The organism is Streptomyces sp. NPDC048751, from assembly GCF_043198595.1.
GTDB lineage: Bacteria > Actinomycetota > Actinomycetes > Streptomycetales > Streptomycetaceae > Streptomyces.
Genome location: NZ_JBICUX010000005.1, coordinates 343,740 through 400,700 on the forward strand (window position 1 = coordinate 343,740; position 56,961 = coordinate 400,700).

Consider the following 56,961-nt stretch of genomic DNA (forward strand, 5'->3'; position numbering starts at 1 on the left):
GGTCTTCAGACCGGAGAGGTTCTCCAGCGTGGTGCCCGGGCGCATCGGCTCGTCGGCGGTGACCAGACCCCAGCCCGTCTCACCGGCCTCCGGGTTGGTCCGGCGTACCGAGATCGGCACCAGGTCGGCCTGGATCTTGCCGTTGGCGTACGCCTTGGCGGCCTTCTCCTGCGAGCGCACCGCGTACTCGTCGGCGCGCAGCTTGGTGATCTGCGGGTAGCGGTCGTGCAGGTTCTCCGCGGTCATGCCCATGAACAGGGCCGACTCGTCGACCAGCTTCTCGCTGACGAACCGCGGGTTCGGGTCGACGCCCTCGCCCATCGGGTGACGGCCCATGTGCTCGACACCACCGGCGACGGCGATGTCGTACGCGCCGAAGGCGACGGAACCGGCGACCGTGGTGACCGCGGTCAGGGCGCCGGCGCACATGCGGTCGATGGAGTAGCCCGGGACGGACTGGGGGAGACCGGCCAGGATCCCGGCCGTGCGGCCGATGGTCAGGCCCTGGTCACCGATCTGCGTGGTCGCGGCGATGGCGACCTCGTCGATCTTCGCGGGGTCGAGACCGGGGTTGCGGCGCAGCAGCTCCCGGATCGCCTTCACGACGAGGTCGTCGGCACGGGTCTCGTGGTAGATGCCCTTCGGGCCCGCCTTGCCGAACGGGGTGCGGACGCCGTCGACGAAGACGACGTCCCTGACGGTACGAGGCACGATGGCTCTCCTCCAGGGTGCGGGATCTGCACTGCTGCTGCGATGCGCTGAGCGCGCGCTCAGGACCCATGCTACTTATGGGTAACGTAGCTGCACAGTCCTGCCCCGTACAGCGGCGAAGGTCACACCGATGGCGGAGCCGTCGACCCCCGCGGAGTCAGGACCGGGGTGGGCACCGGATGCGATCCGGGACCCTTCCTCATGATCACCCCGAACAGCGTCCGCGCGGCCTCCGCCCCGAAGCCGTGCACGTCATGGCTCATGGCGGACAGCGGCGGATGGGTGATGCGGCACAGCTGGGAGTCGTCCCAGGCCAGCAGCGAGACGTCGTCCGGGACCTTCAGGCCCATCTCGGCGGCCACCGCGAGACCGGCCACCGCCATGATGTCGTTGTCGTACACGATCGCCGTGGGCCGGTCCTGCGGCGCGGTCGCGAGCAGCGACCGGGTGGCCCGGGCGCCGGCCTCCCCGGAGTAGTCCGTGGCGACCTGCCAGGCTCCCGCCAGCCCCGCCGCGCGAGCAGCCTCGTCGAACGCCGCCGTACGCATCACCGTGTGCCCGAGCCCCGCCGCGCCGCCCACTCGGGCGATCCGCCGGTGCCCGAGCGCCGCCAGATAGCGCACGGCCTCCCGCACGGCCGTGGCGTCGTCCGTCCACACCGAGGTCAGACCGCCGGTCAGCGACGGATGCCCGACGGCGACCACCGGCATCCCCAGCCGCTCGACCGCCGCCACCCGTGGGTCGTCCGCGCGGAAGTCGACCAGGATCGAGCCGCCGACCTGCCGCCCCCGCCACCACGACTCCTGGAGCCCGACCTCCTCCTCCACGCTCCGCACCAGCCGCAGCAGCAGGGAACAGGAGTGCTCGGTCAGCACGCTCTCCACGCCGGAGACGAACTCCATGTAGAACGGCTCCAGCCCCAGCATCCGGGCCGGCCGGCAGATCGCGAGCCCCACCACGTCCACCCGCGAGCTCGACAGCGACCGGGCCGTGAGGTTCGGCGTCCAGCCCAGCTCCCGCGCCGCCGCGAAGATCCGCTCCCGGGTCGCCTGCGACAGCCCCGGCTTGTGGTTGAAGGCGAGCGACACGGCACCCTTGGACACACCGGCGCGCGCGGCGACGTCCTTGATGGTGACGCGGGGTGCGGTCATTCGGTGGGCTCCACGCAGTACAGGGCGGCCCGGGCGGCGGCCGCGTCCGCAGTCTTCCAGCCCCTGACCCCGATGGTCACCCGCTCCCCGGGCAGCAGCGTGACGAGTCCCCGGTCGGCGCGTACGTCCGGGCCCAGCCGGTCGGCCTGGAGCAGCAGGTCCCGTACGAGGGTCCGCGCCGTCACCGTGACCGCGCCCGGCGCCACCGTCACCTCGAACTCCGGGCGGGGGTAGGGGATGTCGCGGTCCGGTGCCGGAAAGTGCAGGGCCCGCAGGCCCGCCGCGTCCGCGACGAGGAACTCCTTCGGTCCGGCCGGCACCAGCTCCCGCGGCACCCGCACCTCGGCCACCGTCCGCGGCCCCGCCGTGAAACCGGTGCTCGCCCGGCCGATCACACCACCGTCCACGGACATCCGGCGCAGGACCAGCGGACCCGACCACCCGGCGGCCGCCTGGTTCACGGCCGCCACCACCAGTTCCCCGCCCCACGACCGGAGGGTGAGCAGACGATCCGCGTACAGCCGCCGCAGCTCGTGGTACAGCGGCTTCTCCCGCCCGTCCCCGTCGATCGCGGCCCACGACGTCACCGGCCAGCAGTCGTTCAGCTGCCACACGATCGTGCCCGCGCACACCGGCCAGTGCGACCGCCAGTGCTCGATCCCGGCGGCGACCGCCCGGGCCTGGTTGACCTGTGTCAGGTAGTGCCAGCGGTCGAAGTCCCCCTCGGGGAAGGCGAAATGCCGCTCCAGACCCCGTCGAAGCTTGCCGTTGCCGTCCTCGGCCTTCTGGTGGTGCAGCATGCCGGGCGAGTCCGCCGCGAGCGCCTCGCCCGGCAGGGCGCGCCGCAGGGTGGCGTAGGCGGGCGGTGCCTGCCAGCCGAACTCGGCCACGAACCGCGGGACGCTGAGCCGGTAGTCGGCGTAGTCCTCCCGGTTCCACACCTCCCAGGAGTGGTGCGTGCCGTGCGCGGGATCGTTCGGGTGGTGGTCCCACGATCCCGACCAGGGACTGCCCGCCGTGTACGGCCGCGTCGGGTCCAACTCCGCGACCACCCGCGGCAGTACGCCCAGGTAGTACCCCTCGCCCCAGGAGTCACCGCCGAGCCGCTCCTCCCAGCCCCAGTCGCGGAAGCCCCACAGGTTCTCGTTGTTGCCGTTCCACAGCACCAGCGAGGGATGCGGCATCAGCCGTACGACGTTCTCCCGGGCCTCCGCCTCCACCTCGCCCCGCAGCGGCTGCTCCTCCGGGTAGGCGGCGCACGCGAAGGGGAAGTCCTGCCAGACCAGCAGGCCCAGTTCGTCGCAGGCGTCGTAGAAGTCCTCGCTCTCGTAGATCCCGCCGCCCCAGATCCGTACCAGGTCCACCCCGGCGTCGGCCGCCTGCCGCAGCCGCTGCCGGTAGCGCTCGCGGGTGATCCGGGACGGGAAGACGTCGTCCGGGATCCAGTTGACGCCCCGCGCGAAGAGCCGCTCCCCGTTGACGACGAGGGTGAAGCCGGTGCCGTGCGCGTCGGCCGAGGTGTCCAGTTCGACGGTCCGGAAGCCGATGCGGCGCCGCCAGGAGTCGAGCGGCCCGTCACCGTTGACGAGCGTCAACTCCACGTCGTACAGCGGCTGTTCGCCGTACCCGCGCGGCCACCAGACCGCCGCGTCCGGCACTTCGAGCCGTACCACCCCGTGCGTGCGGTCGATCTCCGCCCGTGCCCGTGCGCCGCCCACCCGGGCCTCGACGGCGAGTTCGGCCTCGACGCGGCTGCGCTCGACGTCGACGTGCAACTCGACGACGCCGGTGCCGTCCTCGACGGTGACGAGGGGGCGGACGCGGGCGATCCGGGCCGTCGACCAGTGTTCGAGGCGGACCGGGCGCCAGATCCCGGCCGTCACCAGCGTCGGCCCCCAGTCCCAGCCGAAGGAGCAGGCCATCTTGCGGACGTACTGGAACGGCTCGGCATAGGCGGCGGGCCGCTCGCCCAGCCGCTCGCGCACCGCGTCGGCCTCGGCGTAGGCGGAGGCGAACCGCACCGAGAGCCGCCCGGTCAGGCCCGTCACGTCGAAGCGGTAGGAGCGGTGCATGTTGCGCACCCGGCCCAGGAGCCGCCCCTCCAGCAGGATCTCGGCGGCCGTGTCGAGGCCCTCGAAGACGAGATCGGTCTGCTCGTACCCGGGTGGCGCGACCCGCAGCTCCGTCTCGTACGTCCACTCCCGCCGCCCCACCCAGGCGACATCTTCCTCGTTCCGGCCGAGGAAGGGGTCCGGGATCACCCCCGCCGCCAGCAGATCGGTGTGCACACAGCCCGGCACCACGGCCGGGAGCGCGTCCCGCCCGTGCCGCAGGATCCATCCCTCGGTGAGCGGTGTGGCCTCCAGCATGCGCACTCCCTAAACCGGTCAATGGGCAGTATTGAGCGCCATCACTGCATCGTTGGCGGGAATGGGACTTTACCGGTTGAGGAAAGCGCTGTCAGAGTGCCGAATCAGCCAACCCGTACGTCGTGTGACAACTCGCAAGTGCTCGTCCGTCCCATGAACGGAGCTGATGCACATGAACCGCCGTACAGTCCTCGCCATGGTCGCGGGAGCCGCGCTGCTGCTCCCGGGCTGCACCGGTACCGGAGGCACCTCGAAAGGGGCGGACGCGAAGGCGCCCGACGACCCGTCGAAGGTGAGCGGAAACATCACGGTCCTCACCGTGCGGACCGATCTCGTGCAGGACGGCACGATGAAAAAGTACGCCGCCGAGTTCAACAAGATCTATCCCAAGGTGAAGGTCGAGTTCCAGGCCCTCACCAACTACGAAGCCGAAATCAAGATCCGGATGAACACGGAGGACTACGGCGACGTCCTCCTGATCCCCGGCGTCATCAAGAAGAGCGACTACCCGAAGTTCTTCGCCTCCCTCGGCACCGCGGCCGAACGCGGCAAGAAGTACCGCTTCACCGACTTCACCACCGTCGACGGCAAGGTCTACGGGCAGAGCCCGGTCGGCGTGATGCCCGGCTTCATCTACAACAAGAAGATCTGGAAGGAGGCCGGGATCACCGAGTGGCCCACCAGCCCGGCCGAGTTCCTCGCCGGCCTCAAGGCGATCAAGTCGAAGACCGACGCGATCCCCTACTACACCAACTTCGCCGCCCAGTGGCCGCTGACCTCCTGGACCTTCGTCAACGGCTCCGTCCACTGCGACCCCCAGGCCACCACGAAGCTCGCTGAGGGCGACCCGTGGGCGAAGGGCTCCGACCTGCGCGTCGGCGACACCCTGCTCTACGACATCGTCAAGCAGGGCCTCGCCGAGAAGGACCCCACGACCAGCAACTGGGAGGAGTCCAAGCCCCGCACGGCGAAGGGCGAGATCGCCACGCAGTGGCTCGGCACCTGGGCGATCGTCCAGTTCCAGGACGCGGCGAAGAAGGCCGGCGTGAACCCCGACGACATCGGCTTCATGCCCTTCCCGGCCCAGACGGACGGAAAGTACTGCTCGACCATCGGCCCCGACTACAACCAGGCCGTCAACGTCCACTCCCCGCACAAGGAGGCGGCCCGCGCCTGGATCGACTGGTTCACCGACAAGTCCGGCTACGACAAGGACAACCTGGCCATCTCGCCGCTCAAGGACGCACCCATGCCGGAGGTGCTGAAGCCCTACGACGAGGCGGGCGTGAAGCTCATCGAGCTGGACGACTCGGCGGGCGCCAAGGTCAAGCTGATCGACGACCAGTCCGAGGTCGGCATCAACAAGCCCGAGTACCGCCAGGACCTCGTGGACCTCGCGCGCGGCGCCAAGAAGGGCAGCCTGGACGGCTTCCTCGCCGGCCTGGGCAAGAAGTGGACCGAGACGCAGAAGACCGTGGGCGACTGATGACGGACACCACCGAGAAGGCGGCCTTCGAGGCCGGGGCCCCGGCCCTGAGGGCCGCCGCCCCTGCCCCGGCCCCGCGCCGAGCACGCGTGTGGCGCCTCGTCACCCCCTGGCTGTTCCTGCTCGCCCCGCTGGCTCTGCTGATCACCTTCACCTACGCGCCGATCGCCAACATGCTCGCGTACAGCTTCACCGACTGGGACGGCGTGAGCCCCGAACTGCACTACACGGGCGGCGAGAACTACCGGGAGATCTTCACCCGCGAAGACCTCTTCCAGGTGTTCTTCGTCAGCGGCTACTACCTGGCCGCCTCCGCCGTCCAGATCGCCGCCGCGCTCTACTTCGCCACGGTCCTCAGCTTCAACGTCCGTTTCCGGAACTTCTTCAAGGGCGTGCTCTTCTTCCCGTCCCTGATCAACAGCGTGGCGATCGCCTTCGTCTTCCTCTACTTCTTCCAGGACGGCGGCACCTTAGACACGGTGCTCGGCCTCTTCGGCTACCACACGGACCACGCCTGGCTCGGCACCCCCGTCTCCGCGAACCTCTCCCTCGCGAGCGTCTCCGTCTGGCGCTACATGGGCATGAACTTCGTCCTGTTCCTCGGCGCGATCCAGTCCATCCCGGGGGAGGTCTACGAGGCGGCCGAGCTGGACGGGGCCAACCGCTGGCACCAGTTCCGCCACATCATCGCGCCCGGCATCAAACCGGTACTGACGCTGACGGTGATTCTGTCGGTCTCCGGCTCGCTGTCGGCCTTCGAGATCCCGTACATCATGACCGGCGGGGCGACCGGCACCGAGACCTTCGTGATCCAGACCGTGAAGCTGGCCTTCCAGTTCAACAAGACGGGCCTCGCGTCGGCGGCAGCCGTGGTCCTGCTGCTGATCATCCTGGTGGTGACCTGGGTGCAGCGACGTCTCGTCCCCGACGACAGGGTGGACCTCGTATGACCCGCCGAGCCGTTGCCCGCACGCTTGTGTACCTGTCGCTGATCATCGCCGCGCTGGTGGTGTTGCTGCCGCTCGGCGTCGTCTTCCTCACGTCGCTCAAGACCCCGGAGGAGACGGCGAGGGGCGGCGGGGCGCTCACACTCCCGCACGACCTGTTCAACCTGCACAACTACGTGACGGCGTTCCAGGACGGCCAGATGCTGGCGGCGTTCGGCAACACCGCCTTCATCCTCGTCGTCTCCGTCGGCGGCACGGTCGTCATCGGCTCGATGACGGCGTACGCCATCGACCGCTTCACCTTCCGCTTCCGGAAGCTGGTGCTCGCCCTGTTCCTGGTCGCCGCGCTCGTCCCGGGCGTGACCACCCAGGTGGCCACCTTCCAGATCGTCCACAGCTTCGGCCTGTTCGACACCCGCTGGGCCCCGATCGCCCTCTACATGGGCACGGACATCGTCTCGATCTACATCTTCCTGCAGTTCGTCCGCTCGATCCCGACCTCACTGGACGAGGCCGCTCGCCTCGACGGCGCCAACGCCTTCACCATCTACCGGAAGATCATCTTCCCGCTGCTGAAGCCGGCGATCGCGACGGTCGTGATCGTGAAGGGGATCGCCGTCTACAACGACTTCTACATCCCCTTCCTCTACATGCCTTCCCAGGACCTTGGCGTGATCTCGACGTCCCTCTTCCGCTTCAAGGGCCCCTACGCGGCGCACTGGGAGACGATCTCGGCGGGGGCGGTGCTGGTGATCCTCCCCACCTTGATCGTCTTCTTGTGTCTGCAGCGGTACGTGTACAACGGCTTCACACGAGGAGCGACCAGGTGAGGTCCTGAGGGGCGCGGGGCTGTGTCGACATGCGGCTCCGCCGCGGGGGCGCGATCAACCACGACGAACCCGCAGCCGCCGTACGACATGAAGCTCTACGGCGGCTAGGCCTCCTTCGCGGACAGTGCCTCCACCAGCACCGGAGTCACCAACTCCACCTGCCAGCCCCGAGCCCCGTACCCGGCCAACGCGGCCCCGACGGACTCCGCGTCGACAACCTTCGGTGGCTCCCAGCAGACCCGCCGCACCGTGTCCGGCGTGATCAGGTTCTCCTGCGGCATGTTCAACCGCTCCGCCAGCGCGGACACACCCGCCCGCGCAGCGGACAGCCGAGCCGCGGCCTCAGGATCCTTGTCGGCCCAGGCCCGCGGCGGCGGCGGCCCCGCCACCGGCTGTCCCGGCTGCGGCAACTGTCCGTCGCTCAACGCCTTCGCCCGGTCGACTGCCGCCTGCCACTGCTCCAGCTGCCGCCGCCCCATCCGGTGCCCGAACCCGTTCAACGCGGCCAGCGCGTGCACGTTGGCCGGAACGGCGAGCGCGGCCTCCACGATGGCCGCGTCGGACAGCACCTTGCCCGGCGACACGTCGCGCCGCTGCGCGATGCGGTCCCGCGTCTCCCACATCTCGCGCACCACGGCGAGCTGCCGGCGCCGGCGCACCTTGTGCATCCCGGACGTCCGGCGCCAGGGGTCCTTGCGCGGCTCGGCGGGCGGCGCCGCCGCGATCGCGTCGAACTCCTGGCGGGCCCACTCCAGCTTGCCCTGCCGGTCCAGCTCCTTCTCCAGCGCGTCCCGCAGGTCGACGAGGAGCTCGACGTCGAGCGCGGCGTAGCGCAGCCAGGGCTCGGGCAGCGGGCGGGTGGACCAGTCGACGGCGGAGTGCCCCTTCTCCAGGACGAAGCCGAGGACGCCCTCGACCATCGCGCCGAGGCCGACACGGGGGAACCCGGCGAGGCGGCCCGCCAGCTCGGTGTCGAACAGCCGGGTCGGCACCATGCCTATTTCGCGCAGGCAGGGCAGGTCCTGGGTGGCGGCGTGCAGGACCCACTCGGCGTCGGCGAGCGCCTCGCCGAGGCCCGACAGGTCGGGGCAGGCGACGGGGTCGATCAGTGCGCTGCCCGCGCCCTCGCGGCGCAGCTGCACGAGGTAGGCGCGCTGGCCGTAGCGGTAGCCGGAGGCGCGCTCGGCGTCGACGGCGACGGGGCCGGAGCCGGCGGTGAAGGCGGCGATCACCTCGGCGAGGGAGGCCTCGTCTGCGACCACGGGTGGAATGCCCTCGCGGGGCTCCAGCAAAGGAATCGGATCAGGATTCGGCGCCCCCGTAGCAGTAGATCCGCCGTCGTCCGGAGGGGCGCCTCCGGTGGTTCGCAGTGAACTGTCTGCTGCGGTGTCTTGGGCGTCGGTCACCTGTCAAGGGTATCCGTCCGGGACGTCCTCATGACCTGCGCTTTCAGCCGAGCTGTGAGTGACCTGCGCAAACAGGTGGCTGCCGGTGCCCGTGGGACCACCGATCGGCGTCGGCACTCGGATTTGTCCGGACTCACGCGTCAGCCGACCCCCGCGGCGCGGCAGAGGTACGGCCGGATGTTCGTGGTCGGCCGGCTCGCTGTGCTCTCGGCCGCCACGAGCGCCCGGCGTGAGCGCCGGGTGCCCCGGGCGCTGCTGCCGTGACGGGCCGTGACGGGGCACGTGCGGGCGTGGCTGAGCCGGACGACCCGTCTCCCGCGGTCGCCGAGGCGGTGTGGTTCGGCGGCACCGTGACGCGCCACTCCGCCCGCGCCGCCGCCGACTCACGGCGTCCCGCGCCCGTCGACGGAACGTTCCGTCGACGGGCGCGGGGGGAGCGTGAACCGCTCGGGAATCGAGCTGGCGGAAATCGGTGGAGACGGGGGAGCGGACGCGGAGAGGGACCGCGGCGCGGGCGGAGCCGAATGGACGGGGGAATGGATGTAGGAAGTGCCGGAAGGAAGGGGAAGCAGGGGGAAGAAGGGGCGGCAGGGGGGAAGAGGGGCGGCAGGGGTCGTCGGAGTTTCGGGTGTGCGCAGGTCGGCGCGCGCCGGTTCAGTGGATGATGCCGGTCCGCAGGGCGACCGCGACCATCCCGGCCCGGTCGCCCGTGCCGAGCTTGCGGGCGATGCGGGCGAGGTGGCTCTTGACGGTCAGGGCGGACAGGCCCATCGAAACGCCGATCGCCTTGTTGGACTGGCCTTCGGCGACCAGCCGCAGCACCTCCACCTCGCGGCCGGACAGCTCGCGGTAGCCGCCCGGGTGGCTCGGGGCACCCGGGGGGCGGCGGTGGAGGCGGGCGGCGGCCGCGCCGATGGGGGCGGCACCGGGTCGGGTGGGGAGCCCGAGGTTGGTGCGGGTGCCGGTGACGACGTAGCCCTTGACGCCGGCCGCGAGGGCGTTGCGCACGGCGCCGATGTCGTCGGCGGCCGAGAGGGCGAGCCCGTTGGGCCAGCCCGCGGCGCGGGTCTCCGAGAGGAGAGTGAGGCCGGAGCCGTCGGGCAGGTGGACGTCGGCGACGCAGATGTCGCGGGGGTTGCCGATGCGGGGACGAGCCTCCGCGACGGACGAGGCCTCGATGACGTCGCGCACACCGAGCGCCCACAGATGGCGGGTGACGGTGGAACGGACGCGCGGGTCGGCCACGACCACCATGGCGGTCGGCTTGTTCGGGCGGTAGGCGACCAGGCTTGCAGGCTGCTCGAGGAGAACGGACACCAGGCCTCCTGGGGTGCGGGACGGGGCCGGCTCTGAGGTTTGAAGCCGGGACGAACCGTGCTTTCAAGGTCACAGACGTCTTCGGCAGCAACCCCGTCCGCCTTTAGAGAATGATCACGATCTGGTGAGTAACAATCCGTGCAATTCGGACACGCGATCGATCATCCGAAGATCGAGTCGGTTCGGTCGGGTCCTGTTGGGGTTCGGAAAGTGGCCGTATCGACAAAGAGATGGTCAACCGAGCACCCGGAAGGCCCTCAATGGGGTGATGGTCGGATGGTCCGTCAGGAGATCGACGCACGATCGACGCACAAAGAAGCGCCCGGCGCGCGGAGGCGCTGGGCGCTACGGGGTGGTTCAGGCGGTCCCGGGCGGTTCGGACAGTCCCGGGTGGTTCGGACGGTCAGCGCGACTGCGGGCCCCGCCGCTGCGGCAGGGTCACCACCGAGGCGTCGCCGGGGCCGGCCGGTGGCAGACCCGCGACCTGGGCCAGCAGATCGCACCACGCGGAGAGATGGGCCGCCGTGTCCGGGACCCCGCCCGGCCCCTCCCGGGGCGTCCAGGACGCACGGATCTCGATCTGCGAGTTGGCCGGCCGCTCGGACAGCCCGCCGAAGTAGTGGGAGCTCGCGCGTGTGACGGTGCCGCTGGGCTCGCCGTACGCGAGCCCTCGCGCCTGGAGCGCGCCGGTCAGCCAGGACCAGCACACGTCGGGCAGCAACGGGTCGGCGGCCATCTCCGGCTCCAGCTCCGCGCGCACGAGGGTCACCAGACGGAACGTGCCCTGCCAGGCGTCGTGCCCGGCCGGGTCGTGCAGCAGCACCAGCCGGCCGTCGGCCAGGTCCTGGTCGTCGTCGACGACCGTGGCCTCCAGGGCGTGCGCGAACGGCGCGAGCCGCTGCGGGGCCGGGGTCGACTCGACCTCGATGTGCGACCGCAGGCGCGCCGCCCTCAGTGCCTCGACGGCTGCCCCGAACGGTGGCGGAGCCCCGTCGCCCGCATGCCGCTCCCCCTCCCCGGTGTCCTTCGCGTCGTCCATTCCGCCAGCGTCGTCCGACAGTCGTCCCTGAGCCGCAGCCATGCGGGGAAGAGTAAGGGGAACGGGGCCCGGGCGCAGGGAGGGACACCCCTTGCGGCCCGACCTGCCCGCAGCCGCGCCCGGTTTCCGGCCGTGCGAGACTTGCCGTCGTGAGCGTGAACGAGGGCCCGGCGGGCCGGCAGCCGACAGCGACGTACGACAGCCCCTTCCTGAAGGCGTGCAGGCGCGAGCCCGTGCCGCACACCCCCGTGTGGTTCATGCGGCAGGCCGGGCGCTCACTGCCGGAGTACCGCAAGGTGCGCGAGGGCGTCCCGATGCTCGAGTCCTGCACGCGGCCCGAGCTCGTCACCGAGATCACGCTCCAGCCGGTGCGCCGGCACAACGTGGACGCGGCGATCTACTACAGCGACATCGTCGTCCCGCTCAAGGCCATCGGCATCGACCTCGACATCAAGCCCGGCGTCGGTCCGGTCGTCGGGAGTCCGATCCGCACCCGCGCCGACCTGGCCCAGCTGCGTGATCTCACCCCCGAGGACGTCTCCTACGTCACCGAGGCCATCGGCCTGCTCACCCGTGAGCTCGGCGCCACCCCCCTCATCGGCTTCGCCGGGGCGCCCTTCACCCTCGCGAGCTACCTCGTCGAGGGCGGCCCGTCCCGCACGTACGAGAACGCCAAGGCGATGATGTACGGCGACCCCGAACTGTGGGCCGACCTGCTCGACCGCCTCGCGGAGATCACCGCCGCGTTCCTGAAGGTGCAGATCGAGGCGGGCGCCTCCGCCGTCCAGCTCTTCGACTCCTGGGCCGGCGCGCTGGCCCCGGCGGACTACCGGCGCTCGGTGCTGCCCGCCTCCGCGAAGGTCTTCCGGGCCGTCGAGTCCTACGGCGTCCCGCGCATCCACTTCGGCGTCGGCACCGGCGAGCTGCTGGGCCTCATGGGTGAGGCCGGCGCGGACGTCGTCGGCGTCGACTGGCGCGTCCCGCTCGACGAGGCCGCCCGCCGCGTCGGCCCCGGCAAGGCGCTCCAGGGCAACCTCGACCCGACCGTCCTGTTCGCCGGCACCGAGGCCGTCGAGGCCAAGACCCGCGAGGTCCTCGACTCCGCCGCCGGCCTGGAGGGCCACGTCTTCAACCTCGGCCACGGCGTCATGCCCTCCACCGACCCGGACGCGCTGACCCGCCTCGTCGAGTACGTCCACACCCGCACGGCCCGCTGATTCACCACGTGTGCCGGGGCCTCGCCCGCCTGCCGAACAGCAGGCCGCGCGGTTCCGGCGGCGGGGGAGTGCCCGGGCGCAGTGGCCAGGCGAGCAGCATGCCGGCCAGGAACCCGACGATGTGTGCCGCGTACGCCACGGTGCCGGCGGCGGAGACGCCCTCACCGGAGGAGTACACCGCCTGGAGGACGAACCAGAAGCCCAGCACCAGCCAGGCCGGCAGCCGCAGTGGCAGGAAGATCAGGAACGGCACCAGCACCCACACCCTGGCCTTCGGATACAGCACCAGGTAGGCGCCCAGCACCCCGGCGATCGCCCCGGACGCGCCGATCAGCGGGGCCGTCGAGTCGTCGTTGAAGAGCGCGAAGCCGTACGTCGCCGCGTAGCCGCAGGCGCCGTAGAACAGCGCGAAGCGGATGTGCCCCATGCGGTCCTCGATGTTGTTGCCGAAGATCAGCAGGAACAGCATGTTGCCCAGCAGGTGCGGCCAGCCGCCGTGCAGGAACATCGCCGTCAGGACGCTCAGCGGCGGCGACTTGGCGTAGTCCGGGGCGCCGACCACGCAGCCGGGGCCGTGGGAGCCGACCGCCACCTCGCCCGTGGGCACCGCCCGCGGCATCTGGTGGTGGATCAACTCCTGCGGCACCGCCGCGTAATGGTCCAGGAACGCCTGGAGATGGCACAGCTGGGCCAGGCTGCTGTCGCCCGCCGTGGAACCGGCGAGGCCGGGCATGGTCAGGAAGACCAGCACGTTCGCGGCGATCAGTGTGTACGTCACCCAGGGGGTGCGCCGCACCGGGTTCACGTCATGGACGGGGATGACCACAAGGAACTTGTGCCCGGGATGCGCGGGCCGAATCGGTGAACGCGGCTGTCCGGGCGTGCGTATGAGTCGGCAACCGCCTGCGACGCGGGGAAGGCGTGTCGCGGGGACGACGTGAGGAACAGGCGATGAACGACCGAGTTACTCCTCCGATGCACGCCCTGCCGGACGGTGAGGCAGAGCTCTCGCTGGTGGTGCGGCTGCCCTGGGAGGACGTCGCGCGGCTCGGCCAGGAGGCGGGGCGGCTTGCTTCGCAGATGCAGCGGCCGGTGACGTTGGATGAAGCTGTCAGTCACCGGCTGCGGTCGGCTCGGGCCGCGGCGGCGCATGCGCGGCCCTCCGGGGGGTCGGGGGAGCAGCCTGCTGCTGCGCCGACGGCTGCGAGTAGTCCTTCGGTGACCTCTTTGCCGCGGCTCACCGGGACGGCTTAGACCGGCTGCGGGGTGCGGGTTCGCTGTGGCTTGTCCCGCCCCCGCGGCGGAGCCGCACCATGTCACAGCCCCGCGCCCCTAGGTGTGCTGTCCTACTGCCTTCGCAGCCTTGCGGGCGGCTACCAGTACCGGGTCCCACACCGGGGAGAACGGTGGGGCGTAGCCGAGGTCCAGGGCCGTCATCTGCTCCACCGTCATTCCGGCCGTGAGGGCGACCGCCGCGATGTCGACTCGCTTGCCCGCGCCCTCTCTGCCGACGATCTGGACGCCGAGGAGGCGGCCCGTGCGGCGTTCGGCGAGCATTTTCACGGTCATGGGGGAGGCGTTGGGGTAGTAACCGGCGCGGCTGGTGGACTCGATGGTGACTGACGCGAACTGGAGGCCGACGCGGCGGGCGTCCTTCTCGCGGAGGCCGGTGCGGGCGATCTCGAGGTCGCAGACCTTGCTCACGGCGGTGCCGACGACGCCGGGGAAGGTGGCGTAGCCGCCGCCGACGTTGGTGCCGATGACCTGGCCGTGCTTGTTGGCGTGGGTGCCGAGGGGGATGTGGCGCTCCTGGCCGGAGACCAGGTCGAGGACCTCGACGCAGTCGCCGCCGGCCCATATGTCCTCATGGCCGCGTACCCGCATCGACAGGTCGGTGAGAAGGCCGCCGTGGGTACCGAGGGGCAGGCCCGCGGCCTTGGCGAGCGTGGTCTCGGGGCGGACGCCGATGCCGAGCACGACGACGTCGGCCGGGTATTCGGCGTCCTCGGTGGCCACGGCCCGCACCCGGCCGTCCTCGCCGGTGAGCAGCTTGGTGACCGCCGAGTCGTCGACCATGGTGATGCCCAGACCCTCCATGGCCTCGTGAACCAGGCGGCCCATGTCCGGGTCGAGGGTGGACATCGGCTCGCTGCCCCGGTTGACGACCGTCACCTCGTAGCCGCGGTTGATCAGCGCCTCGGCCATCTCCACGCCGATGTAGCCCGCGCCCACCACGACCGCCCGTCGGCCACGCGCGTGTGTCAGCGTGTCGAGAAGCGCCTGCCCGTCGTCGAGGGTCTGCACCCCGTGCACACCGGCCGCGTCCATACCGGGCAGGTCCGGGCGGATCGGGCGGGCGCCCGTCGCGATGACGAGCTTGTCGTACGACGTCCAGGACTCTGTCCCGGAATCGAGGTCACGCGCGCGTACGCGCCGCCCGGCCACGTCGATCTCCACGACCTCCGTGCGCATGCGCAGGTCGATGTCGCGCGCCCGGTGCTCCTCCGGGGTGCGGGCGATCAGCCGGTCCCGTTCGGGGACGTCACCGCCCACCCAGTACGGGATGCCGCACGCGGAGTACGAGGAGAAGTGACCGCGTTCGAAGGCCACGATCTCCAGCTCGTCGGGGCCCTTCATCCGGCGGGCCTGCGACGCCGCGGACATGCCCGCGGCGTCACCGCCGATCACGACCAGTCGTTCCACCCCGGCGCCCCCACGGTTCACCCGACTCATGCGACTCATGCTCATGCGAACACGCTACGGGGCCGGGGCATTTCAGTCCCGTTCGCCTCCCCGCTCGCCTCCGCCCTCCTCCGCGCGCGTGGGCTGCGGCGCGGGCCGGGCCTGGGGCAGCGGGCCGACGGTGCTCGCCGCGGACGCGGCGGCCGGACGCGGGGAGCGCCGGGGCCGTACCAGGCGCAGCCACACCACGAGGATCATTGCCGCCAGCGCGGCGAACGGCAGGACCGCGCCGAGCGTCATCGCGATCCAGCTCAACATGGTGAGGAACGCGTCCCAGCCGCCGGCCACCGCGTCCACGAACCCGGGGTCGTCGTCCTCGGCGGCCTTCTCCACCGGCTTCTCCGACAGGGAGAGCGTGATGGTGGCCATGCTCGTGCGGTCCTTCAGGGAGGCCTGCTGGGCGAGCAGCGCCTCGAGGTCGGACTGACGACGGCTCAACTCGCCCTCCAGCTCCACGACATCGCTGAGCCGGGTGGCCCGGTCCATCAGCTCGCGCACCCGGGCCACGCTGGCCCGCTGCGAGGTGATGCGGCTCTCCACGTCGACGACCTGGTCGGTGACGTCCTGTGCCTTCGCGGTGCGGTCGAGGAGCTTGCCCGCGCCCTGGAGGTCGGCGAGGACCTCGTCGTACTTCTCGCTGGGCACGCGCAGCACCACGCGCGTGTGCTCGGCGCCCTCCTCGTCGCGGGTGGTGGTCTCGTCACCGATGTAGCCGCCCGCGTCCTCGGTGGTGGTGCGGGCCCGGTCCAGGGCCTTGGGCACGTCCTTGACCTGCACGGTCAGTGAGGCGGTGCGGATGATCCGGTTGGCGGTGAGCTTGGGCGGCGTGGTGGCGCTGCCGGGCTTCGTGCCGTCGGCCCGTCCGTCCGCCGCCTTCTCACCGCCCGCGGCGGCGGCCCCGGCACCCTGCGGAGCGGCGGGCTCGGCGGCGGCCCCCCGGTCGTCGGCGGCGGTGCTGGAGGATCCGGTGTCGTCCGCGCCGCTGCACCCGGTGAGCGCGAGAGCGGTGGCGAGCAGGAGCCCGGCCAGGGCCTGGCCGGGCCGTACGGAACGTCGTGTGCGCATCTGGCGTACCCCCGAGGGTCGTGACGACTGACGCTCCTTCGACGCCGGGACGGCCCGGGACGTTGGGAGGAAACGGTCCCGATGCGGTCACGGTCGGGACTCGTGCGGGACTCGTGCGGAAGTCCGGGGCGCCGAAGGGCTGTCAGTGCGGTCTGAGAGAGTGGGAGGCATGAGCGCAACGGGTGCGGGCACGGGGCATGTCGTCGTCATCGGAGCCGGTGTGGCGGGCCTGGCCGCCGCGCACCGCCTGCTGGGCCACGGCACGCGTGTGACCGTCCTGGAGGCGTCCGACCGGGTCGGCGGCAAGCTTCTGCCCGGCGAGATCGCGGGCGTCCGCGTGGACCTGGGCGCCGAGTCGATGCTGGCCCGCCGCCCCGAGGCCGTCGCCCTCGCGCGTGAGGTGGGCCTCGACGCCGCCCTCCAGCCACCGGCCACGGCCACCGCCTCGATCTGGACCCGCGGCGCCCTGCGGCCCATGCCCAAGGGCCACGTCATGGGTGTCCCCGGCACCGCCGCCGCCCTGGCCGGCGTCCTCTCCGACGAGGGCCTCGCCCGCATCGAACGCGACGCCGACCTGCCCCGCACGGAGGTCGGCGACGACGTGGCGGTGGGGGAGTACGTGGCGGCGCGGCTGGGCCGCGAGGTCGTCGACCGGCTCGTGGAACCCCTGCTCGGCGGTGTCTACGCGGGGGACGCGTACCGCATCTCGATGCGCTCGGCCGTTCCCCAGCTCTACCAGGCCGCCCGCACCCACACCTCCCTCACCCAGGCGGTCCGGGAGATCCAGGCCAAGGCGGCCGCCAACCAGCAGACCGGTCCCGTGTTCATGGGCATCGAGGGAGGCGTGGGCCGGCTGCCGCTCGCGGTGGCGGAGTCGGTCCGCGCGCGCGGCGGCGAGATCCTCACCGGCACCCCGGTGACCGAGCTGCGCCGGGAGCCCTCCGCGGGCTGGCGGATCGTCGCGGGGGACCGCGTCCTGCACGCCGACGCCGTCGTGGTCGCCGTACCCGCCCCGGCCGCCGCGGCACTCCTGCGCGCCGAGGCCCCGGCCGCCGCGGCCGAGCTGTCCGCCGTCGAGTACGCCTCGATGGCCCTGGTCACCCTCGCCTACCGACGCGCCGACGTCCGCCTCCCCGAAGGCAGCGGCTTCCTCGTCCCGCCCGTCGACGGGCACACCATCAAGGCGTCGACCTTCGCCTCCCAGAAGTGGGGCTGGATCGCCGACGAGAACCCGGACGTGCTGGTCCTGCGCACCTCCGTCGGGCGCCACGGCGAGACGGAGATCCTCCAGCGAGACGACGCCGACCTCGTCGCCGTCTCCCGCCACGACCTGCGCGAGGCGACCGGTCTGGACGCGGCACCGCTTCAGACCCGCGTCGTCCGCTGGACCGACGGCCTCCCCCAGTACCCCGTCGGCCACCACGCGCGCGTGGCCCGCGTCCGCGAGCACATCGCCAAGCTCCCCGGCCTGGCCGTGTGCGGCGCGCAGTACGACGGTGTCGGCATCCCGGGATGCATCGCGAGCGCCTACGCGGCCGTGGACCAGATCCACGGTGACCTGGGCGGTGTGGAGGACCTCACCACCAACCCGGTGCAGAGCCTGCACGGCGGAGCGGGAGAATGAGAACCATGAGCGACGACGCCCCCACCACCGAGCCCGGCAGGATCCCGAACAAGGGCAAGCTGGCCAAGGACCTCAACGAGGTCATCCGCTACACGCTGTGGTCCGTCTTCAAGCTGAAGGACGCCCTGCCCGAGGACCGCGCCGGTTACGCCGACGAGGTCCAGGAGCTGTTCGACCAGCTCGCCGCCAAGGACGTGACGATCCGCGGCACCTACGACGTGTCCGGTCTGCGCGCCGACGCCGACCTCATGATCTGGTGGCACGCCGAGACCAGCGACCAGCTCCAGGAGGCGTACAACCTCTTCCGCCGCACCAAGCTGGGCCGCGCGCTCACGCCCGTCTGGTCCAACATGGCGCTGCACCGCCCCGCCGAGTTCAACCGCTCGCACATCCCGGCGTTCCTCGCCGACGAGACGCCCCGCGACTACGTCAGCGTCTACCCCTTCGTGCGCTCCTACGACTGGTACCTCCTCCCCGACGAGGACCGCCGCCGCATGCTCGCCGACCACGGCAAGATGGCCCGCGGCTACCCCGACGTGCGCGCCAACACCGTCGCCTCCTTCTCCCTCGGCGACTACGAGTGGATCCTCGCCTTCGAGGCCGACGAGCTCTACCGCATCGTCGACCTCATGCGCCACCTCCGCGCCTCCGAGGCCCGCATGCACGTCCGCGAGGAGGTCCCGTTCTACACGGGCCGCAGGAAGTCGGTTGCCGACCTGGTAGCGGGCCTGGCGTAAAGCACCCTAGGGGCGCGGGGAACTGCGGGACCAGCCACGGCCGGTCCCGCAGTTCCATGACCGCTCGCCCGATGGTCACCCGGCTCTTGGCGCGGAGCGCCCCGCGCACGCGGCGTGCCGAGCCGGAAGCCGCCCCTCCAACAGATACGCCTCGACGTGCCCGTTGACGCACGCGTTCGGCCCACCCGCCACCCCGTGCGTCCCCGCATCCCGCTCCGTGACCAGCACCGCCCCCGACAGCCGCCGCTGCAACTCCACCGCCCCCGCGTACGGCGTCGCCGCGTCCCGCTCCGCTGCCAGAATCAGCGTGGGCGGCACCTCACCCGGCCCGGTCCGCACGTCGAGCGGCTTCTGCCGGGGCGCCGGCCAGTACGCGCACGGCAGGTTGGCCCACACGTTGTCCCACGTCTCGAACGGCGCCACCCGCGCGAGCCGTGTGTTGTCGCGGTCCCAGACGGTGAAGTCCGTCGGCCAGGGCGCGTCATTGCACTCCACTGCCGTGTAGACCGCTTTGGCGTTCTCCGCCTCGGCCGCCGCCTCGGTGACCGGTCCGGCCTGCTCGATCAACGGCTTCGGGTCGCCCTTCAGATACGCCGACAGGGCCTGCGCGCGCTGCGGCCAGTAGACGTCGTAGTACCCGGCCTGGAGGAACGCGCCCTGCAACTGCCGGGGCCCGACCTTCCCGCCCGCCGGTTTCCCGGCGAGCCGCGTCCGCGCCCGCTCGTAGCTGAGCCGCACCTCCTCGGGGGTGTCGCCCAGCCCGTACACGGCGTCGTGCCGCGCGACCCACTCCCGGAAGTCCGCCCAGCGGCCCTCGAACGCGGCCGACTGGTCGAGGTTGTTGCCGTACCAGACCCGCGCGGGGTCCGGGTTCACCGCCGAGTCGAACACCATCCGCCGCACATGTGAGGGGAACAACGCCGCGTACAGCGCCCCGAAGTAGGTGCCGTACGACGCCCCCATGAACGTCAGCCGGTCCTCCCCGAGTGCGGCGCGCAGCACGTCGAGGTCACGGGCGTTGTTGAGGGAGTTGTAGTGCGGCAGGGCGCCGCCCGTCCGCTCCGCGCAGCCGCGCGCGTACGCCTTCGCCTGCTCGACGCGCTCCCGCTTGTACGCCTCCGAGGGGAATGTGGGCGCCGGTGCGGGGCCGTTGAAGAAGTGCTGGGGGTCCTGGCAGGACAGGGGCGCGGAGTGGCCCACTCCGCGCGGGGCGTAGCCGACCAGGTCGTACGCGGCCGCGAGGCGCTTCCACTGCGGCAGCAGGCCGACCAGCGGGAAGTGCAGGCCGGACGCGCCGGGCCCGCCCGGGTTGTACACGAGGGCGCCCTGCCGGGGCACGCGGCGTTTGCTGTTGCGCGGGTCGCGGTGGGTCGCCCGGGCCCGGCTGACCGTGAGTCTGATCTGCGGACCGTCCGGGGCCGCGTAGTCGAGCGGGACGGTCACCGTGCCGCACTCCAGGGTGCCCGGCGCGTCCAGCTCCTCGACGTCCTCGGCGCACTTCCCGAAGTCGATCCCCGCCTTCTCTGCGCGCGCGGCGGCCACCGCGGTGCCGTGCCGCTCGGCCGCCGCGCCGGGGACGCCGGGTGCGCCGCCCGCGGGGGCGGCGGTGAGGGTGGTCAGGAGCAAGGACCCGGCGGCCGAGTAGAGGGCGGCAGCTCTCATCGCGTATCCCTTCGATGCACGGCGGCGACAGAAGGGATGCTTGGTTCGACCGTGGGGGAAGGCAAGCACCGTCCGGGGGTGTCGGTGCCAATGCCCCCTGTGCGCCCCCGGGGCACGCGGTGCGTCAGTCGCGCGGCTCGTGGTACTCGCGGTGCGCGAAGGCCGCCCGGAGGTTCGGCTCACCGATCGCGCGGACCCCTCGTACGGCGACGGAGGTCAGGAACGTACGGTCGTCCCCGCCGCCCCGGGTGCGTCGCGTCAGCGCGCCCAGCAGCCGCTGCCCGGCCGGTGAGGCCCAGCGCGAGTACGGGTGGACCTCGACCCGCGCGATCGCCAGGCAGCTCAGGGTGAGCGCGAGGGGCAGCGCGAACCAGAGGGCGACCAGGTCGCGCGGCATGTCCGAGGGAACGGGCGCCAGCAGGGCGGCCACGCCGAGCGCGAGGACGACCCCCGCCGCGAGCCGCACCTGACGTACCCCCGCCGCGACCGTCGTACGCGCCCCGTCGGGCACGGCGAGGCCCGCGCTGACGAGCCGGTCGGCGATGCCGCGCACCGCGTCGGCGGCGGCCGCGGCGGCCCGCACCGGGGCGATGCGGGACTGCCCCTCCGGTCCGATGGCCCCGATGACGGACCGCTCCATGTCGTCCCGCCCGCGCGGGTCCACGACGGTCGCCCACCCGGTGTGGGCGAGCAGCAGCCTGCGCTGCCGCGCCATGGACACCAGCGTCAGGTCGGCGACCCGGTCCGGGCCGCCGGACAGGAACGCCGCCTCGTACAGCGTCAGATCGTGTGCCCGGGCCGCGTCCTCGTCGACGGCCGCCGCACGTACGGCGGCCAGGCACAGCCGGGTGCACGCCGTTCCGGCGACGCCCCAGGACAACAGCAGAAGAAGGACCCAGAACATGCCGTGTTTCTATGCCAACGGCCCACGCGACGCCATGCCTTGTTCACCATCCGGACGGAGTGTTGTCGGTATGTGACGTTCCGCATGGCGGTCAGCTCAGCGAGGGGCCCGTCGCCGCGGGCGGAAGCGTGTACGTGGGCGGCGCGGACCCGGCCGGTGCCGGCGTGACCGGAACCACCTCGCCGGGGTTCGGGCCGAAGTCGAGACCGGTCGGGGTGGGGGAGTCGGTGGCCGTCGGCGTGCTCGTCGCCGCCAGGTCCCGGGCCAGGGCGTCGAAGTCGACGTACCCGGTGGCCTCGAGGACCTTGATGTGGTCCAGCACGGTCGTGTTGGCGTCGTCGGCCAGGTCGCGCACCAGCGAGTTCTGCGTGCCGGCCCGGACCTGGGCGACGAGGGAGAACACCCGGCCGTGGGCCAGCCGCAGGATGTTGGCGAACCTGCGGTCGTAGTCCGCGCCCTGCGCCGTGTCGAGCTCCCGCAGCCAGCCCTGCTGCTGCTCATTGGGCTCGTTGGGCAGGGTGATGCCGAGCCGGGAGGCGACGTTGCGCACCCGCTCGTCCAGGAAGGTGTGCCCCTCGACGAGGTGCGCTCCCGCGGTGCGTACGGCCTCGGTCGTGCCCTTCTGCTGCGCCTGCTGACCGGCCGGCAGCTCCCACAGGCCCGCCAGCCGGACCTTGGTGATGAAGTCCTGGTCCAACGCGGACAGCGGCCCGTACTGCGTCGCCACGGTCTCCGCGTTCAGTACGCCGACATCGGTGCCCGGGCGGTCGCTGTACGACCACAGGGGGAACGCCAACGCGGCGACGGTCGCCGCCATCCCGGCGATGATGAGTCCGGTGCCACTGAATATGCCTCGGCCTTTGACGGGGGGTCGGGGTCGCATGGTGCCTCCTGCTCGCGGCACGGCACGCTAGTGCGCTTCGGGTGCGGGGTTGGCATATTACTGCGGGGTTCACGCCAACTTCCGTACCAGGGCGAAGCGTTGCTTCGAGGGGCATTCGCGGCGAACGGGGGAGCGGGTGTGGGTGGCAAACGGGGGTCAATGCGGCCGAACCGGATGCTGTTCCTGCCTGAAATGGCCGTCGTGTTAACCCGAGCACACCGCACGGTGAACGGACGACGCGTGGACGCGCCCGTTCACCTCCGCAGCAGCACCCGCCGGGTGGCCCGGGCGAACCGGGCCGCAGGCCGCGGCGAGTGCGGCGCCGGCCCCGACCGCTCCAGCCACCACTCCCGCAGCTCCCGCAGCGCCCTTCCCTCCGGCAGCCGCCCGTCGCGCAGCGTCCGCTCGGCGAAGTCCAGGGCGTCCTGCCGGTAGCCGCCGGTCATCGCGTGCCGGTGGGCGTACGCCAGGAAAGTCGGCCGATACCGGTCCCCCAGGATCTCCGGCAACTCCGGCGCCACCTTCGCCACCACATCCGCCCGCTTCCCCGCCAGCGCCCGCGCCTGCACCCCCAGCCGCACCCGATCGAACCCCTCCGGCACGGGCGTCCCGGCGACGAGAGCCGACAGCAGCGCGGCCTGCGCGAGAGCCAGCCGCTGGCGGGCGGGATCGGTGGCACGCGGCGAATCTGCCGGGTCCGGGCGGTCGGTGTGCTCCCCGTCTTCCGCGCCCGAGTGGTCGTCGGGCCGTTGTGGTGTCCGGGCGGGCTCACCCTCCGACGCGGGCACGGGCACGGCCACGGTCACCGTCTCCGTCGCTCCGGCCTGCTCCGCCTCGGTCCGGCCTCTGGTCACCGCCTCCCGTACGGCTGCCAGCTCCCGCTCCAGTTCCGGCGGCTCGGGGAAGTTCTCGTCGCGTTCCAGGAGGACGCCCGGTGGGGAGACGCGGGAGGCGAGGTCGGTGAGGATGTCGAGGACGGGCCGGGGGACGGGGTGGGCGTGGCTGTCGTGCCAGACGCCGTCGCGTTCGAAGCCGCCGGCGACGTGGACGTAGGCGATGGCCTCCAGGGGAAGCTCGGCGAGCGCCTTGGCGGGGTCCTCCGCGCGGTTGACGTGGTTGGTGTGGAGGTTCGCGACGTCGATCAGCAGCCGCACCCCCGTGCGGTCCGCCAGCTCGTACAGGAACTGCCCCTCGGTCATCTCCTCGCCCGGCCAGGAGATCAGCGCCGCGATGTTCTCGACGGCGAGCGGCACCGGCAGCGCGTCCTGCGCGATCCGGACGTTCTCGCACAGCACGTCGAGGGCGTCCCGGGTGCGCGGCACGGGCAGCAGGTGGCCGGCCTCGAGGCGCGGGGACGCGGTCAGCGGGCCGCCCGCCCGTACGAACGCGATGTGCTCGGTGACCAGCGGCGAACCCAGCGCCTCCACCCGCTCCGCGAGCGCGGTCAGCCGGCCCGTCTCGGGCCGCTCCGCACCGCCGAGGCCGAGCGCGACACCGTGCGGAACCACGGTCACCCCGCGCTCGCGCAGCCGCAGCAGCGAGTCGGGGAGGTGGCCCGGGCACACGTTCTCCGCCACGACCTCGACCCAGTCGATGCCCGGCATCCGCTCCACGGCGTCCGCGATCTCCGGCCGCCAGCCGATTCCCGTCCCCAGTCGCATCATGGTCCCCTCCCTCTGTGACGGGGGTATGGCCCCGCCGACCGGGACCGAACCGCCGGCCCGGAACCTTCAGAGCAACATTTGAGGTTCGGCCGACGGCTTCAGCAGCTGCCCGCAGATACGCACGGCAGGCCCCCGGTGTTCAAAGGGAACACAAATGTCGGGCGGCGGTGTCAGATCTTGCGGGCGACCCCGCCGAAGCTGTCCACGTCCCGACGCCCGCCCGCGGCGCCCGGCTCGGCACGCCACTCCGCGACCGGGACGAGCCCAGGCTCCAACAGCTCGAAACCGTCGAAGAACCTGGCCAGTTGCTCGGGGGTGCGGTTGACGCGCGGGTTGTCGCTCGCCTCGTTCCAGCGCTCCACCATCGCCCGCATCTCCGCCGGGTGGAACACCTCCGTGCTGTCGCAGAACACCAGGTAACTCCCCGCGGGCAGGGCGTCCTTGAGGTGCCCGACGGCCGCGTACGCGATCTCGTCGGGCACGTGGGCGGCGATGCCCAGCAGCATGAGCGCGACGGGCCGGCCGAAGTCCAGGGTGTCCCCGGCGGCGCGCAGGATCGCCTCCGGTTCACGCAGGTCGGCGTCGATGTAGGCGGTGGCGCCCTCGGACGTGCTGGTGAGCAGGGTGTGGGCGTGCTGCAGCACCACCGGGTCGTGGTCCACGTACACGATCCGCGCCTCCGGGGCGATGCCCTGCGCGACCTCGTGCGTGTTGTCGAGCGTGGGCAGGCCGGTGCCGACGTCGAGGAACTGCCGGATCCCGGCCTCCGTCGCCATGTGCGTGACCGCGCGCTTGAGGAACGCCCGCTGGGCGCGCGCGATGTCGACGATCTCCGGGTTCAACTCGCGTATCTGGTCGCCGACCTGACGGTCGATCTCGTAACAGTCCTTCCCGCCCAGCCAGTAGTTCCAGATGCGCGCCGAGTGCGGCACATGGCTGTTGATCAGTGGTCGGTCCAGTGACATGACGACTCCCGAGAAGCGGAACGGCCCTGCGTGGTCAGTGCGTTGCCGCTCTCACCGTAGCCCCATGATCTTCGAGCCCGCCCCGCGACCCCCGCAGCTGAGACGCACCAGACACGGTGGGGCCAGGCGGGTGGTGGCGGTACGGCGCGCCGAAAGCCTGAATCGTGTGCGGCCGGGGACACGGTATGCCGGGACCCGCGACCGGCGGATGCCCCCGGCGGGCACGCTCGCCGCCGGCCTGACACGCGGGAGAGACGCAGACCATGGGGACGGCCGTACACGTTCCGCAGACGCGGGACATGATCGGGGAAGAGCTCTCCGGCGACGAAGCCCTCACCGCGCTGCGGCGCTACGGGGGAGTGCGGCTGCTGGTCGACGCGTTCTCGCGGTTCCGCTACGCGGACGGCTTCACCAACGCGCGCGCCCTCGGCTTCCAGATCGTGCTCGGCATGGTGCCGTTCACCATCGCCCTCGTCGGCGTCGCCACCGCCGCGCACACCGAGAGCGTCGGGCGGATCATCGAGCTGACCCTGGGCAGGATCGTGCCGGGCGCCAGCTCGGACGTGGTCGAGGAGGCGCTGCGCGGCACGCGGCGCACCGCCCACTCCGACGTCTGGAGCACCGTCGCGCTGTGGCTCGGTCTCGCCTTCTCGGTCCTCAACCTGGCCTCGGCCATGGGCCAGGTGGAACGGGGCGCCAACCGGATCTACGGCATCGAACGGGACAGGCCCTTCCCGCTGAAGTACGGCCGTGCCCTGCTTCTCGCGTTCGCCGCGGGGGTTCCCATGGTCCTGGGGTTCCTCGTCCTGGTCGCGGGCGAGGCCGTCGGCCGCTCGACCGCCGAGGCCTTCGGCTGGGCCGACGCCCCGGCGTGGTGGGGTGCCCTGCGGATCCCGGTGGGCGCGGCCCTCGCCTGGGTCGCCTCCGCCGTCATCTTCCGCTGGTCGCCGCGCCGGGACCAACCCGGTTACACCTGGCTCGCGTTCGGCTCCGCCGTCCACCTGGTGCTGTGGGTCGGCACCACCTGGCTGCTGACGCTCTACGTCGCCAAGAGCGGATCCTTCGGAGCCGTGTACGGGCCGCTCACCGCCTTCGTCGCCCTCCTGCTGTGGGCCAACCTCACGGGCGTGGCGCTCTTCCTCGGCATCGCCTTCGCCGCGCAACTGGAGGCGGCCCGGGCCGGCCTGACCTCCGCGGTCGAGCCGGACCCCGGGCCGGGTCCCTGAAGAGGCCGTGCAACTGCCCTACCGCAGCGCCGGATGGTCCGCGGCCACCGTGCAACTGCCCGGCGCGATCTCGGTGAAGCCCGCGTCCCGCACCACCGGCAGTCCACTGCCGGTGAGTTCACCCCACCGCCCCGGATCGGCCGTCCGCACCGCGAGCGGGAACCCGGCGTCCCGCCAGGCCGCCCGCTCCGTCTCCGACAGCTCCCACCACGCCAGTTGGGCCCCGTGCCCGGCCTGCGCCATCGCCTTCCCGGCCGACATCTCGAGGTCCGGGCTCATCCACAGCACCGGTGCGCTCGGGTCCGCGTCGACGGGAGGCTCCGGGTCGTCGAGGTCGGTGCCGGACACCTGGAGCCGCGCGAGGTCCTTCGGCCAGCCGTCCAGCGGAACGGGCGGGAACACCCGCACCTCCGCCGACTTCCCGGTCACCGTGATCCCGGGCAGCGCCTCGGCCCGCCGCCACTCGGCCCCCCGAGCCCGCCGCACGACCTTCCTGATCCGAGCGTCCTGCCAGTCCCGCATGGCCCGCGCCCACTCACCGTCACCGAGCGACCGCTCGTCACTGAGCATGACGAGTACGGCACGGGCCGCGGTCTCGAGCGCGTCGGTTCGGGCGGGCGGCGCGTCCCGCTCCATACGGACGACGAGCGGCAACACGAACTGCGGCGCCTCGTCGCGGACACCGGCTTCGGACTGGAAGGGACTCTCACTCACGGGCGCAGGGTACTTGACCGGCCCGACGCGCAGCCGCGCCAGGAGATGATGACCTCATGCATCGCGATCTCCGCCTGGACAACGTGGGCCGCCGATACGCCCTCCGCGGCCCCTGGGTGTTACGCGGCATCGACCTGACCGTCAGCCCGGGCACCCTCACCCGCGTGGAAGGCGCGAACGGGACCGGCAAATCCACCCTCCTCCGCCTGCTCGCCCGCATCGACGCCCCCACCGAGGGCCGTGTCACCGGCCGCCCGAGGACCGCGTACGTCCCCGAGCGCTTCCCCTCCGCCCTCCCCTTCACCCCCCTCGGCTACCTCACCCACCTGGGCGCGGTCCACGGCCTCGCCCGTACCACCGCCGAACGCGTCGCGGGCGACTGGCTGGAGCGGTTCGGCGCGACCGCGTACGCCCGCACCCCCATGTCCCAGCTCTCGAAGGGCAGCAGCCAGAAGGTCGCGGTGGCCCAGGCCCTGTTCGCCGAACCGGAGCTGCTGGTCCTCGACGAGGCCTGGACCGGGCTGGACGACGACGCGCGCGCCGAGTTCGAACGGGCGGTCGCCGAGCGCACCGCCGCCGGGGGCGCCGTCGTGTTCGTCGACCACGATCCACGTCGCCTCGCGGGCGCCCCCGACGCGACGTACACCGTGCGCGAGGGCACCCTCGTCCGTCGTACGGAAGCGGAACAGCACACCGCGCCGACGGGTCCCCAGGTGCGGGTCGAGGCGCGGGCGCCGGCCGGTGGACCGCCGCCCGCCGAGGCCGTCCGTTGGATCACCGCCGCCGAGGAGCCGGCCCCAGGCACCCACCGCCTCACCGTCCCCGCGTCCCACTCGGACGTCGTGCTCCGCGCTCTGCTGACCGCCCGCCCACCGTGGCACGTGGTGAGCGTCGGCCCGGCACCCGCCACCGCCCCCGAGGGGAGCGACCGATGACCGCCCTCCTGCGCTACCAGGCCGCCCTGCTGGTCCGCTCGCAGCGCTGGCTGCCGCCGTTCATCCTGTACGCGGCGTTCCTGGGCATCGGTGTGCAGAGTGGGCAGCCGGTGCTGGACTCGCTGGGCTACACGGCCGCCGCCCTCCTGCCCGTCGCGGCCTGGCTGGTGCGGATCTGCGTCACGGGTGAGCCGCCCGCCGCCCGCGCCCTGGTCGCCGCGGCGGCCGGACCGGCGCGGGCGCACCTGGCGAGCCTGCTGACGGCGGCCGGCGCGTCGGCGGCGCTGGGCGTGGCCGCGACGCTCGTGGTGACGTGGATCAGCGATCCGGTCAGCGCCGACCACCAGCGGCGCGTCCCGCCCCTCGAAGCCGGCGGTGCCGGTCTGCTGGCCGCCCTGACCTGCGCGCTGCTCGGCACGGCCGTCGGCGCGCTCACCGCGTGGCCGGTGCTGCGCTCGCCCGGCAGGGCGGTCCCGACGCTGCTGCTCGCGGCCCTGCTGACGCTGGTGGTGACCGGGTCCCCGGCGCAGGCGGCGGTGAGCGGCCTGGTCACCGGCTCGCGCTCCGGCACGGTCCCGCTGCCCCTGCTGCCTACGGCCGCGGCCGCCGTCCTCGCGATGGCGGCCTGCGCCGCGGCCTGCGCGCTCACCTCCCGCAGGTCAGCCTGAACAGGCCGTGCGCTGCGCCTCCAGCCACTCGCACGCGGGGCACATCGTGATCCCCTTGTACGACTCCGGGTACTCCGTCGGCTCCCGGCACAGCACACACTCCGCGTACGGCGGCCCGTCGGCCTTCGGCGGCCTGCTGGCGTCGATCAGACAGTAGGAGTTGTCGCTGTCGTCGGTCATGCCTCCAGCGTACGAGCCTCAGCGCCGCCCGCCCGCGGTCCTGATCAGCTCGGACACCTTCACGAACCGGAAGCCCCGTGCGCGCAGCTCGGGCACGATCGTGCGGACGGCCCGCTCGGTCGTCGGGGCGGCGCTGCGGGTGCAGTGCAGCACGACGACGGACCCCGGCCGCACCCCGTCCAGCACCTGGCGGGCCACGGCGTCCGCGTCCGTGGCGAAGGCGTCGCCGCCGACCACGTCCCACTGCACCGCGGTCACACCGGTACCGGTCAGCGCGCGCCGCGCCCGCTGGTCGTAACACCCGCCCGGGAAGCGGAAGTACGGCATCGCGCTCGGTACGCCCGCCGCGCGGAGGGCGGTGTACGCCCGCTCCACGTCCGTCCGCATCTTGTCCTCGGAGAGGGTGGGCAGGCCGTAGCAGTCGCCGGTGAAGGCGTAGTGGCTGTAGGAGTGGTTGGCGACCTCGAAGAGCGGGTCCCGGCCGATGGAGCGGGCCTGGACGGGGTACTGCTCCGCCCACCGGCCCGTCATGAACACGGTGGACGGCACCCTCAGTTCCCGGAGCGCGGCGATCAGTCCCGGGTTGTCGAAAGGCTCGCCCGCCGCCGCCCTGGGCCCCTGGTCGGCGGTCATGTCGGCGTCGAAGGTGAGGGCGACGGCCTTGTCCGTGGTGCGGGGCGCGTTGCTGAAGACGGGGATCAGACCGGCGGGCCCAGGGGCGAGGGTCGGAGGCCGGGTGACAGGGGTGACGGGGGAGGCGGGGGAGGCGGTGGGGGCGGTGGCCGTAGGCGCGGGCCGCGGGGTGCGGGGCGCCTTGGGGGCGCCGACCGTGCCGCAGGAGGTGAGAACGGCGGCGCCGAGCGCGCAGAGGACGGTGACACGTCGCACAAGAGGGATCACCGTACGAAAGTATGGCGATGTTTCTAATATGCCCGGCACCGTGGCCGCCAGGTCACCCGCTCGGAGTCACCCGCGAGCGGCCCCTGACAGCTCCCTCGAGCGGCAAATAACAGCTCCCTCTCACAACTCCCGCTCCTCCAGCGGCCGCGTCGCGGGCCCCTGCACCACCTTGCCGTCCGTGTCGAAGCGGGAGCCGTGGCAGGGGCACTCCCAGGCCCGTTCGGCGGAGTTGAAGGCGACGAGGCAGCCCAGGTGTGTGCAGCGGGCGGACAGGGCGTGCGCCTCGCCCTCCTCGTCGCGGTACACGGCGACGTGCTTGCCGTGGACGCGCACGACGGCGCCCTCACCGGGCGGGACGGCGTCCACCTCCGGGGTCGGCCGCAGCCGGTCGCCGACGAAGTGGCCGGCCACCTTCGCCTGCGTCTTCAGGAACGTCGGCGCCTCCCGCACGGCGGAGAGGATGCGGCGCGGGTCGTACAACTCGCTCCACTCGCACCTCTCGCCGGTGATCAGGGCGGTGAGCAGCCGGCCCGCCATCACGCCGCCGCTCATCCCCCAGCCGCCGAAGCCGGTGGCGACGTAGGCGTGCCGGGCGCCCGGGTGCAGCGGACCGACCATCGGCACCGTGTCGGTGGCGTCGTTGTCCTGCGTGGCCCAGGCATGGGTGAGATCGACGCCGGGGAAATGCCCGGTCGCCCAGTCCGCGAGCCGTTCGAAGCGGGCCGGGGTGTCGCCCGTGCCGGGCGTGAAATGCTCGCCCGTGATGACGAGCAGCCGCCGCCCCTCCTCGCCGTAGGGGGCCGTACGGACCGAGCGCGTGCCCTGCTCGGGCGTGATGTACATGCCGTCCGGGTCGTACTCCGTGTCCAGGGCGCCGGCGACCACCAGCTCGCGGCGCGGGGACAGCCGGGCGAACAGCAGGGCGCGGTCGAAGATCGGGTAGTGCGTGGCCACGACCACGTCCCCGGCGGTCACCGTCGCCCCGCTGTCCGTCGCCAGGCGGCACGGCTCGCCCTCGTCCAGCCCCACGACGGTGGTGTCCTCGTACAGCCGGCCGCCCCGCGCGGCCAGGTCGTCGGCCAGGGCCAGCAGGTACTTGCGCGGATGGAACTGCGCCTGCCCGGTCACCCGCACCGCGCCCGCCACCGGGAACGGCAGCCCGGTCTCCGTCACGAACGACGCCGGCAGCCCCGCCTCCCGCGCGGCCTCGGCCTCCGCCCGCACCTCCGCGACCCGGCTCGGGTCGTGCACGTACGTGTAGGCGCTCCTGCGCTCCCACTCGCAGTCGACTCCCAGCTCGGCCGCGACCTCGGCGACGTGCTCGACCGCCTCCGTCTGGGAGCGGGCGTACAGCCGCGCCCCCTCCGCGCCCCGCGTGCGCCGTAGCTTGTCGTAGATCAGTGTGTGCTGCGCGGTGAGCTTGGCGGTGGTGTGCCCGGTGACCCCGGCTGCGATCCGCCCGGCCTCCAGCACGGCCACCGACCGCCCCGCCCGCGCCAGCTCCCACGCCGTGCTCAGCCCCGCGATCCCGGCGCCGATCACGGCCACGTCCACGCTCAGGTCCTCCGCCAGCGGAGGACGCGACGGCCCCGGGGCCGTCTCCAGCCAGTACGAACCCTTGACGTGCCGGTAGTCGGTCATGCGGGCCGAGTACCCCCTCAGCCGCCCTTCAGGGGGCCTTTCAGCAGCCGTTCCCGGCACTCCGCCACGTCGAAGTCCGCCTCCGGATAGCGCGGGTCCAGTTCCTGGAGGTGTTCGAGGAGAAGCGTGCCGACCGCCCAGTTGCGGTCTATGGTGATCATGCGATCTGGGAAGCCGGGTACGGCGCCGGCGTGCGGGGCCCCCGCTCCACCGGAGTGATGGTTCGGGGCCTCCCCGTCGCCTCTGGCCGTACCCATATGGCCAGGTCGCGAGGGAACCGGCCTCCCGGGAACGGACCACGGACAGGATCCGTGTCGCTGCCCCGGGGTCGAGTACGCCGGAGACCAGGGCGCCCAAGACCGTTCGGGGCGTGCGGCTGAGCGGACCCACTTCTGCTCAGTCCACAGGAACGGTCGAGCAACGCTCCACGGCGATCTCGTACGCCTGCTGGTACGCGGGCCGCCGCCTTGTCCGCCGGGCCGCCGGGCCGCCGGGGTGCGCGGCGGCGTCGTGGGCGGACAGGTCGACCGGCTCGCCCACGGGCAGACACAACAGCTCCAGGGCGTCTCCGCCGACTGTTCGGTCACCGCGCCCCCCTTCCGGTGTCCCCCCGTGGGCCTGTCAGCTCAGCGCCACGGTCCCGTCACCGCGAACGTCGTCCCCGGCGTGTAGCAGTTGACGTACATCGTCTCTCCGCCGGGGGCGAAGGTGACACCCGCGAACTCACCCCACTCCGGCTCCTCGGGCGTTCCGATGTTCTGGCTGCCGCGGGCCATCGCGTACACCTCGCCGCGGCGGGTCACGCCGAAGACGTGCTGGGCGCCGTCGCCGTCCTCACAGACCATGAGGCCGCCGCCGGGGGCGAGGCAGATGTTGTCGGGGGACTCGCCGGGGAGCTGGACGTCGGTGTCCGGGCCGAAGACGACCACCAGAGTCAACCGGCGGCGCGCCGGGTCGTAGCGCCACACCTGACCGCGGTGGTCGGCGGCCGAGCCCGCCTCGGCGACGGCGAACGACGACACGAAGTACACGCAGCTGCCGCCCCAGTAGCACCCCTCCAGCTTCTGCGCGTGGGTGATGCCGCCTCGGCCGTAGTCCTGCAACCGCGTGGGCGTCCCGGCGGCCAGCGGGTCCGGTACGTCGACCCACTCGATGCCGTCGAAGGTGGCTCCCGTCTCCTGGATCGACGACAGGTCGGGGACACCGGGCACGCGCATCGCCTGGAGTCTGCCGCCCGCGCGCAGCGAACCGACGCCGCCGAGCGGCTTGTTCGGCAGGAAGCGGTAGAAGAGGCCGAAGGGCCGGTCGAACGCGTCCTCCGTCTCGTACACGATGCCCCGGTACGGATCGATCGCGACGGCCTCGTGCTGGAAGCGGCCCATCGCGGTCAGCGGTACGGCACCGGTGCGCCGGGGGTGCGTCGGGTCGACCTCGAAGACGAAGCCGTGGTCCTTGGTGTACCCGTTGGTGCCGGCCTTGTCCTCGGTCTCCTCGCAGGTCAGCCAGGTGCCCCAGGGGCTCGGTCCGCCCGCGCAGTTGACGGCCGTACCGGCGATCGCGACCCGCTCGGACAGCACGTCGCCGTCGGCGTCCAGCGTCAGGGCCGTACAGCCGCCCTTGCCGGCCGGGTCGTAGGTCAGGCCCTCGACGGTCGGGACGGGGAACTTCGCCGTCGGGCGGTTCTCGTGGTTGCGGACCAGATGGACGCGCCCGTGCCGGCCGGGCAGCGCGGTCATGCCGTCGGGGTGGGACGGGACCGTGCCCTCGCCGGAGCGCAGGGGGTCGCCCTCGCGGGACAGCACCCGATAGCGGAATCCTTTCGGCAGGTCGAGCAGACCGTCGGGGTCGGGCACGAGGGGGCCGTAACCGGTGTGGGCCGGGGGTTGCGCGGCGGCGGTGTTCGCGAAGAGGTCGGAGAGGTTTCCGGCGAAGGCGATGGAGACGCCCAACACCCCGGTACGGGCGAGCAACTGACGTCGTGTCGATCCACTGCGGGCGGACATGGGGCAACCTTCCTGCTGGCGGACAGGACTGTGACCCCGCTGTGTGTATCACGCGCAGTCGATCACCGGAACCACGCCTGGAGCACGTGTCACGGGTCGAGGCTCGGCTGCCCGGGCGTCTGCGGCGGCTCCTCCGGAGGCGTCTGTGGCAAGGACTGCTGCGGCTGCGGCTGCGGCTGCGGCTGGGGCTGTGGCTGCGCCTGCGTCACCGGTGCCCGCTCCAGGAACCGCAGCAGCTCCACCGGGAACGGCAGCACCAGCGTCGAGTTCTTCTCGGCGGCCACCGCCACCACCGTCTGGAGCAGCCGCAGCTGGAGCGCGGCGGGCTGGTCCGACATCGCCTCCGCCGCCTCGGCCAGCTTCTTCGACGCCTGGAACTCGGCGTCCGCGTTGATGATCCGGGCTCGCCGTTCACGGTCGGCCTCGGCCTGCCGGGCCATGGACCGCTTCATCGATTCCGGCAGCGACACGTCCTTGATCTCGACCCGGTCGATCTGCACACCCCAGCCGACGGCCGGACTGTCGATCATCAGCTCCAGGCCCTCGTTGAGCTTCTCCCGGTTCGACAGCAGGTCGTCCAGCTCGCTCTTGCCGATGATGGAGCGCAGCGAGGTCTGCGCCATCTGCGAGACGGCGAAGCGGTAGTCCTCGACGTTGATGATCGCGGCGGCCGCGTCCACGACCCGGAAGTACACGACGGCGTCGACCCGCACGGTCACGTTGTCGCGGGTGATGCCCTCCTGGGCGGGAATGGGCATCGTCACGATCTGCAGGTTGACCTTGTGCAGCCGGTCCACGGCGGGGACGACGAGGGTGAACCCCGGCGGGCGCACCTCACCGCGCGCCCGTCCCAGCCGGAAGACCACCCCGCGCTCGTACTGCTTCACGACGCGCGCGGCGGCCCCCAGATACACGACGCCCGCGGCGCCGACCGCCGCGGCCGCCCCCACCAGCTCCTGGAGCATGGCGACCTCCTCGTCGAGAGGCCCTGTATGTCTGCTCCTGTAACGATATGCCCGGCCCGAGATTCCGGTCGAGCCCAGAGATCCCGGGCCGGGTTCCTGCGTTCGCCTAAGCCGGTTCGGTCACCTTCACCGGCTCGGTGCCGACCGAGCTGTGCCGCTCGGCCCAGTTCTCCAGCGCCGTACGGCAGGCGTGGTCCAGGTGGTGCAGGCCGGACAGGTCCAGCTCCACCGGCCGGTCCTGGGGCAGCGACTCCAGGCTGTCGAGGATCTTCGGCAGCTTGAGGAAGGTCGCGTTGCCCGACAGGTACGCCTGGATCGGGCCCGCGCCCTTGTCGACGACCTCCAGCCGGACGTGCGAGGCCTCCCAGGCCGTCTTGGCGACGGCCAGCGCCAGACCGATGAGCACGCCCTCGAACATGCTGACCGCGACGATCGACACGGCCGTGACGACGAGTATCAGCGCCTCACCGCGGTGCTCCCGCCACAGACCGGCGATCTGCTGCACCGGGATGAGCTTGGCACCGGCGTGCACCAGGATGCCCGCCAGGGCCGGGATCGGGATGTACGCCAGCACGTCGGGCAGCAGCGCCGCGAACAGCAGCAGCCACACGCCGTGCAGCACGCGGGACGCCTTGGTCCGCGCGCCCGCCCGGACGTTGGCCGAGCTGCGCACGATCACCGCGGTCATCGGCAGCGCGCCGAGCACACCGCACACCGCGTTGCCCGCGCCCTGGGCCACCAGTTCCTTGTCGTACTCGGTGCGCGGACCGTCGTGCAGCCGGTCCACGGCCGCCGCGCTGAACAGCGACTCGGCGGACGCGATCAGTGTGAAGGCGACGACGGTGCCGATCAGGCCGACGTTCGCGAGCTCGCCGAACTCGCCCAGCGACGGCGGCTGGACGGAGCTCAGCAGGCCCTTCACCTCGACGGTGGCCACCGGCAGGTCGAACACCAGGACGGCCAGCGTCGCCAGGCCCACCGCGGCGAGCGGGCCGGGGACCGTGCGCAGCTTCTGCGGCATGCGCTGCCACAGCACCAGCACGGCTATGGTGCCCGCGCCGACCGCCAGTGAGGTGAGCGCCTCGGTGCTCCCGAGGGCGTCCACGAGCGCCTCCGGCAGCCCGGCGATCTTGCCGAGGCCGGACTCCGGGGCCTTGGCGCCGACCACCGAGTACAGCTGTCCGGCGATCAGCACGAGGCCGATTCCGGCCAGCATGCCCTCGACGACGGAGACCGAGATGGCCCGGAAGTAGCGCCCCAGCTTCAGGGCGCCCATGAGGATCTGCAGGGCTCCGGTGAGGAGCACGATCACACCGAGGACGGGCAGCCCGAACTCCTGCACCGCCTCGAAGACCAGCACGGTCAGACCCGCGGCCGGCCCGGACACCTGCAGGCTGCTGCCCCGCATGAGTCCGGTGACGATGCCGCCCACGATGCCCGTGATGAGCCCGAGTTCGGCCGGCACTCCGGAGGCGACGGCCACGCCGACGCACAGCGGCAGCGCGACCAGGAACACCACGAGGGAGGCCAGGAAGTCCTGCTTGAGATGGGGGAACTTGCTCTGCTTGGTTGCTTGCTGAATCGTCTGCTCGCTCATGGGGGCGCTCACAGAGCCTCGAAGGCGTCGGTTTCCGCGCGGTGTTCGCGGACGGCACCGGTGTGCACCTCGTAGTACCAGCCGCGCACCCGCAGCTGGTCGTTGGCCAGCCGCTTCTCCACGCACGGGTAGGAACGCAGGCGCAGTACCTGGGCGAGCACGTGGTTCTGGACGGCCGCGGCGACGGTCGGGTCGGCCGCGTCCACTTCTCCCGGCTCGTCTGCGGCGTGCGCGAGCCAGTCGCGGACGGCGGGTACGGCCTCGAGGTCGTCGCCCCGGACCAGGGCGCCGACGGCCCCGCAGTGCGAGTGGCCGCAGACGACGATGTCCTGGACGCCGAGGACCTCCACGGCGTACTCGATGGTGGCGGCCTCGCCGGTGGGGCGGTCGGAGCCGTAGGGGGGAACGATGTTGCCCGCTGTGCGCAGTTCGAAGAGCTCTCCGGGACGGGCGCCCGTGATCAGGGCGGGGACGACCCGGGAGTCGGAGCAGGTGATGAACAGGACCTGAGGGGACTGGCCTTGGGCGAGCCGGGCGAACTCCTCAGGGCGCTGTCCGAACGTACGGGCGTTGTCGATGAGGGGCTGCATGACGTGGTGACTCCTCCTGGCGCGCCGTGGGGGCGCGTCGGACGTGCAGGACAGGGTGGGGGGAAACCGCTGTTGCTGTCAGCAGCGGAAGACCTGGAGCGCTGCCGGAGTATGGGCGGTCGAGGATCTCGACAGCCGTTGGCACGTGAGACCGGGCAGGGGCTGCCTGCGGTCGGGCGCGGGGTCCTGAGCCCGCAGAGGGCGCTCGGGCGCCTGGGACGCCGAGTCGGCCGTGGCCCGGAAACGGTCGCGGGTGCGGGCCGGGCTGGTCGCGCCGCCCGTGTGGAGGCAGTTGCCGCTTGTCACCCGCTCGTCGCGCAGCGTCGTGCCCTTGGGTTTGTTTCCGGGCTGGGCCTTGGCCTCGACCTGACGGGACGTGTGCGCGGGTGCGAAGGACGGCGTGGCAGTGAAGAAGGGGAGCGCGAGCAGGACGGCGGCGAGGATCGAAACCAGCGTCCGGGCCGTCGTACCTCGGAACATGCGCCTCCCTTCCGGCATTTCCCGCCTCTAGTCCAGACCAACTATTGGTCAACGACTGGTCAAGAAACACGGTAACCCTGCGACGTTGTTTGCTGGGTTAACTCGGCGTTTCGAGTTCAAGAGAGCGTGAAAAGCGCGGGTTCTCTGGCTTGATCTTGCCCTTGACTCGGGGCGCGTGCTCGGTTATCGGCTTCGGGCGGGCGTTCGATCAGGCGTGCTCGACGAGCCGCTTGGCGTCCCGCGCCAGCGCGGTGAGCCGGGAGATCGCCCGGAAGTACTTCTTGCGGTAGCCGCCGTTCAGCATCTCCTCGCTGAACAGCTGGTCGAAGGGCAGCCCCGCGGCCAGCACCGGCACCTCACGGTCGTAGAGCCGGTCCGCGAGGACGACGAGCCGGAGGGCCGTCGACTGGTCGGGCACCGGCCGGACGTCGGTGAGGCACACGGCCCGCAGGTCGTCCGTCAGCGCGCCGTAACGGCTGGGGTGGACGCGGGCGAGGTGCTCGAGGAGGTGCGGGAAGTCGTCGAGGGAGGCGCCCTCGGTGGCGTACGCCGCCTTGGTCACCTCCTCGTCCGAGAACGGCGCCGGGGCCTCGGGCAGGCCGCGGTGGCGGTAGTCCTCGCCGTCGATGCGCAGCGCGCGGAAGTGCGCCGACAGGCCCTGGATCTCGCGCAGGAAGTCGGCGGCCGCGAACCGGCCCTCGCCGAGCTTGCCCGGCAGGGTGTTGGAGGTGGCGGCGAGCGCGACGCCCGCGTCCACGAGCTTGCCCAGCAGCGTCGAGACCAGGACCGTGTCCCCGGGGTCGTCCAGCTCGAACTCGTCGATGCACAGCAGTCGGTGGCCGGAGAGGGTCTGCACCGTCTGCTGGAAGCCGAGCGCGCCGACGAGGTTGGTGAGCTCGACGAACGTGCCGAACGCCTTCAGCGCCGGATCGGCCGGGGTGGCGTGCCACAGGGAGGCCAGCAGGTGGGTCTTGCCGACGCCGTAGCCGCCGTCCAGATAGACACCGCGCGGCCCGGCGGGTGCCTTGGGCGCCTTGGCCTTCCCGAAGCCGAGGAACCCGCGCCTCCCGGCACCGCTCGCGTGCGCCCCGCCGAGCCCGGCCGCGAAGCCCTCCAGGACCCGCACGGCCTCGGTCTGGCTGGGCTGCTTCGGGTCCGGGATGTAGGTGCTGAAGCGCACCGAGTCGAACCGCGGGGGCGGCACCATCTCGGCGACCAGCCGGTCGGCGGGGACGTACGGCTCACGGGTGCACAGGGACACGGGGGACGCGTCGGCTGTCGGGCTGAGACCGGGGGCCGCCTGGGCGGAGGTGGAGGAGGACACGCTTACCCATGCTAGAGGGCGTGCCACACTGCACGGATGCGACGCCTGTTCCCTGTGACCGACCAGACAGCGACGAAGGCCTCCGGCGGACGTGACGGAGGCGAGGGGGTGGGGGCGCCCGGTGGGGCCTTTGGGGCCGGCGCCGGCGGCGGTGCTGAGGCCGGTGCCGGCGCGGGTGCCTCCGGGGCCGGGGGCGATTCCGGGGCGCTTCGGGAGACCGGTGGGGTCTTCGGGGCCGGGGGCTCCGGTGAGGCCTCCGGGGCGGGGAGTCCCGGTGCGGCCACTGGGGCCGGGGGCTCCGGTGGGCCCCATGGGGTCGATTTCGGCCACGGTGGCTTTCCCGGGGACGATCTCGTCGACCGGGAGTGGAGCCTCGACGAGCTGGCCGCCGCCTACGCCTATCCCGAGGCCGGGCCCGGCGGGCGGGAGCCCTGGCTGCGGGCCAACATGGTGTCCACGCTCGACGGCGCCGCCCAGCACGACGGCCGTTCGCAGCCCATCTCCAACGCCACCGACATGCGCATCTTCGGCACCCTGCGCGGACTCGCGGACGTGGTGGTCGTCGGCGCGGAAACGGTACGGCAGGAGGGCTACCGTCCGGCACGCGTGCGTGCGGAGTTCGCCCGGCTGCGGGAGGCGGCGGGGCAGAGCCCGGCCCCGGCGATCGCGGTGGTCAGCGCGAGCCTGGAGCTGGACTTCACCCTCCCCCTGTTCACCTCGCCCGTGACCCCGACCCTGGTCCTGACGGGCGCCGCGGCGTCCCCGGACCGGGTGGCGACCGCGGAGAAGGCCGGCGCCCGCGTGGTGATCGCCGGTGACGGTGTCGGCGTGGAACCCGACCGCGCCGTGCGGGCCCTCGCCGACCTCGGTCACACCCGGCAGCTCACGGAGGGCGGTCCACGGCTGCTGGGCCAGTTCGTGGCGGCCGGAGTGCTCGACGAACTCTGCCTGACCATCTCCCCGCTGCTCAGCGCCGGTGACGCGCAGCGCATCGCGGGCGGGCCGTCGGTGGCGGTGCCGCGACACTTCGCGCTGGTGTCCCTGCTGGAGGAGGCCGGGTTCCTGTTCAGCCGCTACCGTCGGTCCTGATTCGCGAATACGGTGAAATGTTCCCTTCCGGTTGCCGCGTGCATGCCTGGCACGGCCCACGCAGGGAAGAGGGTCCACGGGAACCTCGTAGGAGAAGGGGCGCTGGTGTTCACAAGCGTTTTGATGATCGAGAAGGCCCTGACGTCCGCCGACGTGGAGTTCGTCACCACCTTGCACGGGGAGGAGCAGGTCTCCTTCCACGTGCTGCTCCAGCCGCGCGGCGACCAGGCCGACCGGCTGCTGAGAGCCATCGACGACGTCGCGCTCGGCGAGCTCGACGAGGCGGCGCGGGAGGGCGAGACGCCGGAGGGGGAGGAGGCGCAGGGGTTCGGGGAGCGGGCCCTGGAGGTGTCGCTTCGGGCGTTGCACGCGGCGGGCAGCGAGGCGGAGGGGCGGCTGGTCGAGGACCATCCGCTGGATGCGCTGAAGTCGCTGGTGGGGGAGGTGGGGGCGGACGAGGTGATCGTGCTGACCGATCCCCACTACGTGGAGGAGTTCTTCCACCGGGACTGGGCTTCCCGGGCTCGCCACAAGGTGGGGGTTCCGGTGCTGAAGCTGTTCTCGCACAGCAAGGCGTGAGACGTTCCGTACGGCCACGGGGTGTGCCATAGGGTTCGGGATGACTGAACGTTCGCCGTACCACCCAGGAGACACGCATGGCACCCGGCCTTCCTACCGCCATGGAACGACCGCACTTCATCGGGATCGGTGGGGCCGGGATGTCGGGGATCGCGAAGATCCTCGCTCAGCGCGGGGCGAAGGTGGCCGGCAGCGATGCCAAGGAGTCGGAGACCGTCGCGGCGCTGAGGGCGCTGGGGGCGACCGTGCACATCGGGCACGCGGCGGAGCACCTCGCGGACGACGCCACCTGCGTGGTCGTGTCGTCGGCGATCCGCACCGACAACCCCGAGCTGGCCCGCGCGGCCGAGCTGGGCATCCCGGTCGTGCACCGGTCGGACGCGCTCGCGCGGCTGATGGACGGGCTGAGGCCGATCGCGGTCGCCGGTACGCACGGCAAGACCACCACGACGTCCATGCTGGCGGTGTCGCTGTCCGAGCTGGGGCTGGACCCGTCGTACGCGATCGGCGGCGACCTGGACGCGCCCGGCTCCAACGCGCTGCACGGCGAGGGGGAGATCTTCGTCGCGGAGGCGGACGAATCGGACCGCAGCTTCCACAAGTACGCGCCCGAGGTCGCGATCGTCCTCAACGTCGAGCTGGACCACCACGCCAACTACGCCTCGATGGACGAGATCTACGAGTCCTTCGAGACCTTCGCGGGCCGGATCGTGCCCGGCGGCACGCTGGTGATCTCGGCGGACCACGAGGGCGCGCGGGAGCTGACGCGGCGGCTGGCGGGCTCGGTGCGGACGGTGACGTACGGCGAGGCGCCGGACGCCGACGTGCGCGTCCTGTCCGTGGTCGCGCAGGGGCTGAAGAGCGAGGTCACCGTTCTGCTGAACGGGCGGGAGCTCACCTTCGCGGTGTCCGTGCCGGGCCGTCACTACGCGCACAACGCGGTGGCCGCGCTGGCCGCCGGCGCGGCGCTGGGTGTCCCCGCCGAGGAGCTGGCGCCCGCGCTGGCCGCGTACACGGGCGTCAAGCGGCGCCTTCAGCTCAAGGGCGAGGCCGCGGGCGTCCAGGTCATCGACTCCTACGCCCACCACCCGACCGAGATGACGGCCGACCTGGAGGCGATGCGGGCGGCGGCCGGCGAGGCGCGCATCCTGGTCGTCTTCCAGCCCCACCTCTTCTCCCGCACCCAGGAACTGGGCAAGGAGATGGGCCAGTCGCTGGCCCTGGCGGACGCGTCGGTCGTCCTGGACATCTACCCGGCCCGTGAGGACCCGATCCCCGGTGTGACCAGCGAGCTGATCATCGAGGCGGCGCGGGCGGCGGGCGCGGACGTCACGGCGGTGCACGACAAGGACGAGGTGCCGGCGGTGATCGCGGGAATGGCGAGGGCGGGTGATCTCGTTCTCACCATGGGAGCGGGCGATGTCACCGACCTCGGCCCGCGGATCCTGGACCGTCTCGCAGCGAAGTAACACACGTAAGGGGTTGGCCTTCATGTCGTACGACGTCGACAAACCCGACGAGCAGTGGCGGGCGGAGCTGACCCCGGCCGAGTACGCGGTACTGCGGCAGGCCGGCACGGAACCCGCCTTCGTCGGGGAATACACCGACACCAAGACCAAGGGTGTCTACTCCTGCCGCGCCTGCGGCGCCGAACTGTTCACCTCGGACACCAAGTTCGAGTCCCACTGCGGCTGGCCCTCCTTCTTCGACCCGAAGGACACCGACGCGGTCGAACTGATCGAGGACCGCTCCCACGGCATGGTCCGCACGGAGGTGCGGTGTGCCCGCTGCGGCTCGCATCTCGGCCACGTGTTCGAGGGTGAGGGCTATCCGACGCCGACGGACCAGCGGTACTGCATCAACAGCATCTCGCTGCGGCTGACGGCGGACGAGGGCTGACGCGGGCTGCCGCACTTTCCGGGCGGTTCGGTGTCGCGCGCACTATCGTCCAGTGCGGACGGCACGACGAGGGGGGCCGAGCGATGCGTTTTCTGTTTGTCCACGGCACGGGGGTGCGCGGCGAACGGCACGACAAGGTGTTCGGGCGGGTCCGGGACCGTCTCATCGAGCGGTTCACCGAGGCCACGGTGACCTCCTGCTTCTGGGGGGAGAAGTTCGGGGTGCCCGAGGGCGCGGGGAGATCGTCGGTCCCCGGGAACCGTGGGACCCGCGCCGTGGGCGACGAGGCGGTGGCTCCGCCGGACCAGGAGGCGGCCGAGTGGGCGCTGCTGCTGGCCGACCCGCTGTGCGAACTGCGGGTGCTCGCCGACATCGAGGGCGCCTCCGCGGACGACGGACTCGGCCTTCCGGGGGTGCGGGCGGCGGGCTCCGAGGTACTGGACCTGTTGGCCGAGTTCCCCGCGGATCCCGACGAGTCGGACGAACTCGGCGGGCTGCTGCGGAGCACTGACCTGGCCCGCCACTACCCGCGCGCCCTGGAGACCGTCCTGACCTCGGACGAGGCCGACCGTGCCGCTGCGAACGCCCTCGAGGAGCCGGAGGTCAGGGAGCTGGCCGCCGCGGTCGCCCGCGCCCTCGTGGCGGACGCCCTGGCCCGGGCCGGCGCCGACGCGCAGTGCACGGGTGCCGAAAGGGACCGGATGGTCGAGGTGATCAGGGCCAGGCTCGGAGGCGAGGCGCGGTTTCCCGGCGGCCGGGCGGCGGCGGTGCTGGGAAAGCTCGCCCTGAGCGTCACGACCCAGCCCGCCCTCAACCTGTGGCGGGGGTCGATCACGGGGAAGGCCACCCCGTTCGTCGGGGACATCCTCCGCTACCAGGTCAGAGGGCAGGCCCTGCGCGACCACCTGCACCGCACCATCACCACCGACGAGCCGACCGTGCTGATCGGACACAGCCTGGGCGGTGTCGCGCTCGTCGACCTGCTCGCACAGAGCGCCACCCGGGGCGAGCCCCTCCACGGCCCCCGGCTTGTGGTGACCGTCGGCTCCCAGGCCCCGTTCCTGCACGCGCTGGGCGCGCTCACCGGTCTGGAGCCGGGCGACCCGCTGCCGGACGGTTTCCCCCGCTGGCTCAACATCTACGACCGGCAGGACCTGCTGGCCTTCCTCGCCGAACCGGTCTTCCCCGACGACCCCAGGGTCACCGACCACGAGGTGAGCAGCCGGCAGCCGTTTCCCCCGAGTCACAGCGCGTACTGGAAGCTCGGTGGCGTCTACGAGGGGATCGCGCGAGCCGTGGCGGAGACCGGGTGACCGACCGCGACACCCTCATCCCCCCGACCTTCAGCCCGGAGCGCACGTTCGCGCTCGTCGTCGGCGTCGAGCAGTACGCGATCACGTCGGGCTGGAACCTGCGCGGCCCGGCCCGCGACGCGCTGCGGTTCACCCAGTGGCTCACCGGCCCCGGACAGGTGCCACCGGACAACGTACGGCTGTTGCTGTCACCGCTGGACCCGGAGTGCCTGGACTGGTCGGCCGGCGCACAGCTCGCCGCCCTGGAGAACCGGTGGCGGCCCGCGACCGAGGAGAACGTGCGCAACGCGCTGTTCCGTGAACTCCCCGAGTGCGACGGCGACATGCTGTGGATCTACTGGGCGGGGCACGGCTTCCTCTCGCCCGAGGAGCGCTGGATGATGCTGCCGTGCTCCGACGCCCACCGAGGCGAGATCCGGCATCTCAACCTGACGTCCGCGCTGAGCTGGTGGCGCACCGACCTGGTGAAGAGGGGGTGCTTCCAGCTCCAGGCGGCCCTGGTCGACGCGTGCCGCGTCGAGGTGCCGCGGGGCAGCGCGCTGAACTTCGGCCGCTTCCAGTACGGGCGCGGCCAACGCTGGACCAGTCCGAGGCAGTTCGAGTTGTACGCCTCCCGCGAGGGCGAGGCGGCACGGAACGACGCGGAACGCGCGGCCGGCCAGTTCACCGATGTCCTGCTCGACGAACTGGCGGACCGCGCCCTGGACGACTGCGTAGCCGGCCTTCCGGACGTCGGCCGCCGGGTCCACCGGCGCTTCGAGGAACTGCGCCGGGACAACGAGGGCTGGCAGCACCCCCAGTTCATCAGGGACCGGGACTGGAACGCCTGCTCGTTCCTCGACGACCGTCCGCAGCCGCCCCCGCCGGCGGCCACCCGGCTCGACCAGCCCGCATGGGACGGCCTGGGAACGCTGTTCGCGGACCGGTCCCTCCCCCGGCACAGTTACGACGCCTACACCTGGGCTTTCAAGGTCACGGGCTGCGCGGCTCCGGTCCACGCGGGGCTGCCCGGCGACAACCTGACCGAGATCGCCCTCGACCTCGACGAACGGCAGGGACACCGTGAGGGCACTCCTTTGACCCTGCCGTTCGTGCGTTTCCTGGCCGAGCGTGCCCGAGCCACCGACCCGGACTGGGCGGCCCGGCTCAGCCAGTGGGTCGAGGACACCCGGCGACGGCTGGGCGCAGCGCCGCTGCCACCGCCGCCGTCCCCGGCCCGCAGCACCGTGCTGCACGTGCGGCTGGAGCCCGCCACCGACGGCGACGACCTCTATCTGGCCCGCATGTGGCTGCGCCGGGACACCACCACCGCCATCTGGGAGTCGGAGGACCACCCGCTCACCCTGGACCAGGCGCGGGAGGAGCTGTGCCGTCAACTGAGGCGCGCGGCAGAGCTCTTCGGCGCCGCCTTTGTCCCAGAGGCGAACGCCTGCGTCGAACGCGTCGAGTTCCACGTGCCGTTCGAGCTGCTGGACGTCCCCTTCGACCAGTGGGCCGTGCCGGGCCGGCGCGGCCGGACACGTCCCCTCGGTGTGCTGCACCAGGTCGTCGTCCGCTGCCCGGAGGAACGGGACGACGCGCGCGCCTCCTGGGTGCGCAAGTGGAGCTGGCTCGAGGCACAGGGCGGTACCTTCCCGGACGCCGTACACGTCGTGGCGGACCATCAGGTGACCGACACCCTCGGTGTCGACCTAGGCATCGCGGAGCCACCCGCCTGCGTGGTGGCCTCGGGCAGCCGTACGGAGGCTGTGCTCGACGCGGCACTGGAGGGTGGCGTACCGGTGACGGTGTGGTGGCGCGACGGCGGACCGTCGCAGGGCGGCGCCGAGGCGGCGGAACTGGCCGCGCTGCTCGCCACGGAGGGCGCCGCACCGACGACGAACGTGCTGACCCTGCCCCGGCAGGTCCACGCCCTGCGCCGCGAGCGGGCCGGGGCCGCGGTGGCGGGCGCTGCCGAGAGCCGACTGGCGCTGCTGTGGGACGATCCCGACCACCCGATGGACGTCCGGACCCTGCACGGCCCGGAAGCGACGGACCCATCCCGACCATGAAGGAACCAGGGGGTGCCCCGATGCCGGGGACGGAGCAGGACTGGTGGCTCTACCAGGGAGCAGGCACCACCGAGGAGCGCCGCGAGCGACTGAAGGCCACGCCCGCGCCGCCATGGCGCGAGTTCACCGACACGCCCGAGCCGTCCTGCCCGCCGCCGGCCTGCGAGGGCGAGGCCTGGGAGCGGACCGTGAAGCGCGGCGAGGGGTACGTCCCCGACGATCACGAGACCGATGTCGTCAACACCGCCCTGTACCTGCGCCGACCGCTCCTCGTCACGGGCAAGCCGGGTGTCGGCAAGTCGACCCTGGCCCACAGCATCGCGGCGGACCTGGGGCTCGGACCCGTGCTGCACTGGCCGATCACCAGCCGCACGGTCCGACGCGACGGCCTCTACCTCTACGACGCCATCGGCCGCCTCCAGGAGGCCAACCTGCACCGGGCGCTCACGACCACGCCCGGCCCGACGGACGCGCCCCCTGCGGCCGGGGACGAAGTCGGTGGGGAGACGGCGGCCGCGGAAGGGCAGCAGCTCTCGTCGATCGCGCGCTTCCTGCGGCTGGGCCCGCTCGGCACCGCGCTGCTGCCCCAGGACCAGCCCAGGGTGCTGCTGATCGACGAGATCGACAAGAGCGACATCGACCTCCCCGGAGATCTGCTCACCCTGTTCGAGGACGGCGGATTCAAGATCCCCGAGCTGGCGCGCATGGCGGGCGACCAGCCCGAGGTGGCCATCGCCACCGACGACGCGCAGGACAGGTACGTGACGATCAGGCGCGGCCGGGTGCAGTGCCGCTACTTCCCCGTCGTGGTGCTGACGAGCAACGGCGAGCGGGAGTTCCCCCCGGCCTTCCTGCGCCGCTGCGTGCGCCTCGACCTGAAGGCACCGGGCAAGGAGAAACTGGCCCGCATCGTGCGCCGATGGCTCGGCGTCGACGTGGAGGAGTCGACCGAGTACGGGCGGCTGCTCCAGGACTTCATCGACCGCGGCGCCGACGGGGACCTGGCGACGGACCAGCTCCTCAACGCCATCCAGCTCCGGCTCAGCCGGACCTGGACGAACCCCGCGGACCGCGAACGGTTCCTCGACACCGTGATGCGGCACCTGACGGGGCCCCAGGCGTGACCGGCCGGCGGCGCCCCCTCCCCGGGAATCGAGCCGACCCGTGATCGAGGAGCTGCTCGCCGCGTTCGCCGAGGACGGCACCGATATCGGCGTGGACGAGGCCGCCGACATCCTGTGGCTGGCCGCACGGGTGGGCGCCGCCGCCCGCACCCCACGCACCGAGCCGCCCGCCCCCGAGCCGCCGCGCCCGGCACCCGGCCCGCCACGGCCTCCCGCACCGGCCCGCGAGGCGGAGGTGGAGCTCTTCACCAGGAAGTCCGCCACCACGGCTCAGGAGGACGAACAGGGCGGTGCGCGCCGGGGCGTGCCGCTGCGTGTACCGCGTGCCGCCTCACTGCGCGACCCGCTCGGCCTCATGCGTTCACTGCGCCCCCTCGGGAGACGAGCCATCGGCGGCCCGGGCGACCGGCTGGACGAACAGGCGACCGTGGAGCGCAGCGTCGAGCAGCGGCTCCCGTGCCCGGTGCTGCTTCCCGCCGAGAGCAGATGGCTGGACCTGGCCCTGGTCGTCGACACGCACCACTCGATGTTCCTGTGGACCGACCTGGTCGACGAACTGCGCCGAGTCCTGACCAGCAGCGGCGTCTTCCGCGACGTACGGACCTGGTACCTGTCCGGCACGGCCCACGGCGGGGAGCCCGGGGTGGCCCACCGGCCAGGCGACCCGCCGCGCAACCCGGCGGAGATCGCCGACCCGTCGGGGCACCGGCTGATCCTCGTGGTCACGGACACCGTGGCCGACGGCTGGGGGCAGGGGGCGCTGCACGACGTACTGCGTCACTGGAGCGGACACAACTCCGTGGCCGTCCTCAACGTCTTGCCGGAAAGGCTGTGGTCCCGCGCCGCCGTACGCCCGGTGTCGCTGACGCTGCGCGCCGCCCGCCCGGCCCGGCCCACCCGGTTCTGGCAGCGTTCCGCCGCACCACGTCGTACCCGTGCGCGGCGCCGCGGCGGCTCCGTGCCGACGGCCGCGACACCGCCCGTGGTGCCCGTGATCTCCGCGTCCCCGCAGAGCCTCGCGCGACTCTCCCGCCTCGTCTCTGGCGACGCCGGCCGGCACCGCCTGGCCTGCCTGAGCCTGGACGCGCGACAGGCTGCCTCGGAGGGCGGCACCGGTACCGAGCCCTCGGTCACGTCCCCCACGACGGACGGCACCGCAGACCCGCTGGACGTCGTGGAACGCTTTCGGGCGGGCGCTTCCCCCACAGCCCAGCGACTCGCCGCCTACCTGGCGGCGGTGCCGCTGACACTGCCCGTCATGTCGCTCGTACGTCAGTCCCTCCTGCCCGGCTCGGAGCACGGGCACCTCGCCGAGGTGGCCCTCGGCGGGCTGTTCGAACCGTGGGGTACGACCGATGCCGACCTGCCGCCCGACGACCTGACGTTCGACTTCCTGCCAGGCGTACGCGACGCGCTGCTCGGCTCCCAGCTGCGCGGCGACGTGGCCGCCGTGCGGGAGCTGGTCCGGCAGAGCGTCTGGGACCACCTCGACCGGGGCCGGGGCACCGGCAGGGAGTTCACGGCGACCCGGGTCGGCCGGGACGCGACCGGGCGGCGCCGGGTCGGCGCGGACCAGGAGGCGTTCGCCGAACGGCGGCCCCGCGGGGCGGGGCCGGAAGCCGGGCCGAGGGAGACGGACTCCCCGCTCGGCCCATCGCCGATCGGGCTCGCCAGTCGGGTGGTTCGTGTCTCACCCCTGGCCTCCACGGGCGGCGACGGCGCCGTCGGTCTCCTGCTCACACCGAACCTGGTGCTCACCTGTCTGTTGGCCCCGCCCGGCGGTGACCCGGGGTACGTCGTGTCCGTCGACGGCCGGAACACCTACGCCTGGGCCGTCTGGAGCGAGGGCCGTACGCCCGGTGCCGCCCTGCTCCTCACCCAGGAGGACATCCTCGACGAGGACACGTGGGCGCGGCGCGCACCGGAGCGGCTGCGCTGGACGCCCAACGGGGCCTCCGCACCGATGCCGGTGGACATCGACGCCTTCTCCGATGTCGGTGATCCGGTCCGGCTGGGCGCGGAGACGCACCCCGCGGGAAACGTGCTGAAGGTCGACATCACCGCGCCCCACCCCACGACGGGGTGGCCTCAACTCGCGGGGGCACCGCTGTCCAGGGACGGCGAGTTCAGCGGCCTGATCGTGGGGAGGGACCGGGCGGGGGAGAGGCTTGTCGCGCTGTCCGCGAGCCGGTTGCTCGGTGAACGGGAGTTCCGACAGGTACTGGACCAGGCCGGTTATGTCCCGTACCCATCTGGGTGGGCGGGCCCACTGCGCCTGGCCGTTGACATCAAGCTGTGGGAGCGGCGATCCGACCTCAACAACAGCGGCGAACGGGCCGGGCGCGAAGTGGCCGATCTGTTCGTCGAGTTGATGGCCGGAGAGGCGATCGACGGCACGGTCTCGCAACAGGTCGGACCGGGCGGGCCCGATCTGCTCGTGGAACTGGACGCTCCGTCCGCCCTGCCCGGCCTCGGCCGCCTCCTTGCCGAACTGCCCGACCGGCTGGCGGCGTACAGAGTCCGGACAGGTACCGGGCTGATTCTCGGAATGGCGGTCGCAGAGGCGTCCGAAGGGCCGGACGCCGCTGCGATGGTCAGGAACCCGGAATTCAGCCATCGGCTTGAACGGACGGTGAGGGAGGTCACGGGCTCGCTGCTGCTCGCCGTGTCCGCCCGCGCGCGTTTGCGCATGATCAGGGCCCTGGACGCGGGCGGTTCCAGATGGTTCACCCCCTTCGCCACCCTGCCTCCCGATGCCTTCCTGGACTGGTTCTGGAATGACGATCCCGCACGCCTCGGACAGGCGCTGGCGGCGCTGACCGAAGCCGACTACCTGCGGGCTCGCTGCGGGTTCGGAGCGGCTGGCTTCATCGACGGGGGCTGCGCCGGGCGGCCGCTGCCTGGATACGGGGCCTGCGTGGAGCATCTGTCGGCCGAGGAACGGAGGCGCTACCTGGCCACCCTGTCATCTGGGACGTCGGTCGACTTCTCCGGAACGACGTTCTCGGCGGCCCTGCTCGCGGAGCTTCTGGGTGCGCTCACAAATACGGACACCACAGCCCGTCCGGTCCTGGGGCGGGCGATCTTCGACCGGGTCGTTTTCAGCGACGGCTGCGACTTCCGTGGGGTCGAGTTCTCGGGAGCGGCGCGGTTCGACCGGGCGGTCTTCGAGAGGTCCGCCCGTTTCTCCGGAGCCCTCTTCCGCGAGACCGTCTCCTTCGATCGTGCCGTGTTCGAGGGTGCGGCCGACTTCAGCGAAGCCCGGTTCGACGGCTCGGCCTCGTTCGACCGCAGCTGCTTCAGCGCTGCGGCACTGTGGAGGCGCACACGCTTCGCTGGGGCGCCGCCCTTCGACCGCACGGTGTTCGAGGGGCTGGTCGACTTGGAGGGAGCGGTGTTCGAGGGGGCGATCGACACCGCGGACAGGCGGGTGCCACGCACTGACGAGCCGTCGGGCCGCCGGGCCGACCCACGCACACTGATCGGCTCGGCTCAGTCCGTACTGCTCGGCTTCGACGGAACGCTCTGCAGGCTCTTCGCCGGGCACCGCGTCGAGGACATCGCCCGCGAACTCACCGATTGGCTCCAAGCTCGTGGCCAGGGCGGGTGGCTTCCGGCCGAGGGCAGCCGGGATCCTCACGTCCTGCTGAGCGCGGTCCTCCGTAGGTCTGGGGACAGTGATCTGGTGTCGGAACTGGACGCCCGTCTCACGGCGGAGGAACTGCGAGCCGTGAGCACCGCCTTTCCCGTCCCGTATGCGGACACCCTGATTCGGTCCCTGCCTGGGTGGGGGAAGCGGGTGGCCATCGCCACCCGCTGCTCGGCAAGGGCTGTGCAGGCCTACCTGGAAAACCGGGCACTGGCCCCCTCGGTGTCCTTCGTCAGCGGACGCTCCTTGCGCAGCGGAGCCATTCTCCGACCGACTTCGGCTCACGCTCTGAGCACTCTCGAGCCTGCCCTGAGCGCTCTGGGGACTCCCCCGAGCCGGGCCCTCATGATCGGCGCCACGCTTGCCGACCTCCGGGCGAGCCGGGAGGCGGGTGTCCCGTTCCTCGGGCTCGCGCGCAACGACCGGGCGGCCGAGGCGCTGCGCGCGGCGGGAGCGGACGTGATCGTGGCCTCGCTGGAGTCCGTCCTGTCCATGCTGGAGTGAATCAATCATCCGATGCCTCTGTTGACTTTCGGCTGGCTCAACCAGAGGATCCGGGGGTGACCCACACCGCGCACGACACCGTCGGTCCTTGCCTTCCCTCCGCTCTGGACGAGGCGGCGCACCGCTGCCTGGTCGCGGGGTTCGAGGGCACCACGACCGTCCCCGACACGCTGAAGCGGCTCATCGACCGCGGGCTGGGCGGGGTCATTCTGTTCACCCGGAACGTGCGGGACGCGCGGCAGGTCCGCGAGCTCACCGACACGTTGCGGGCGTTGCGTCCGGATCTGCTCGTCGCGATCGACAACGAGGGCGGCGGGATCGGGCACCTGGTGGGTGCGGGCGCGCCCGAGGTGCCCGGCTCGTGGGCGCTCGGCGTCGTCGACGACCCCGCCCTCACCGCCCGCTGCGCCGACGCGCTCGCCGGGCACCTCGCCTCGCTCGGCATCACCGCCTCCTACGCCCCCGTCGCCGACGTCCAGCAGCGGCCGGAGAACCCGATCGTGCGCACCCGCTCCTTCGGCGCGGACCCCGAGCTGGTCTCCCGGCATCTGCGGGCCTGGATCGCGGCGACCGAGGCACGGGGTGTCGCCTCGTGCGCCAAGCACTTCCCCGGACACGGCGGCACCGTCACCGACAGCCACCACGAGGCGGCCGTCGATCCACGGCCGTACGACGCGCTCGACCTCGCTCCCTTCCGGGCGGCGATCGACGCGGGGGTGCCGATGCTGATGAGTGCGCACGTCGTCTTTCCGGCGCTCGATCCCGATCGTCCCGCCACCCTCAGCCCCAGCATCCTGGGCGGGCTGCTGCGGGACGAGATCGGCTTCGACGGGGTGCTGGTCAGCGACGCCCTGGAGATGAGGGCCATCGCCGACCGGTACGGCGAGGCGGCGGGCGCGCGGCTCGCGCTCGGTGCCGGGGCGGACCAGGTCATCGTGGCCGTACCGGAGCTGGCCACCACGCTGGCCTGCCGGGACGCGGTGCTCCACGCGCTGTACGCCGGGGAGCTTTCGGCGGAGCGGGTGGAGGAGGCCGCGGGGCGGGTACGGCGGCTGGCGGAGCGGTACGCGGTCCGGGCGGGGGCCGGTGTGGTGGCCGGCGGGCCGGCGGGTGTGGGCGCCTCGAGCGTCGGTGCGGCCGGGTCCGGGGTGCTGGGGGTGGGGTCCGTGGGCGGGGAGTCGGGTGCCGCGGTCTCCTGGGACGTCAGTGCCGGTTCGACGGCGGCGCGGCGGGCCGTGCGCCTCCGGGAGCCGCTCCCGGAGGCCGTCCCCGGCGCCCATGTCGTCGATCTCTTCCCACTGCCGCACCCCGCCCTCAACTGGGGCGGCGAGGACCTGCTCACCGAACTGCGCGCCCTCGACCCGACGGCCACGGGGACGGCCGTCGCCGGGGAGCCCGAGAGCGCCGAGGCCGTCGTGGACGCGGCGCTGCGGGCCGCCGACGGGCGTCCGCTGGTGGTGGCCGTGTGCGATGCCGGGCTGCACCCCTGGCAGGGTCGCCTGCGCGACGCGCTCCTGGCGGCCCGGCCGGACGCGGTGCTGGTGTCGACCGGGTTGCCGGAGGCGGCGGACGGTGCGGGGGTGGTCTGCTCGTACGGGCGGGGGCGGGCGAACCTGCGGGCGGTGGCGGAGGCGCTGGCCGGCGTGTGACCGTCACTCCGGGCGCAGCACCTCCTTGATCCCACGTGCCGTGAGATGGTCCGCGTCGTCCGCGTGCTCGGCGAGGACCACCGCCGGGCGGGCGCCCTCGGTGCGCAGGCGCATCCAGGTGTCGAAGAAGGCGCCGCCCGGGCCGGACACCGAGCGGGTGGAGGGGGTGCAGTCCAGGACGAGGGCCGTGTCGCGGGGTGCGGGCGGGGCGGCCTCGGCGCGGAGGGCGGTGATCGTGTCGGTCAGGGCCTCGGCGATCGGTTTGGGACGGCCGGTGGCGTCGAAGAGGCCGAGGGTGTATTCGAGTTCGGGGTAGTCGGCCAGCGCGCGGTCCACGTCGTGGGAGCACCACCAGGTCACGCCCCACAGGTCCGTGCAGTCGGCCGCGTTCCGCAGGGTCGCGCGGGCGAAGTCCGGGGCGTCGGCCGCCGGGATGTGCGGTTCGGGCGCGCCGGTCTCCTGGACCCAGACCGGGCGGGCGGGGTCGGTGGCGTAGGCCTTGGCGAGCTCCACGCCGTACTCGGCGAGGTGCCGCACCTGCGGGGAGCGGGCGCCGTAGCGGCGGGCGCAGTCGCCGGAGAACACCCACGGGTGGACGGTGGTCAGATCGCCCTTGCGGGCGGACGCCTCGGGCGTGAAGGGGTGGTCGTCGCCGTACCAGGCGGCGTCGTACGCGGAGTGCGTGACCAGGCCACCGCTCCCGCCCAGGCCGTCGCGGGCGGCGGCGAGCAGCGTGTCGAGGTAGTGGTCGACCTCGTCCGGGGTGACCGGGTTGTGCTCGACCAGGTTGTTCAGCTCGTTGCCGAGCTGGAGTCCGATGAGGTTCGGGCGGCCGGCGAGGGCGCGGCCGAGTGTGCGCAGGAGGGTGGCCTGGGCTTCTGTCGCCTCGGGGTCGCTGAAGACGTTCCGGTGGTGCCAGGTGCGGGTCCACTCAGGGTAGAAGTCGAAGCTCGACAGATGGCCCTGCACGCCGTCCACGAGGACGTCGAGGTCGAACTCGGCCGCCAGGTCGACGAGTTGCGTGATCTGATCGACGGCGGCGGGACGGATGAGAGTACGGTTCGGCTGGAGGAGCGGCCACAGGTGGAAGACCCGGACGTGGTCCAGGCCGAGTCCGGCGATCTGCGCCAGATCTTCACGCGCGTGTGCCGAATCGAAATCGTGCCAGGAGTGGAACCAGCCCCGTCGAGGCGTGTAATTGACGCCAAACCGGAGCGGCGGTGCGGGCGCGGTGGACGCGTGGGGAGCGGCGATGGGGTCCTCCTCCGGTCAGGCTTGTCTCCGCCGAATGTATCAACCACCATGGGCGCCAATGAATAATGATTTGAACCAGGATTTCGCCGCCGGTTCGCACGCCGACGCCTACGTCGTGGGCGTCGACGCCGGTGGCACCCGGACCCGCGCCGTCCTGGCCGCCGTGGCGGGCGGCGGGCCGCTGGGTGAGGGCGGCGGGGGGCCGGGGAACGCGCTGACCGTGCCGGTGCCGCAGCTCACCGAGCATCTCGTGGAGGCGGTGGGACGGGCGGTGCCGGAGCGGCTGCGGGGGCGTGTGGTCGCCGTGGCGGGCGGCTTCGCGGGGGCCGCGCGCACAGCAGACGAGCCGGGCCGGGTCCGGGCGGAGGCCGCCCTCTCCGCGGCGCTGGGGCGGCTCGGCATCACCGCCACCGTGATCGAGATCCACAGCGACATCGAGGCCGCGTTCGCCTCCGCGCCCGGGCACCCCGCCGACGGGATCGCGCTCGTGGGCGGGACCGGTGCGGTCGCGGCACGGATCGAGGGCCGCGTCTACGGGGCGACGGCGGGCGGCGACGGGTGGCTCCTCGGCGACGACGGCAGCGGCTTCTGGATCGGCCGGGAGGCCGCCCGGGCCGCCCTCCGCATGGCGGACGGCCGTGGCAGGCCCACGGTGCTGGCCGGTCTCGTGGGCCGGGAGCTGGGGGTGCCGGGGGCTGTGTTGCCGGACGAGGCCGGTTCCGAGGTCGGTTCGGGGATCGGCTCGGGGGTCGGTCCCGGCGACTGGTTGGCCGGCGGTGTGTTGCCGGGAGAGGTCTCGCTGGGGGACGCGCTGGCGGGGGAGGCCCCCAGGGGGCACGGGCTGCCGTACGGCCGTGAAGGCGGCCCGCGCTGGACCCCGGCGCAGCGTGCGGCCTACCGCATGCATGTGCTGCCCGCCGTGATGGACCGTCCGCCGGTCCAGCTCGCCCGCCTCGCCCCGCTGGTGACGCTGGCCGCCCAGGAGAAGGACCCCGTCGCCGAGGCGATCCTCCAGGAGGCGGCCGACCATCTCGCCGACACCGTCGAGGCGCTGGCACCCCGCCCGGGTGAGCGCCTCGTCGTCACGGGCGGCCTGCTCGGCCCCGACGGCCCCCTCCTGACCCCCCTCACCCACCGCCTCCGCCCCCTCGGCCTCACGATCGACCCCGTCACCGACGGCTCCCCGGGCGCGCTGGCCCTGGCCCGCCTCGCCCTCACCGACGAGGCCTGACACCCCCGCGGAAAGGACCACCATGCCGCCCCCACCTCACCCGACCGACCCGACCGAGCCGTCGCCTCCGGCGGCGGGGGCGGCTGAGGTGTTGGGCCCGGCGGCGGGCCGTGCCGAGGCCTCGTCTTCGGTGGCCGGCTCGGGTGGCCTGTCGGGTTCGGTGGTCGGGTTGCCCGGTGTGTTGCGCCAGGTGGCTGACGCGTCGGCGGTCGGCTCGGTCGAGGGGTCGGGTGCGGCGGCCGGGGCCGCCGCTCCGCACCCCCCGGCCGCCAGCGCGGAGGCACGGCATCTCACGGCGGAGTCGGCCGGGCGCCCCCGTCCGTCGGCCCAGGGGCACTCGCGCGGCACCGGAACCCGCACTGGCGCCATCGGCGGCGGAGGGCCGGCCCTGCCTCCGTACCGCGACCCCGACCTCCCGCTCGCCGCCCGCGTCGCCGACCTCCTCTCCCGGATGACCCTCCGCGAGAAGGTCGGGCAGCTCAACCAGCGGATGTACGGCTGGGACGCCTACCGGCGCACCCCCGACGGGAGCTTCGAGATCACCGAGGCCCTGTGTGCCGAGACGGACCGCTTCGAGGGGCTCGGGGCGCTCTACGGGCTGATGCGGGCCGACGCCTGGTCCGGGGTCGGGCACGGGAGCGGGCCGGGGGCGGGGGACAGCGCGGACCTCGCCGATCTGGTGCAGCGGCATGTCGTCGAGCGCAGTCGCCTCGGCATTCCCGCGCTGTTCGTGGAAGAGGTCCCGCACGGCCACATGGCCCTGGACGGCACCGTCCTGCCGGTGAACCTCGCCGTGGGGGCCACCTGGGACCCGGAACTGTACGAGCGTGCCGCCGCCCATGCCGCCGCCGAACTGCGGGCCCGCGGCGGGCACGTGGCACTCGTCTCCGCGCTGGATATCGCGCGCGACCCGCGCTGGGGGCGGACGGAGGAGTGCTTCGGGGAGGACCCGTACCTGGCCGCCCGGCTCACCGAGGCACTCGTGCGGGGCATGCAAGGAAGGGCAGAGGGGGCGGACGCGTACTTCGCCGCCGACAAGGCCCCCGTCGTCCTCAAGCACTTCGCCGGTCAGGGCGCCACCGTCGGCGGCCGCAACTCCGCCGAGTCCGAGCTCGGCCCGCGCGAGCTGCATGACATCCACCTCCCGGCGGCACAGGCCGGTGTCCGCGCCGGGGCCGCCGCCGTGATGGCCGCGTACAACGAGGTCGACGGCCTGCCCTGCTGCGGAAACCGCGCCCTGCTCGACGGGCTCCTGCGACAGCGGTGCGGATTCGACGGGCTGGTCATGGCGGACGGTCTCGCCGTCGACCGGCTGGCCCGCATCACCGGGGACAAGGTCTCCGCCGGTGCTCTCGCCCTCCAAGCCGGTGTCGACCTGAGCCTGTGGGACGAGGGCTTCACGCACCTGGAGGAGGCGGTCGAGCGGGGGTTGGTCGGCGAGGAGGCCGTCGACGCCGCCGTGGCCCGCGTACTGCGCCTGAAGTTCCGGCTCGGGCTGTTCGAGCGGCCGTACGGCCCGCACACGCCGCCGCCGCCGGCCCAGCGCGGGCGCGAGGTGAGCACCGCGCTCGCCCGCGCCGCCGTGACGCTCCTCCACAACGACACCGGCGTGCTCCCGATCCGCCCCGGTGTCTCCCGCATCGCCGTGCTGGGCCCCCACGCGGCCACCACCGCCCACCAGCTCGGCGACTACACCGCCCCCCAACTCCCCGGCACCGGGAGCACCGTGCTGGACGCGCTGCGCCGACTGGCCCCGCCCGGCACCGACATCCGCCACGCCCACGGCTGCGCCCTCACCGGCGACGACCGTACGGGCATCCCCGAGGCGGTCGCCGCGGCCACCGGCTCCGACGTGGCCGTCCTGGTCCTGGGCGGCAGCAGCGCCCGTACGCCCGACACGGAGTTCGACGCCAACGGAGCCGCGCGCACGGTCGTCTCCGAGATGACCTGCGGCGAGGGCGTCGACCTCGCCGGACTGCGCCTCGGCCCCGCCCAGCACGCCCTCCTCGACGCCGTCACTGCGACTGGCACGCCCACGGCGGTCGTCCTGGTGCAGGGCCGCCCGCACGCCGTCCCCGAGGCGGCGGACCGCGCGGCCGCGCTGCTCACCGCGTGGTACCCGGGGCCGTGGGGCGGCGACGCCGTCGCCGAGGTGCTGCTCGGGCTCGCGGAACCCGTCGGCCGCCTCCCGGTCTCCGTCCCGCGCTCGGCGGGCCAACTCCCCGTCTACTACAACCACAAGGACACCGAGTACGGAGCCTACGCGGACGACAGCGCCGAGCCGCTGTACTCCTTCGGGCACGGGCTGTCGTACACGAGCTTTGCGTACGGCCCGCCGCGGGCGGACGGACGGACCGTTCGGGTCGACGTCACCAACACCGGGCAGCGGTACGGCCGTACCGTCGCCCAGCTCTACATGCGCCGCCTGCGGGCCCCCGTGTGGCCCCGCACCCTGGAACTCCGCGGCTTCCAGGCCGTCGACCTGGCGCCGGGCGAGACCCGCACGCTCGCCTTCCCGCAGGCCAGCGCCGGTCCCGGGACCACGGTGGAGATCCGTGTCGCCGAGTCGGCGCGGGCCGCGCTGTCCGCCGCACCCGTCGTCCTCGACCTCAGAACTTGACGGCCCCCGCCGACACTCCCTTGTAGAACCACCGTTGCGTGATCACGAACAGCAGCA

Annotated in this window: 48 protein-coding genes and 1 pseudogene (2 of these 49 running past the window's edge); 21 read left to right on the forward strand and 28 right to left on the reverse strand. The window is 72.6% G+C overall.

Annotation, left to right across the window (positions count from 1 at the left end; translation table 11 throughout):
* From ACGFNV_RS18795 to ACGFNV_RS18805, 3 genes are all read right to left on the reverse strand, one after another.
* Window positions 1-711 carry the 5' portion of a thiolase family protein gene (locus tag ACGFNV_RS18795; protein ID WP_393623779.1) on the reverse strand. The gene continues 510 nt to the left of window position 1, outside the view, so only the first 711 of its 1,221 coding nucleotides appear in the window; its start codon is at window positions 709-711; its stop codon lies beyond the left edge, outside the window.
* A 122-nt stretch (window positions 712-833) separates the two neighbouring features.
* Complete coding sequence (locus ACGFNV_RS18800) at window positions 834-1,862, reverse strand: LacI family DNA-binding transcriptional regulator (protein ID WP_393623780.1); 1,029 nt, start codon at window positions 1,860-1,862, stop codon at window positions 834-836.
* The gene (locus tag ACGFNV_RS18805; protein WP_393623782.1) at window positions 1,859-4,231 is read right to left on the reverse strand and encodes a glycoside hydrolase family 2 protein; all 2,373 of its coding nucleotides are present in this window, start codon (window positions 4,229-4,231) and stop codon (window positions 1,859-1,861) included. Before ACGFNV_RS18805 ends, ACGFNV_RS18800 begins: the two co-directional genes overlap by 4 nt.
* 172 nt (window positions 4,232-4,403) lie before the next feature.
* Between ACGFNV_RS18805 and ACGFNV_RS18810 the strand changes: the two genes are divergently transcribed.
* The 3 genes from ACGFNV_RS18810 to ACGFNV_RS18820 are packed head-to-tail and all read left to right on the forward strand — an operon-like array spanning window position 4,404 to window position 7,494.
* Window positions 4,404-5,717: an extracellular solute-binding protein gene (locus ACGFNV_RS18810; protein ID WP_393623783.1), complete on the forward strand. Its 1,314-nt coding sequence runs from the start codon at window positions 4,404-4,406 to the stop codon at window positions 5,715-5,717.
* Window positions 5,717-6,667, forward strand: coding sequence for a carbohydrate ABC transporter permease (locus tag ACGFNV_RS18815; RefSeq protein ID WP_393623784.1), 951 nt, complete (start codon window positions 5,717-5,719; stop codon window positions 6,665-6,667). The genes ACGFNV_RS18810 and ACGFNV_RS18815 overlap by 1 nt, the downstream gene beginning before the upstream one ends.
* Window positions 6,664-7,494: a carbohydrate ABC transporter permease gene (locus ACGFNV_RS18820; protein ID WP_393623786.1), complete on the forward strand. Its 831-nt coding sequence runs from the start codon at window positions 6,664-6,666 to the stop codon at window positions 7,492-7,494. The genes ACGFNV_RS18815 and ACGFNV_RS18820 overlap by 4 nt, the downstream gene beginning before the upstream one ends.
* Window positions 7,495-7,598: 104 nt before the next feature.
* Here the strand turns inward: ACGFNV_RS18820 and ACGFNV_RS18825 are convergent, their stop codons facing one another.
* From ACGFNV_RS18825 to ACGFNV_RS18835, 3 genes are all read right to left on the reverse strand, one after another.
* Entirely contained in the window at window positions 7,599-8,900 is a 1,302-nt protein-coding gene (locus ACGFNV_RS18825) for a ribonuclease D (RefSeq protein ID WP_393623787.1), read from the reverse strand.
* A gap of 654 nt (window positions 8,901-9,554) precedes the next feature.
* Window positions 9,555-10,217 (reverse strand): response regulator transcription factor, encoded by a 663-nt coding sequence (locus tag ACGFNV_RS18830; protein WP_133932587.1) that lies wholly within the window; start codon window positions 10,215-10,217, stop codon window positions 9,555-9,557.
* Window positions 10,218-10,620: 403 nt separating this feature from the next.
* Window positions 10,621-11,298: a DUF3000 domain-containing protein gene (locus tag ACGFNV_RS18835; RefSeq protein WP_393623788.1), complete on the reverse strand. Its 678-nt coding sequence runs from the start codon at window positions 11,296-11,298 to the stop codon at window positions 10,621-10,623.
* 107 nt (window positions 11,299-11,405) lie between these two features.
* On the opposite strand from ACGFNV_RS18835, the gene hemE reads away from it, so the two are divergent.
* On the forward strand, window positions 11,406-12,473 hold the full coding sequence (gene hemE / locus ACGFNV_RS18840; RefSeq protein ID WP_393623789.1) for a uroporphyrinogen decarboxylase: 1,068 nt from the start codon (window positions 11,406-11,408) through the stop codon (window positions 12,471-12,473).
* A 1-nt stretch (window position 12,474) separates the two neighbouring features.
* On the opposite strand, the gene ACGFNV_RS18845 is transcribed toward hemE, so the two are convergent.
* On the reverse strand, window positions 12,475-13,299 hold the full coding sequence (locus tag ACGFNV_RS18845; protein ID WP_393623791.1) for a rhomboid family intramembrane serine protease: 825 nt from the start codon (window positions 13,297-13,299) through the stop codon (window positions 12,475-12,477).
* A gap of 125 nt (window positions 13,300-13,424) precedes the next feature.
* On the opposite strand from ACGFNV_RS18845, the gene ACGFNV_RS18850 reads away from it, so the two are divergent.
* Entirely contained in the window at window positions 13,425-13,727 is a 303-nt protein-coding gene (locus ACGFNV_RS18850; protein ID WP_393623793.1) for a hypothetical protein, read from the forward strand.
* A 78-nt stretch (window positions 13,728-13,805) separates the two neighbouring features.
* Here ACGFNV_RS18850 and ACGFNV_RS18855 read toward each other — a convergent pair whose 3' ends face one another.
* Window positions 13,806-15,206 carry an FAD-dependent oxidoreductase gene (locus ACGFNV_RS18855; protein WP_393623795.1) on the reverse strand — a complete coding sequence of 467 codons (1,401 nt, stop codon included), beginning with the start codon at window positions 15,204-15,206 and terminating at the stop codon, window positions 13,806-13,808.
* A gap of 42 nt (window positions 15,207-15,248) precedes the next feature.
* Complete coding sequence (locus ACGFNV_RS18860; protein WP_393623797.1) at window positions 15,249-16,280, reverse strand: DUF4349 domain-containing protein; 1,032 nt, start codon at window positions 16,278-16,280, stop codon at window positions 15,249-15,251.
* 169 nt (window positions 16,281-16,449) lie between these two features.
* Here ACGFNV_RS18860 and hemG point away from each other — a divergent pair, with 169 nt between their 5' ends.
* Both hemG and hemQ read left to right on the forward strand, forming a co-directional pair.
* A complete protein-coding gene (hemG, locus tag ACGFNV_RS18865; protein ID WP_393623799.1) occupies window positions 16,450-17,904 on the forward strand; it encodes a protoporphyrinogen oxidase in 1,455 nt (484 codons plus the stop codon).
* Between the two features lie 5 nt (window positions 17,905-17,909).
* Window positions 17,910-18,641: a hydrogen peroxide-dependent heme synthase gene (gene hemQ, locus ACGFNV_RS18870; RefSeq protein WP_393623801.1), complete on the forward strand. Its 732-nt coding sequence runs from the start codon at window positions 17,910-17,912 to the stop codon at window positions 18,639-18,641.
* 75 nt (window positions 18,642-18,716) lie between these two features.
* Here hemQ and ACGFNV_RS18875 read toward each other — a convergent pair whose 3' ends face one another.
* The 5 genes from ACGFNV_RS18875 to ACGFNV_RS18895 all read right to left on the reverse strand — a co-directional run bounded on the left by ACGFNV_RS18875 (window position 18,717) and on the right by ACGFNV_RS18895 (window position 24,719).
* Window positions 18,717-20,303 (reverse strand): alpha/beta hydrolase, encoded by a 1,587-nt coding sequence (locus ACGFNV_RS18875; RefSeq protein ID WP_393623803.1) that lies wholly within the window; start codon window positions 20,301-20,303, stop codon window positions 18,717-18,719.
* Window positions 20,304-20,427: 124 nt separating this feature from the next.
* Window positions 20,428-21,207 (reverse strand): TIGR04222 domain-containing membrane protein, encoded by a 780-nt coding sequence (locus ACGFNV_RS18880; RefSeq protein WP_393623805.1) that lies wholly within the window; start codon window positions 21,205-21,207, stop codon window positions 20,428-20,430.
* 91 nt (window positions 21,208-21,298) lie between these two features.
* On the reverse strand, window positions 21,299-22,090 hold the full coding sequence (locus tag ACGFNV_RS18885) for a DUF4142 domain-containing protein (protein ID WP_393623806.1): 792 nt from the start codon (window positions 22,088-22,090) through the stop codon (window positions 21,299-21,301).
* Window positions 22,091-22,344: 254 nt separating this feature from the next.
* A complete protein-coding gene (locus tag ACGFNV_RS18890; RefSeq protein WP_393623808.1) occupies window positions 22,345-23,754 on the reverse strand; it encodes a DUF692 domain-containing protein in 1,410 nt (469 codons plus the stop codon).
* Window positions 23,755-23,924: 170 nt separating this feature from the next.
* Window positions 23,925-24,719, reverse strand: coding sequence for an SAM-dependent methyltransferase (locus ACGFNV_RS18895; protein WP_393623809.1), 795 nt, complete (start codon window positions 24,717-24,719; stop codon window positions 23,925-23,927).
* A 263-nt stretch (window positions 24,720-24,982) separates the two neighbouring features.
* On the opposite strand from ACGFNV_RS18895, the gene ACGFNV_RS18900 reads away from it, so the two are divergent.
* A complete protein-coding gene (locus ACGFNV_RS18900) occupies window positions 24,983-25,945 on the forward strand; it encodes a YihY/virulence factor BrkB family protein (RefSeq protein ID WP_393623811.1) in 963 nt (320 codons plus the stop codon).
* Window positions 25,946-25,963: 18 nt separating this feature from the next.
* Here the strand turns inward: ACGFNV_RS18900 and ACGFNV_RS18905 are convergent, their stop codons facing one another.
* Window positions 25,964-26,659, reverse strand: coding sequence for an aminoacyl-tRNA hydrolase (locus ACGFNV_RS18905; RefSeq protein WP_393623813.1), 696 nt, complete (start codon window positions 26,657-26,659; stop codon window positions 25,964-25,966).
* A 56-nt stretch (window positions 26,660-26,715) separates the two neighbouring features.
* Here ACGFNV_RS18905 and ACGFNV_RS18910 point away from each other — a divergent pair, with 56 nt between their 5' ends.
* Both ACGFNV_RS18910 and ACGFNV_RS18915 read left to right on the forward strand, forming a co-directional pair.
* Window positions 26,716-27,594: an ATP-binding cassette domain-containing protein gene (locus ACGFNV_RS18910; protein WP_393623814.1), complete on the forward strand. Its 879-nt coding sequence runs from the start codon at window positions 26,716-26,718 to the stop codon at window positions 27,592-27,594.
* The gene (locus ACGFNV_RS18915; protein WP_393623815.1) at window positions 27,591-28,262 is read left to right on the forward strand and encodes an ABC transporter; all 672 of its coding nucleotides are present in this window, start codon (window positions 27,591-27,593) and stop codon (window positions 28,260-28,262) included. Before ACGFNV_RS18910 ends, ACGFNV_RS18915 begins: the two co-directional genes overlap by 4 nt.
* Here the strand turns inward: ACGFNV_RS18915 and ACGFNV_RS18920 are convergent.
* From ACGFNV_RS18920 to zapE, 11 genes are all read right to left on the reverse strand, one after another.
* Window positions 28,254-28,442 carry a hypothetical protein gene (locus ACGFNV_RS18920; RefSeq protein WP_393623817.1) on the reverse strand — a complete coding sequence of 63 codons (189 nt, stop codon included), beginning with the start codon at window positions 28,440-28,442 and terminating at the stop codon, window positions 28,254-28,256. The genes ACGFNV_RS18915 and ACGFNV_RS18920 overlap by 9 nt on opposite strands.
* Before the next feature lie 18 nt (window positions 28,443-28,460).
* Complete coding sequence (locus tag ACGFNV_RS18925) at window positions 28,461-29,342, reverse strand: polysaccharide deacetylase family protein (protein ID WP_393623818.1); 882 nt, start codon at window positions 29,340-29,342, stop codon at window positions 28,461-28,463.
* 120 nt (window positions 29,343-29,462) lie between these two features.
* Window positions 29,463-30,983 (reverse strand): FAD-dependent oxidoreductase, encoded by a 1,521-nt coding sequence (locus ACGFNV_RS18930; protein ID WP_393623819.1) that lies wholly within the window; start codon window positions 30,981-30,983, stop codon window positions 29,463-29,465.
* A gap of 17 nt (window positions 30,984-31,000) precedes the next feature.
* Window positions 31,001-31,144 carry a hypothetical protein gene (locus tag ACGFNV_RS18935; RefSeq protein WP_393624087.1) on the reverse strand — a complete coding sequence of 48 codons (144 nt, stop codon included), beginning with the start codon at window positions 31,142-31,144 and terminating at the stop codon, window positions 31,001-31,003.
* Between the two features lie 235 nt (window positions 31,145-31,379).
* The gene (locus tag ACGFNV_RS18940) at window positions 31,380-31,523 is read right to left on the reverse strand and encodes a hypothetical protein (protein WP_393623820.1); all 144 of its coding nucleotides are present in this window, start codon (window positions 31,521-31,523) and stop codon (window positions 31,380-31,382) included.
* Window positions 31,524-31,609: 86 nt separating this feature from the next.
* On the reverse strand, window positions 31,610-32,986 hold the full coding sequence (locus tag ACGFNV_RS18945) for an alkaline phosphatase PhoX (RefSeq protein ID WP_393623821.1): 1,377 nt from the start codon (window positions 32,984-32,986) through the stop codon (window positions 31,610-31,612).
* Between the two features lie 89 nt (window positions 32,987-33,075).
* Window positions 33,076-33,951, reverse strand: a complete 876-nt coding sequence (locus ACGFNV_RS18950) for a slipin family protein (RefSeq protein WP_393623822.1) — start codon at window positions 33,949-33,951, stop codon at window positions 33,076-33,078.
* 106 nt (window positions 33,952-34,057) lie between these two features.
* Complete coding sequence (locus ACGFNV_RS18955; RefSeq protein ID WP_393623823.1) at window positions 34,058-35,548, reverse strand: SulP family inorganic anion transporter; 1,491 nt, start codon at window positions 35,546-35,548, stop codon at window positions 34,058-34,060.
* A gap of 8 nt (window positions 35,549-35,556) precedes the next feature.
* On the reverse strand, window positions 35,557-36,138 hold the full coding sequence (locus ACGFNV_RS18960) for a carbonic anhydrase (RefSeq protein ID WP_393623824.1): 582 nt from the start codon (window positions 36,136-36,138) through the stop codon (window positions 35,557-35,559).
* Window positions 36,139-36,216: 78 nt separating this feature from the next.
* Window positions 36,217-36,618: a hypothetical protein gene (locus ACGFNV_RS18965; protein ID WP_393623825.1), complete on the reverse strand. Its 402-nt coding sequence runs from the start codon at window positions 36,616-36,618 to the stop codon at window positions 36,217-36,219.
* Window positions 36,619-36,826: 208 nt separating this feature from the next.
* A complete protein-coding gene (gene zapE / locus ACGFNV_RS18970) occupies window positions 36,827-37,942 on the reverse strand; it encodes a cell division protein ZapE (protein ID WP_393623827.1) in 1,116 nt (371 codons plus the stop codon).
* A 381-nt stretch (window positions 37,943-38,323) separates the two neighbouring features.
* Between zapE and ACGFNV_RS18975 the strand changes: the two genes are divergently transcribed.
* The 9 genes from ACGFNV_RS18975 to ACGFNV_RS19015 all read left to right on the forward strand — a co-directional run bounded on the left by ACGFNV_RS18975 (window position 38,324) and on the right by ACGFNV_RS19015 (window position 51,799).
* Window positions 38,324-39,031, forward strand: a complete 708-nt coding sequence (locus ACGFNV_RS18975) for a pyrimidine reductase family protein (RefSeq protein ID WP_133932716.1) — start codon at window positions 38,324-38,326, stop codon at window positions 39,029-39,031.
* 105 nt (window positions 39,032-39,136) lie between these two features.
* Window positions 39,137-39,610, forward strand: coding sequence for an indole-3-glycerol phosphate synthase (locus tag ACGFNV_RS18980; RefSeq protein WP_393623829.1), 474 nt, complete (start codon window positions 39,137-39,139; stop codon window positions 39,608-39,610).
* A gap of 77 nt (window positions 39,611-39,687) precedes the next feature.
* Entirely contained in the window at window positions 39,688-41,079 is a 1,392-nt protein-coding gene (murC, locus tag ACGFNV_RS18985; protein WP_393623831.1) for a UDP-N-acetylmuramate--L-alanine ligase, read from the forward strand.
* Between the two features lie 22 nt (window positions 41,080-41,101).
* On the forward strand, window positions 41,102-41,509 hold the full coding sequence (gene msrB / locus ACGFNV_RS18990) for a peptide-methionine (R)-S-oxide reductase MsrB (RefSeq protein WP_393623832.1): 408 nt from the start codon (window positions 41,102-41,104) through the stop codon (window positions 41,507-41,509).
* An 83-nt stretch (window positions 41,510-41,592) separates the two neighbouring features.
* On the forward strand, window positions 41,593-42,822 hold the full coding sequence (locus ACGFNV_RS18995) for a hypothetical protein (protein ID WP_393623834.1): 1,230 nt from the start codon (window positions 41,593-41,595) through the stop codon (window positions 42,820-42,822).
* Window positions 42,819-44,873, forward strand: a complete 2,055-nt coding sequence (locus ACGFNV_RS19000) for a hypothetical protein (protein WP_393623836.1) — start codon at window positions 42,819-42,821, stop codon at window positions 44,871-44,873. The genes ACGFNV_RS18995 and ACGFNV_RS19000 overlap by 4 nt, the downstream gene beginning before the upstream one ends.
* Window positions 44,874-44,893: 20 nt before the next feature.
* A complete protein-coding gene (locus ACGFNV_RS19005) occupies window positions 44,894-45,997 on the forward strand; it encodes an AAA family ATPase (protein ID WP_393623838.1) in 1,104 nt (367 codons plus the stop codon).
* A gap of 40 nt (window positions 45,998-46,037) precedes the next feature.
* Window positions 46,038-50,150, forward strand: a complete 4,113-nt coding sequence (locus ACGFNV_RS19010) for an SAV_2336 N-terminal domain-related protein (RefSeq protein WP_393623840.1) — start codon at window positions 46,038-46,040, stop codon at window positions 50,148-50,150.
* A gap of 56 nt (window positions 50,151-50,206) precedes the next feature.
* Window positions 50,207-51,799, forward strand: coding sequence for a glycoside hydrolase family 3 N-terminal domain-containing protein (locus ACGFNV_RS19015; protein ID WP_393623842.1), 1,593 nt, complete (start codon window positions 50,207-50,209; stop codon window positions 51,797-51,799).
* Window positions 51,800-51,802: 3 nt separating this feature from the next.
* On the opposite strand, the pseudogene ACGFNV_RS19020 reads toward ACGFNV_RS19015, so the two are convergent.
* A pseudogene (locus tag ACGFNV_RS19020) lies at window positions 51,803-53,103 on the reverse strand (glycosyl hydrolase).
* A gap of 8 nt (window positions 53,104-53,111) precedes the next feature.
* Between ACGFNV_RS19020 and ACGFNV_RS19025 the strand changes: the two are divergent.
* Both ACGFNV_RS19025 and ACGFNV_RS19030 read left to right on the forward strand, forming a co-directional pair.
* Window positions 53,112-54,284, forward strand: coding sequence for an N-acetylglucosamine kinase (locus ACGFNV_RS19025; RefSeq protein ID WP_393623844.1), 1,173 nt, complete (start codon window positions 53,112-53,114; stop codon window positions 54,282-54,284).
* 451 nt (window positions 54,285-54,735) lie between these two features.
* Window positions 54,736-56,904 carry a glycoside hydrolase family 3 N-terminal domain-containing protein gene (locus tag ACGFNV_RS19030; protein WP_393624072.1) on the forward strand — a complete coding sequence of 723 codons (2,169 nt, stop codon included), beginning with the start codon at window positions 54,736-54,738 and terminating at the stop codon, window positions 56,902-56,904.
* Here the strand turns inward: ACGFNV_RS19030 and ACGFNV_RS19035 are convergent.
* On the reverse strand, window positions 56,894-56,961 hold the end of the coding sequence (locus tag ACGFNV_RS19035) for a carbohydrate ABC transporter permease (RefSeq protein ID WP_393623845.1). It continues 811 nt past the right edge of the window; 68 of the gene's 879 nt are visible here — the last part of the coding sequence; its start codon lies off the right edge, out of view; its stop codon occupies window positions 56,894-56,896. The two genes, ACGFNV_RS19030 and ACGFNV_RS19035, sit on opposite strands and share 11 nt — an antisense overlap.

Excerpts from the sequence above, each read along its gene's own strand:
- msrB (WP_393623832.1), top strand. The coding sequence starts at position 41,102 with ATGTCGTACGACGTCGACAAACCCGACGAGCAGTGGCGGGCGGAGCTG.
- ACGFNV_RS18915 (WP_393623815.1), top strand. The coding sequence starts at position 27,591 with ATGACCGCCCTCCTGCGCTACCAGGCCGCCCTGCTGGTCCGCTCGCAG.
- ACGFNV_RS18920 (WP_393623817.1), bottom strand. The coding sequence starts at position 28,442 with ATGACCGACGACAGCGACAACTCCTACTGTCTGATCGACGCCAGCAGG.
- ACGFNV_RS18885 (WP_393623806.1), bottom strand. The coding sequence starts at position 22,090 with ATGCGACCCCGACCCCCCGTCAAAGGCCGAGGCATATTCAGTGGCACC.
- ACGFNV_RS18810 (WP_393623783.1), top strand. The coding sequence starts at position 4,404 with ATGAACCGCCGTACAGTCCTCGCCATGGTCGCGGGAGCCGCGCTGCTG.
- ACGFNV_RS18820 (WP_393623786.1), top strand. The coding sequence starts at position 6,664 with ATGACCCGCCGAGCCGTTGCCCGCACGCTTGTGTACCTGTCGCTGATC.
- ACGFNV_RS18805 (WP_393623782.1), bottom strand. The coding sequence starts at position 4,231 with ATGCTGGAGGCCACACCGCTCACCGAGGGATGGATCCTGCGGCACGGG.
- ACGFNV_RS18950 (WP_393623822.1), bottom strand. The coding sequence starts at position 33,951 with ATGCTCCAGGAGCTGGTGGGGGCGGCCGCGGCGGTCGGCGCCGCGGGC.
- ACGFNV_RS18880 (WP_393623805.1), bottom strand. The coding sequence starts at position 21,207 with ATGTTCTGGGTCCTTCTTCTGCTGTTGTCCTGGGGCGTCGCCGGAACG.
- hemQ (WP_393623801.1), top strand. The coding sequence starts at position 17,910 with ATGAGCGACGACGCCCCCACCACCGAGCCCGGCAGGATCCCGAACAAG.
- ACGFNV_RS18815 (WP_393623784.1), top strand. The coding sequence starts at position 5,717 with ATGACGGACACCACCGAGAAGGCGGCCTTCGAGGCCGGGGCCCCGGCC.
- ACGFNV_RS18910 (WP_393623814.1), top strand. The coding sequence starts at position 26,716 with ATGCATCGCGATCTCCGCCTGGACAACGTGGGCCGCCGATACGCCCTC.
- murC (WP_393623831.1), top strand. The coding sequence starts at position 39,688 with ATGGCACCCGGCCTTCCTACCGCCATGGAACGACCGCACTTCATCGGG.
- ACGFNV_RS18850 (WP_393623793.1), top strand. The coding sequence starts at position 13,425 with ATGAACGACCGAGTTACTCCTCCGATGCACGCCCTGCCGGACGGTGAG.
- ACGFNV_RS18835 (WP_393623788.1), bottom strand. The coding sequence starts at position 11,298 with ATGGCTGCGGCTCAGGGACGACTGTCGGACGACGCTGGCGGAATGGAC.
- ACGFNV_RS19030 (WP_393624072.1), top strand. The coding sequence starts at position 54,736 with ATGACCCTCCGCGAGAAGGTCGGGCAGCTCAACCAGCGGATGTACGGC.
- ACGFNV_RS19025 (WP_393623844.1), top strand. The coding sequence starts at position 53,112 with ATGAATAATGATTTGAACCAGGATTTCGCCGCCGGTTCGCACGCCGAC.
- ACGFNV_RS18895 (WP_393623809.1), bottom strand. The coding sequence starts at position 24,719 with ATGTCACTGGACCGACCACTGATCAACAGCCATGTGCCGCACTCGGCG.
- ACGFNV_RS18935 (WP_393624087.1), bottom strand. The coding sequence starts at position 31,144 with ATGATCACCATAGACCGCAACTGGGCGGTCGGCACGCTTCTCCTCGAA.
- hemG (WP_393623799.1), top strand. The coding sequence starts at position 16,450 with ATGAGCGCAACGGGTGCGGGCACGGGGCATGTCGTCGTCATCGGAGCC.
- ACGFNV_RS18875 (WP_393623803.1), bottom strand. The coding sequence starts at position 20,303 with ATGAGAGCTGCCGCCCTCTACTCGGCCGCCGGGTCCTTGCTCCTGACC.
- ACGFNV_RS18900 (WP_393623811.1), top strand. The coding sequence starts at position 24,983 with ATGGGGACGGCCGTACACGTTCCGCAGACGCGGGACATGATCGGGGAA.
- ACGFNV_RS19005 (WP_393623838.1), top strand. The coding sequence starts at position 44,894 with ATGCCGGGGACGGAGCAGGACTGGTGGCTCTACCAGGGAGCAGGCACC.
- ACGFNV_RS18960 (WP_393623824.1), bottom strand. The coding sequence starts at position 36,138 with ATGCAGCCCCTCATCGACAACGCCCGTACGTTCGGACAGCGCCCTGAG.
- ACGFNV_RS18945 (WP_393623821.1), bottom strand. The coding sequence starts at position 32,986 with ATGTCCGCCCGCAGTGGATCGACACGACGTCAGTTGCTCGCCCGTACC.
- ACGFNV_RS18955 (WP_393623823.1), bottom strand. The coding sequence starts at position 35,548 with ATGAGCGAGCAGACGATTCAGCAAGCAACCAAGCAGAGCAAGTTCCCC.
- ACGFNV_RS18855 (WP_393623795.1), bottom strand. The coding sequence starts at position 15,206 with ATGAGTCGGGTGAACCGTGGGGGCGCCGGGGTGGAACGACTGGTCGTG.
- ACGFNV_RS18930 (WP_393623819.1), bottom strand. The coding sequence starts at position 30,983 with ATGACCGACTACCGGCACGTCAAGGGTTCGTACTGGCTGGAGACGGCC.
- ACGFNV_RS18860 (WP_393623797.1), bottom strand. The coding sequence starts at position 16,280 with ATGCGCACACGACGTTCCGTACGGCCCGGCCAGGCCCTGGCCGGGCTC.
- ACGFNV_RS18965 (WP_393623825.1), bottom strand. The coding sequence starts at position 36,618 with ATGTTCCGAGGTACGACGGCCCGGACGCTGGTTTCGATCCTCGCCGCC.
- ACGFNV_RS18800 (WP_393623780.1), bottom strand. The coding sequence starts at position 1,862 with ATGACCGCACCCCGCGTCACCATCAAGGACGTCGCCGCGCGCGCCGGT.
- ACGFNV_RS18890 (WP_393623808.1), bottom strand. The coding sequence starts at position 23,754 with ATGATGCGACTGGGGACGGGAATCGGCTGGCGGCCGGAGATCGCGGAC.
- ACGFNV_RS18995 (WP_393623834.1), top strand. The coding sequence starts at position 41,593 with ATGCGTTTTCTGTTTGTCCACGGCACGGGGGTGCGCGGCGAACGGCAC.